The 57671-nt window shown below is 59.2% G+C and carries 55 protein-coding genes (1 of these 55 running past the window's edge); 28 read left to right on the forward strand and 27 right to left on the reverse strand.

All coding sequences use genetic code 11. The features are described 5' to 3' along the window. Nucleotides 1-196: 196 nt before the first annotated feature. From AC559A_RS00005 to glpA, 11 genes are all read right to left on the reverse strand, one after another. Nucleotides 197-1390 (reverse strand): ABC transporter ATP-binding protein, encoded by a 1194-nt coding sequence (locus AC559A_RS00005; RefSeq protein WP_498815409.1) that lies wholly within the window; start codon nt 1388-1390, stop codon nt 197-199. A 22-nt stretch (nt 1391-1412) separates the two neighbouring features. Next, on the reverse strand, nt 1413-2696 hold the full coding sequence (gene serS, locus AC559A_RS00010) for a serine--tRNA ligase (protein ID WP_498815411.1): 1284 nt from the start codon (nt 2694-2696) through the stop codon (nt 1413-1415). A gap of 107 nt (nt 2697-2803) precedes the next feature. Beyond that, nucleotides 2804-4054 (reverse strand): MFS transporter, encoded by a 1251-nt coding sequence (locus tag AC559A_RS00015; RefSeq protein WP_498815412.1) that lies wholly within the window; start codon nt 4052-4054, stop codon nt 2804-2806. Nucleotides 4055-4254: 200 nt separating this feature from the next. After that, entirely contained in the window at nt 4255-5319 is a 1065-nt protein-coding gene (fba, locus tag AC559A_RS00020; RefSeq protein WP_028572862.1) for a class II fructose-bisphosphate aldolase, read from the reverse strand. Nucleotides 5320-5658: 339 nt separating this feature from the next. Continuing rightward, nucleotides 5659-6459 (reverse strand): HAD-IIB family hydrolase, encoded by an 801-nt coding sequence (locus AC559A_RS00025; RefSeq protein ID WP_498815414.1) that lies wholly within the window; start codon nt 6457-6459, stop codon nt 5659-5661. A gap of 159 nt (nt 6460-6618) precedes the next feature. Continuing rightward, the gene (gene phnE, locus AC559A_RS00030) at nt 6619-7410 is read right to left on the reverse strand and encodes a phosphonate ABC transporter, permease protein PhnE (protein ID WP_028572864.1); all 792 of its coding nucleotides are present in this window, start codon (nt 7408-7410) and stop codon (nt 6619-6621) included. After that, nucleotides 7403-8188: a phosphonate ABC transporter, permease protein PhnE gene (gene phnE, locus AC559A_RS00035; protein ID WP_498815416.1), complete on the reverse strand. Its 786-nt coding sequence runs from the start codon at nt 8186-8188 to the stop codon at nt 7403-7405. The genes phnE (AC559A_RS00030) and phnE (AC559A_RS00035) overlap by 8 nt, the downstream gene beginning before the upstream one ends. Next, the gene (gene phnC, locus AC559A_RS00040; protein ID WP_028572866.1) at nt 8185-8979 is read right to left on the reverse strand and encodes a phosphonate ABC transporter ATP-binding protein; all 795 of its coding nucleotides are present in this window, start codon (nt 8977-8979) and stop codon (nt 8185-8187) included. Before phnC ends, phnE (AC559A_RS00035) begins: the two co-directional genes overlap by 4 nt. A 129-nt stretch (nt 8980-9108) precedes the next feature. Beyond that, nucleotides 9109-10059 carry a phosphate/phosphite/phosphonate ABC transporter substrate-binding protein gene (phnD, locus tag AC559A_RS00045; protein WP_498815417.1) on the reverse strand — a complete coding sequence of 317 codons (951 nt, stop codon included), beginning with the start codon at nt 10057-10059 and terminating at the stop codon, nt 9109-9111. A 200-nt stretch (nt 10060-10259) separates the two neighbouring features. Continuing rightward, complete coding sequence (glpB, locus tag AC559A_RS00050; protein ID WP_498815419.1) at nt 10260-11549, reverse strand: glycerol-3-phosphate dehydrogenase subunit GlpB; 1290 nt, start codon at nt 11547-11549, stop codon at nt 10260-10262. Next, nucleotides 11542-13152: an anaerobic glycerol-3-phosphate dehydrogenase subunit A gene (gene glpA, locus AC559A_RS00055; protein ID WP_498815421.1), complete on the reverse strand. Its 1611-nt coding sequence runs from the start codon at nt 13150-13152 to the stop codon at nt 11542-11544. Before glpA ends, glpB begins: the two co-directional genes overlap by 8 nt. A 185-nt stretch (nt 13153-13337) precedes the next feature. On the opposite strand from glpA, the gene AC559A_RS00060 reads away from it, so the two are divergent. Next, nucleotides 13338-14639 carry a (Fe-S)-binding protein gene (locus tag AC559A_RS00060; RefSeq protein WP_498815423.1) on the forward strand — a complete coding sequence of 434 codons (1302 nt, stop codon included), beginning with the start codon at nt 13338-13340 and terminating at the stop codon, nt 14637-14639. 132 nt (nt 14640-14771) lie between these two features. Here the strand turns inward: AC559A_RS00060 and AC559A_RS00065 are convergent, their stop codons facing one another. From AC559A_RS00065 to AC559A_RS00075, 3 genes are all read right to left on the reverse strand, one after another. After that, nucleotides 14772-15635, reverse strand: coding sequence for a hypothetical protein (locus AC559A_RS00065; protein WP_498815425.1), 864 nt, complete (start codon nt 15633-15635; stop codon nt 14772-14774). A 170-nt stretch (nt 15636-15805) separates the two neighbouring features. After that, the gene (locus AC559A_RS00070) at nt 15806-16516 is read right to left on the reverse strand and encodes a VRR-NUC domain-containing protein (protein ID WP_498815427.1); all 711 of its coding nucleotides are present in this window, start codon (nt 16514-16516) and stop codon (nt 15806-15808) included. A gap of 686 nt (nt 16517-17202) precedes the next feature. Beyond that, complete coding sequence (locus AC559A_RS00075) at nt 17203-17490, reverse strand: hypothetical protein (RefSeq protein WP_498815429.1); 288 nt, start codon at nt 17488-17490, stop codon at nt 17203-17205. Between the two features lie 204 nt (nt 17491-17694). Between AC559A_RS00075 and AC559A_RS00080 the strand changes: the two genes are divergently transcribed. Both AC559A_RS00080 and AC559A_RS00085 read left to right on the forward strand, forming a co-directional pair. Beyond that, nucleotides 17695-17976, forward strand: coding sequence for a BrnT family toxin (locus AC559A_RS00080; protein WP_498815430.1), 282 nt, complete (start codon nt 17695-17697; stop codon nt 17974-17976). 13 nt (nt 17977-17989) lie between these two features. Beyond that, on the forward strand, nt 17990-18262 hold the full coding sequence (locus AC559A_RS00085) for a BrnA antitoxin family protein (RefSeq protein ID WP_498815432.1): 273 nt from the start codon (nt 17990-17992) through the stop codon (nt 18260-18262). Between the two features lie 77 nt (nt 18263-18339). Here AC559A_RS00085 and AC559A_RS00090 read toward each other — a convergent pair whose 3' ends face one another. The 8 genes from AC559A_RS00090 to bamJ all read right to left on the reverse strand — a co-directional run bounded on the left by AC559A_RS00090 (nt 18340) and on the right by bamJ (nt 24729). Further along, nucleotides 18340-18624, reverse strand: coding sequence for a virulence RhuM family protein (locus AC559A_RS00090; protein WP_498815434.1), 285 nt, complete (start codon nt 18622-18624; stop codon nt 18340-18342). A 28-nt stretch (nt 18625-18652) separates the two neighbouring features. Further along, the gene (locus AC559A_RS00095; protein WP_498815435.1) at nt 18653-19438 is read right to left on the reverse strand and encodes a hypothetical protein; all 786 of its coding nucleotides are present in this window, start codon (nt 19436-19438) and stop codon (nt 18653-18655) included. Between the two features lie 14 nt (nt 19439-19452). After that, entirely contained in the window at nt 19453-19779 is a 327-nt protein-coding gene (locus tag AC559A_RS00100) for an ATP-binding protein (RefSeq protein ID WP_498815437.1), read from the reverse strand. Then, nucleotides 19694-21019, reverse strand: a complete 1326-nt coding sequence (locus tag AC559A_RS00105; RefSeq protein WP_498815439.1) for a type II toxin-antitoxin system HipA family toxin — start codon at nt 21017-21019, stop codon at nt 19694-19696. The genes AC559A_RS00100 and AC559A_RS00105 overlap by 86 nt, the downstream gene beginning before the upstream one ends. Next, nucleotides 21006-21356, reverse strand: a complete 351-nt coding sequence (locus AC559A_RS00110; RefSeq protein ID WP_498815441.1) for a helix-turn-helix transcriptional regulator — start codon at nt 21354-21356, stop codon at nt 21006-21008. Before AC559A_RS00110 ends, AC559A_RS00105 begins: the two co-directional genes overlap by 14 nt. A gap of 100 nt (nt 21357-21456) precedes the next feature. Beyond that, on the reverse strand, nt 21457-22968 hold the full coding sequence (gene glpK / locus AC559A_RS00115; RefSeq protein ID WP_498815443.1) for a glycerol kinase GlpK: 1512 nt from the start codon (nt 22966-22968) through the stop codon (nt 21457-21459). Nucleotides 22969-23253: 285 nt separating this feature from the next. Next, nucleotides 23254-23700 (reverse strand): hypothetical protein, encoded by a 447-nt coding sequence (locus AC559A_RS00120; protein WP_498815445.1) that lies wholly within the window; start codon nt 23698-23700, stop codon nt 23254-23256. Between the two features lie 249 nt (nt 23701-23949). Beyond that, nucleotides 23950-24729, reverse strand: coding sequence for a BamJ family beta-barrel-assembly machinery protein (gene bamJ / locus AC559A_RS00125; protein ID WP_498815447.1), 780 nt, complete (start codon nt 24727-24729; stop codon nt 23950-23952). Nucleotides 24730-25193: 464 nt separating this feature from the next. On the opposite strand from bamJ, the gene AC559A_RS00130 reads away from it, so the two are divergent. From AC559A_RS00130 to AC559A_RS00220, 19 genes are all read left to right on the forward strand, one after another. Continuing rightward, a complete protein-coding gene (locus AC559A_RS00130; protein WP_028572880.1) occupies nt 25194-26348 on the forward strand; it encodes an ABC transporter substrate-binding protein in 1155 nt (384 codons plus the stop codon). 95 nt (nt 26349-26443) lie between these two features. Then, nucleotides 26444-27331 carry a branched-chain amino acid ABC transporter permease gene (locus AC559A_RS00135; protein WP_498815448.1) on the forward strand — a complete coding sequence of 296 codons (888 nt, stop codon included), beginning with the start codon at nt 26444-26446 and terminating at the stop codon, nt 27329-27331. 216 nt (nt 27332-27547) lie between these two features. Further along, nucleotides 27548-28600 carry a branched-chain amino acid ABC transporter permease gene (locus AC559A_RS00140; protein WP_498815450.1) on the forward strand — a complete coding sequence of 351 codons (1053 nt, stop codon included), beginning with the start codon at nt 27548-27550 and terminating at the stop codon, nt 28598-28600. Further along, nucleotides 28584-29369: an ABC transporter ATP-binding protein gene (locus AC559A_RS00145; RefSeq protein WP_028572882.1), complete on the forward strand. Its 786-nt coding sequence runs from the start codon at nt 28584-28586 to the stop codon at nt 29367-29369. Before AC559A_RS00140 ends, AC559A_RS00145 begins: the two co-directional genes overlap by 17 nt. Further along, entirely contained in the window at nt 29362-30069 is a 708-nt protein-coding gene (locus AC559A_RS00150; protein WP_028572883.1) for an ABC transporter ATP-binding protein, read from the forward strand. Before AC559A_RS00145 ends, AC559A_RS00150 begins: the two co-directional genes overlap by 8 nt. A gap of 34 nt (nt 30070-30103) precedes the next feature. Next, nucleotides 30104-30307, forward strand: a complete 204-nt coding sequence (locus tag AC559A_RS00155) for a hypothetical protein (protein WP_035261844.1) — start codon at nt 30104-30106, stop codon at nt 30305-30307. Beyond that, nucleotides 30301-30630, forward strand: a complete 330-nt coding sequence (locus AC559A_RS00160; protein WP_084032076.1) for a type II toxin-antitoxin system RelE/ParE family toxin — start codon at nt 30301-30303, stop codon at nt 30628-30630. The genes AC559A_RS00155 and AC559A_RS00160 overlap by 7 nt, the downstream gene beginning before the upstream one ends. A gap of 26 nt (nt 30631-30656) precedes the next feature. Beyond that, nucleotides 30657-32123, forward strand: coding sequence for an IMP dehydrogenase (gene guaB / locus AC559A_RS00165; protein WP_028572885.1), 1467 nt, complete (start codon nt 30657-30659; stop codon nt 32121-32123). Then, a complete protein-coding gene (guaA, locus tag AC559A_RS00170; protein ID WP_028572886.1) occupies nt 32120-33670 on the forward strand; it encodes a glutamine-hydrolyzing GMP synthase in 1551 nt (516 codons plus the stop codon). The genes guaB and guaA overlap by 4 nt, the downstream gene beginning before the upstream one ends. A 4-nt stretch (nt 33671-33674) precedes the next feature. Continuing rightward, entirely contained in the window at nt 33675-34238 is a 564-nt protein-coding gene (gene tatB / locus AC559A_RS00175) for a Sec-independent protein translocase protein TatB (protein ID WP_498815452.1), read from the forward strand. 56 nt (nt 34239-34294) lie between these two features. Beyond that, complete coding sequence (tatC, locus tag AC559A_RS00180) at nt 34295-35041, forward strand: twin-arginine translocase subunit TatC (protein ID WP_028572887.1); 747 nt, start codon at nt 34295-34297, stop codon at nt 35039-35041. Continuing rightward, nucleotides 35038-35955 (forward strand): YicC/YloC family endoribonuclease, encoded by a 918-nt coding sequence (locus AC559A_RS00185; RefSeq protein ID WP_498815454.1) that lies wholly within the window; start codon nt 35038-35040, stop codon nt 35953-35955. Before tatC ends, AC559A_RS00185 begins: the two co-directional genes overlap by 4 nt. A gap of 37 nt (nt 35956-35992) precedes the next feature. After that, complete coding sequence (locus AC559A_RS00190; protein WP_028572889.1) at nt 35993-36262, forward strand: DUF370 domain-containing protein; 270 nt, start codon at nt 35993-35995, stop codon at nt 36260-36262. Between the two features lies 1 nt (nt 36263). Continuing rightward, complete coding sequence (gene gmk / locus AC559A_RS00195) at nt 36264-36890, forward strand: guanylate kinase (protein ID WP_028572890.1); 627 nt, start codon at nt 36264-36266, stop codon at nt 36888-36890. Between the two features lie 15 nt (nt 36891-36905). Then, nucleotides 36906-37673, forward strand: coding sequence for an orotidine-5'-phosphate decarboxylase (gene pyrF / locus AC559A_RS00200; protein ID WP_498815457.1), 768 nt, complete (start codon nt 36906-36908; stop codon nt 37671-37673). Beyond that, entirely contained in the window at nt 37655-38437 is a 783-nt protein-coding gene (locus tag AC559A_RS00205) for a tetratricopeptide repeat protein (RefSeq protein WP_051434689.1), read from the forward strand. Before pyrF ends, AC559A_RS00205 begins: the two co-directional genes overlap by 19 nt. A 76-nt stretch (nt 38438-38513) precedes the next feature. Beyond that, nucleotides 38514-39392, forward strand: a complete 879-nt coding sequence (locus AC559A_RS00210; RefSeq protein WP_498815459.1) for an HDOD domain-containing protein — start codon at nt 38514-38516, stop codon at nt 39390-39392. 95 nt (nt 39393-39487) lie between these two features. Continuing rightward, nucleotides 39488-41158, forward strand: coding sequence for a single-stranded-DNA-specific exonuclease RecJ (gene recJ / locus AC559A_RS00215; protein ID WP_498815460.1), 1671 nt, complete (start codon nt 39488-39490; stop codon nt 41156-41158). 4 nt (nt 41159-41162) lie between these two features. After that, nucleotides 41163-42293, forward strand: a complete 1131-nt coding sequence (locus AC559A_RS00220; RefSeq protein ID WP_498815462.1) for a glycosyltransferase — start codon at nt 41163-41165, stop codon at nt 42291-42293. Here the strand turns inward: AC559A_RS00220 and AC559A_RS00225 are convergent. The 4 genes from AC559A_RS00225 to AC559A_RS00240 are packed head-to-tail and all read right to left on the reverse strand — an operon-like array spanning nt 42269 to nt 48570. Beyond that, on the reverse strand, nt 42269-43537 hold the full coding sequence (locus AC559A_RS00225) for a M48 family metallopeptidase (protein WP_498815463.1): 1269 nt from the start codon (nt 43535-43537) through the stop codon (nt 42269-42271). The genes AC559A_RS00220 and AC559A_RS00225 overlap by 25 nt on opposite strands. 36 nt (nt 43538-43573) lie before the next feature. Then, nucleotides 43574-45475: a GTPase domain-containing protein gene (locus AC559A_RS00230; protein ID WP_498815464.1), complete on the reverse strand. Its 1902-nt coding sequence runs from the start codon at nt 45473-45475 to the stop codon at nt 43574-43576. Further along, on the reverse strand, nt 45472-47352 hold the full coding sequence (locus AC559A_RS00235; protein WP_498815466.1) for a hypothetical protein: 1881 nt from the start codon (nt 47350-47352) through the stop codon (nt 45472-45474). Before AC559A_RS00235 ends, AC559A_RS00230 begins: the two co-directional genes overlap by 4 nt. Before the next feature lie 54 nt (nt 47353-47406). Then, a complete protein-coding gene (locus AC559A_RS00240) occupies nt 47407-48570 on the reverse strand; it encodes a pyridoxal phosphate-dependent aminotransferase (RefSeq protein ID WP_498815467.1) in 1164 nt (387 codons plus the stop codon). Between the two features lie 99 nt (nt 48571-48669). Between AC559A_RS00240 and AC559A_RS00245 the strand changes: the two genes are divergently transcribed. The 4 genes from AC559A_RS00245 (at nt 48670) to gyrA (ending at nt 55525) form a co-directional block, all read left to right on the forward strand. Beyond that, complete coding sequence (locus AC559A_RS00245; RefSeq protein ID WP_028572899.1) at nt 48670-49146, forward strand: hypothetical protein; 477 nt, start codon at nt 48670-48672, stop codon at nt 49144-49146. Between the two features lie 254 nt (nt 49147-49400). Beyond that, a complete protein-coding gene (gene dnaN / locus AC559A_RS00250; protein ID WP_498815468.1) occupies nt 49401-50564 on the forward strand; it encodes a DNA polymerase III subunit beta in 1164 nt (387 codons plus the stop codon). 61 nt (nt 50565-50625) lie between these two features. Beyond that, nucleotides 50626-53004: a DNA topoisomerase (ATP-hydrolyzing) subunit B gene (gene gyrB, locus AC559A_RS00255; protein WP_498815469.1), complete on the forward strand. Its 2379-nt coding sequence runs from the start codon at nt 50626-50628 to the stop codon at nt 53002-53004. A gap of 76 nt (nt 53005-53080) precedes the next feature. Next, nucleotides 53081-55525 carry a DNA gyrase subunit A gene (gene gyrA / locus AC559A_RS00260; RefSeq protein WP_035263228.1) on the forward strand — a complete coding sequence of 815 codons (2445 nt, stop codon included), beginning with the start codon at nt 53081-53083 and terminating at the stop codon, nt 55523-55525. 11 nt (nt 55526-55536) lie between these two features. On the opposite strand, the gene AC559A_RS00265 is transcribed toward gyrA, so the two are convergent. Next, complete coding sequence (locus tag AC559A_RS00265; RefSeq protein WP_498815471.1) at nt 55537-57138, reverse strand: sigma 54-interacting transcriptional regulator; 1602 nt, start codon at nt 57136-57138, stop codon at nt 55537-55539. A 209-nt stretch (nt 57139-57347) separates the two neighbouring features. Here AC559A_RS00265 and AC559A_RS00270 point away from each other — a divergent pair, with 209 nt between their 5' ends. Further along, on the forward strand, nt 57348-57635 hold the full coding sequence (locus tag AC559A_RS00270; protein WP_498815473.1) for a hypothetical protein: 288 nt from the start codon (nt 57348-57350) through the stop codon (nt 57633-57635). 23 nt (nt 57636-57658) lie between these two features. Beyond that, nucleotides 57659-57671: the start of a hypothetical protein gene (locus AC559A_RS00275; RefSeq protein WP_028572905.1), read on the forward strand. It continues 260 nt past the right edge of the window; 13 of the gene's 273 nt are visible here — the first part of the coding sequence; its start codon is at nt 57659-57661; the stop codon falls past the right edge of the window.

Here is a 57671-nt window from a genome sequence, read left to right on the forward strand (position 1 = left end):
TGGGCAGTTCTGCAACTGTTCGAGCCATCTTCGCACCTCCTTTGGTTGAGATGGCTCACCTGTACACTACAATTAATTCAAAGTGAACAGTATTGGGTCTAACTGAACTAAGTTACGGATTCAGGTTTTTCAGATTGAAATTCGCCTTTACGGCATCCCACTCGAATTTGATCATCTGCTACATGAGGTTCAAAGTTTACCCGTCCGTGAATTCCGGTTCCAGCCGCCACTCCGTGTTCAAATGCACCAAACCCGGCGATTCGCTGGCGTCCCGGATGACGAAGGGATACCAGTCCTCCCGGCGATGGAACTGGGTGGCGTGGTCCCAGGAGTGGATGGAGAGGGAGAGAAAAAAGTTGCCTCTTTTCAGGGTCAACGGCGCGATACGCAGACGCATCGTTCCGCGGCCGTCGATAAAATCGATGGACGTCTTGGAAATCTGGGTGTTGGAGCCGAAGACGTAGATTCCGTTGCCGGTCTTGATGTTGAAGCCGAAGACCGGCTTGTCGATCCGCTTTTTGGCCTTGTAGTGCATTTCAATGACCATCTCCCTGCCGGCCTCGAAGATATTCGTCTCCGTGCCGGTATCGTCCAGGAGCAGGGTTTCCTCGATCTCCACGTCCCTGGTGCCGTGCTCCTCCACGTTGAGCATCCCGATGCGCACCATGTAGGATTTCAGGTAGCTGAGGATCACGGTGGATGGGTCGCCCTGGTCCAATAGTTGACCCTCGTGGATCAGCATCACATCGTCGCAGAACTCGCCCACGGTTTCCAGGGCGTGGGAGACCAGAAACAGGGTCTTGCCCTTTTTCTGAAACTGCCGGACCCGGTCCAGGCACTTCATCTGAAAGGCCGCGTCCCCCACGGCCAGGACCTCGTCGATGAGCAGGATGTCCGGGTCCATTTCCACGGCCACGGCAAAGCCCAGGCGCACGTACATGCCGCTGGAGTAGTGCTTCACCGGGGTGTCGATGAAATCCCGCAACCCGGCGAAATCCACGATGTGGTCGAAGCGCTTCTGGATATAGTCCCGGGGGATGCCCAGGATCGAGGCATTGAGATAGACGTTTTCCCGGCCCGAAAGGTCGGGGTGAAACCCGGCGCCCAGTTCCAGAAGCGAAGAAATCCGGCCATGAGTGCGAAGTATGCCCTCGGTGGGGGTGATGGTTCCGGCTACAAGGCCCAGAAGGGTGCTCTTGCCCGAGCCGTTGGGGCCGACCACACCCACGGTCTTGCCCTTGGGGATCTTGAAGTTCAGGTTACGCAGAGCCCAGAACTCCTGCTTGGCCCCCCCGCTGAACACCCCGGACAGGGTGCTGAACAGGGTCTGCTGGCCCACGCCCTGGACATAATAGCGCTTGCCCACATTTTCAGCTTCAATGGCGTACATGTCTACCTTTCATGTCCTCTGTTCACGATGTCCTCGGCTCCACGATTTCCAGCCCACCCATATAGGGCCGGAGCGCGGACGGAATGACCAGGCTGCCGTCTTGTTGCTGGCAGTTCTCCAGAATGGCCACCAGGGTCCGGCCCACGGCCAGGCCCGAGCCGTTGAGGGTGTGCACGAACCGGGGCTTGCCGCCGGTGGTCGGCTTGAAGCGGATGTCCGCCCGTCGGGCCTGGAAATCCTCGAAATTGGAGCAGGAGGAGATTTCCCGGTAGGTGTTCTGGCCCGGCAGCCAGACTTCGATGTCGTAGGTCTTGGCCGCGGAAAAGCCCATATCTCCGGTGCAGAGGGTGATCACCCGGTAGGGCAGTTCCAGTAGCTGCAAAATCCGTTCGGCATGGCCCAGAAGCAGCTCCAGCTCCTCGTAGGAGGCGTCCGGGTGGACGAAGCGGACGAGTTCCACCTTGTTGAACTGGTGCTGGCGGATCAGGCCCCTGGTGTCCCTGCCGTGGGAACCGGCCTCGGAACGGAAGCAGGGCGTGTAGGCGGCATAAGCCAGGGGCAGGGCGTCCTCAGTGAGGATTTCGTCGCGGTGGATGTTGGTCACCGGCACTTCGGCCGTGGGGATCAGAAAAAAGTCCGTCCCTTCGAGCTTAAACAGATCATCGGCGAATTTCGGCAAATTGCCGGTGCCGGTCAAGCTGTCCCGGTTGACGATGAACGGCGGCAGGCATTCCAGGTAGCCGTGCTGCCCGGTGTGCTGATCCAGCATGAAGTTGATCAGGGCCCGTTCCAGTCTGGCGGCCCAGCCGGTGAGCAGGGCGAACCGGGCTCCGGTGATCTTGGCGGCGCGTTCAAAGTCCAGACCGCCCAAACGCAGTCCCAGATCCCAGTGCTCCAGGGGCGGGAAGTCCGGACGCGCGGGCTCCCCCCAGGTGCGCAACACAGGGTTGTCCGCCTCGGATCGGCCAAAGGGGACGGAATCGTGGGGCACGTTGGGCACGCCCAGCAGCCAGTCCTGGACGCGCTGATCCAATTCCTTGAGTTCAGCGTCCAAAGACTTGACCCGGTCGGACAGGACGGACAGCTCATTGATCAGGCCCGAGGCGTCCTCCTTGGCCCGCTTGAGCCTGGCCACCTCGCCCGAAGCCTGGTTGCGTCGGGCCTTGAGCGCTTCCACTTCCTGCAAGAGCTTGCGACGTTGCTCTTCCAGGGCCAGAAAGGTCTCCAGATCAACCCCGGCCCCCCGGTCCTCCAGGGCCTTGCGCACTCGCTCCGGAGTTTGACGGATCATTTTTACATCAAGCATGGACTATCCTCATAACGGTCTTGTGATCACGGGAAAGACCCAGCATCTACCACCCCGGGCCCCGTGCCGCAACCGCGCCGCCCCTCATGTTCGCGGCTTCAACGCGGTCACGCTTCCCCCGTTTTTCGCCCTTCCAACCAGGCCCCCATTCTGGCCAGCAACGCGGCAAGCACTGCGCATCCGGCCAGCCACAGCGCCAGAGTCGCGATCCCAACATGCTTATCCAAAAAGAATCCCAGCAAAATCGGGGATACCGCCGTGGACACGACCATGACCGCCTGGTTCATGGAGCGGATCGCGCCCAGATGGAGAATGCCGTAGCGCTCCGCCCAGATCGCGCCGGAAGCCGTGGCGCTCAGCCCCTGGGTGGCCCCGACCATTCCCAGATAGGCATAAACGATCAAGGGGGAGGGAACCGAGGCCAGCAGCACCAGGCCGGTGACGATCGGGGCCAGGGCCAAGGGCAGGGCTCGGGCCGCGCCCAGGCGGTCCACCAACGGCCCGGCGATGAACAACGCACCGAGGTGGCAGGCCGCGTAGACGGAAAACCCGGCGGCCAGCAGTTCCAGGGACCAGCCGAGTTCCTCGGCAAAGGCCATCTGGTGAAAAAACAGGGCCGTGACCGTGAACGGGGTCAGCAGCGTAGCGGGCAGGATCAGGTAGTAGCCAGGGTCGCCAAGCACGTCCCGGCGGCTGAACCGGCTGCGATCCGTACCGGGGTTAGCCCCCGAGTGGGTCTTGGACGCGATTTCATGGGGCGGCGGCGCTCCTCGGGATAAAAGGATCAGCACCGGCAGAATCAGCAGACACAGCAGCCCCGCGCCCACGACCCAGGGCACCCGCCAGCCGACCCAGAGCAGAAGCAGCGCGGCTCCGGCCGGCAACAACGCTTCAGCCAAGGGAAAACCCATGGCGGCCAAGGCCACGGCCCGGCCTCGATGGGCCGTAAAGTACCGGGCCGCCGTGGTCATCCCGATATGCGAAATCATGCCTTGCCCGCCGAAGCGAATGCAAACGAACCCCGCGGCCAGCACCAGGGCTCCCGGAGCAAATCCGACCAGCAGACACCCTCCGGCCAAAACCCCGATGGCCAAGGCCGTCACCCTGGGCAAAGTCCATGTGTCCACCAGACCGCCGAACCGAAACAGCAACAGCGCACTGCACAGCGTGGCCCCGCTGTACAGGCTGCCGTAGGCCGTATGGGTCAGGTCAAAGGCCTGTCGGATTTCAGCGCCAAAAAGCGAGACGAAAAACGTCTGGCCGAACCCGGAAGCCGCCATGGCCCCCAGAGCGAACAGGGCCAGCCGAGGATTGACTCGCAAGACGGCTGGAAGGTGGCGGGAGAGAAACTGGAACATGCTGAAAACCTGTATGCTTGGCCGGACAAAGCGATTTCTCAAAAACGACAAACGCCGCGCAAACCTTCGTTTGCGCGGCGTTGAAGACTACTCGGATGGAACGTGAAGGTCTATCCGCGACGGGAGGTCTGCATCCGGCAGACCTCGTCCCATTCCGGGCAGTCGGTGCGAACCGTGTATGTGCTCATACACATGTCTCCTTACCGAACCAGCGCGGCCAACTCACCCTTGAGATAGCGCTCTTCCATGACTTCCATGGACATCGGCTTGATCTTGGAGGCGTAGCCTTCGGTGCCGAAAGCCCGGAGGCGGTCCAGACAAATCTGTTTCATGGCCTCCCTGGCCACGCCGAGGTACTTGCGCGGGTCGAAATCCTTGGGCTTCTGGGCCATGTGCCGCCGGATCGCCCCGGTGGAGGCCAGGCGCAGGTCCGTGTCGATATTCACCTTGCGGACCCCGAACTTGATACCCTGCTGGATCTCCTCCACCGGCACGCCGTAGGTCTGGCCCAGATCGCCGCCGTATTCATTGACGATGGCCAGCCAGTCCTGGGGCACGGAGGAAGAGCCGTGCATGACCAAGTGGGTGTTCGGAATCCGCTCGTGGATTTCCTTGATCCGGCTGATGGCCAGAACTTCTCCGCTGGGCGGGCGAGTAAACTTGTAGGCTCCATGGCTGGTGCCGATGGCAATGGCCAGGGCGTCCACCCCGGTCTTCTTCACGAAGTCCGCGGCCTGCTCCGGATCCGTGAGCATCTGCTCCCGGGACAGCTTGCCTTCCGCGCCCACGCCATCTTCTTTGCCCGCGATTCCGGTCTCCAGGGACCCCAAAACGCCCAGCTCGCCTTCCACGGACACGCCGCAGGCATGGGCCATCTCCACAACACGGGCCGTGACCTGAACGTTGTACTCGTAGGTGGAGGGCGTCTTGCCGTCGTCCATCAGTGAGCCGTCCATCATCACCGAGGAAAAACCGGACTGGATGGACCGGGCGCACACCGCCGGAGAAGCGCCGTGGTCCTGGTGCAGACACAGCGGAATATGCGGCCACTCTTCAAGGGCCGCCTGGATCAGGTGGCGGATGAACACGGACCCGGCGTATTTCCTCGCCCCGGCGGAGCTTTGCAGGATCACCGGGCTGTTGGTCTCGTTGGCCGCGTACATGATGGCCTGGACCTGCTCCAGATTGTTCACGTTGAAGGCAGGAACGCCGTAGCCGTGCTCCGCCGCGTGGTCCAACAACTGCCGTAATGTGATCAATGCCATGAGATACCTCCAAAAGGAAAAAAGTTCGGATCAAACCGCCGTGCCGGATTCCGAGCCGATGATGTTTGGTTACGGACCTTGTCGATCCTACGTCGGTGGGCGGTTAAAGTAAATGCGGGCTGATATTTTCTATCAGGACGGATATGCTCCCGCAGCATATCTGATCTCCAAATCGAAATCGTGATCGAAATCGAAATCGATCTTGAACAAGCCTGCCCCAAGGCATAGTCAAACAGCATTTTTTCGATTTCGATTTCGATTGCGATTGCGATTGCGATTCGGTTGAAGCTGGCCGGTCTTGGGCAAAGGCGGGGATACGACTCAGAGCTACGGAGGGGGTCAATCGAGACGGGCCTGAAGCAGAACCTCGGTCAATTCGACGAATCCCGCGCCGCCCCGGGACGGCGTGACCCAGGCCGGTTCGGCTTCCAGTTCTCCGGCGAAATCCAGAACATTGGCCACGCCCACGGCATGGGGGAAATAGGCGAACATCGGAGCGTCGTTGGGCGAGTCCCCGGAAAAGACGATCCGGGAAGCCATGGCGTCCAGGTCCATGCCGAAGACTTCGGCCAGAAGCCGTCGGGTCATGGTCAACTTGTCCCAATCCCCGAACCAGCCGTTGACGTGGATGGAGCTGACCTTGGCCCGGGCCCCGGCCTGTTCGAACAGGGCCTTGATCCGGCGCACATCTTCCGGCGGCAAGGGAGGAACGTCCTCGCAAAAATCAATGGCCAGGTCCGCTTCCCGGTAGACCTGGTCCGCGGACAGCCCGGCCCCGGGGACCTGGGCCAGGATCACGTCCCGCAGTTCGGCCAGACGCTTCCGATCCACGGCCCGCTCCGGCTCGCTCTTGAAAAACCGTCGGATCATGGTTCGTTTTTCCCGGTCATACCGAAAATAAAAGGCCCCGTTTTCCCCCACCACCGCGTCCACGGGCCACATCCTGGCGATCTGATCGCACCAACCCGCGGGACGCCCCGTGATGGGCACGACGATCAGTCCGGCGGCCTGGAGCCGCTCAAGGGCAGCATAAGCGGCAGCGCCCAGACGTCCATCGTCGGTCAGGGTATCGTCGATGTCCGTAAGCACGACCTGGACGGCCCGGGCCGCGTCGCGAGGCATTTGGTTCAGGGGGCGCATAGCTGAGCTAATTTTTGAAAAAGTCCATATTCGGCAGTCCGTTCAAAAACCCCAAGTGCAAGGAGCAAAAAAAGTTCAAGGTCGAAGCGTATTGATTGATACGTGAGAGTTTGAACTTTTTGAAGCAACGCCGCAATTGGGAGTTTTTCAACGGGCTGCCTAGATGATCCGCTGACGAATCTTTGTGACCACGATTTCCGCGACGATCACGATGGCGAAGATGCACAAGAGGATCAAGGCCACCTGGTTCCAGCGGAACAGGTTGATGGCCGTGTCCAGGGCCATGCCGATGCCGCCCGCGCCCACCAGGCCGATGACCGCGGATTCGCGGACGTTGATGTCCCAGCGAAACAGGCTGATGCCCCAAAAGGCCGGGGCCACCTGGGGCCAGTAGCCCTTGAGAATGATGCTCGTCCAGGGCGCGCCCGCGGCCTTGAGCGCCTCGATGGGGCCGGGGTTGCACTCTTCCAGGGCCTCGCCCAAAAGCTTCCCGCAAAAGCCGATGGACCGGAAACCAATGGCGATGGTTCCGGCCAGGGCCCCGGGACCGAAGACCGCCACGAACAAAATGGCCCAGACCAGGGTGTTCACCGAACGGGAGGAGACCAGGATCAGCTTGGCCAGCCAGTTCAGGGCCGGGACAGGCGTGATGTTCCTGGCCGCCATCAGCGCCACGGGCAGGGCCAGGATCAGGGCCAGAATGGTACCCATCCCGGCGATGTGCATGGTCTCCACCAGGGAGCTGTGCACGCCGGTCCAGTAATACCCCGTATCCGGCGGCCACATCCGGGAGAACATGTCCGCCATCTGCGTCGGGGCGTCGTACAGAAACTCCGGCACGACGTGCACCGTGCGCAGGGACACGGCCAGGGCGATCCCAGCCGCCAAAAAGACGCTGAACCGGGCCAGACGCTGCAAGGGGGTGAAGCGCTCCCATTTGCGGCTAGTCATTGAACACCGCCTTGACAATGGAGGCCAGATACTCGCCGAGCATGACCAGGGCGATGATGGAAAGCAGAATGGCCGCCAGGAAATCGTAGTCAAAGCGCTGGAACGCCGCGAACAGGGTTCCGCCGATGCCGCCCGCGCCCACGATCCCGACCATGGTCGAATTGCGCAGGTTCGCGTCGAACTGGTAGGTGGCAAACCCGATGAACCGGTTCAGGACCTGGGGCAGAACGGCCATGAAGATCACGCTCATGAAGGGCGCTCCCGCGGCCCGGCAGGCTTCCACGGGCTTCAGGGAGATCTCCTCAATGGCCTCGGCGAACAGCTTGCCGATGAAGCCGATGGAAGCGAAGACCAGGGTGATGATGCCCGCCAAGGGCCCGAATCCCACGGCCTTGACGAAAAGGATGGCGAAAATCACCGGATGGAAGGAGCGGCAGATGGCGATCAACGTGCGCGCCGGCCAGGTGGCCCAGGTCGGCATCAGGTTCCGGGCCGCGACCAGGCCGATGGGCAGGGAAAAGGCCACGCCGAAGGCCGAGGCGATCACGGCGATTTCCACGGTCTCGATCAGGTTGTCCACCAGCATTCGCCACCGTGAAAATTCCGGCGGAAACATGGCCCCCAGAAATCGTGCCCCGTTGTCCAACCCGGACACGAAGCGAGCCCAACTGAAGTCCAGGGACCACGTGGCGTAAACGCAGTACAGGGCCAGCAGGACCCAGCCGATGCGCGCGCCCCAGTTGGCCTTGAAGGGTCTTCGGACCGCGGCCGCGCTCATGTCAGCCAGCCCTCGCCGCCGTAAATTTGTTGCAGATGGGTGTCGCTCAGTTCCTTGGGCGGCCCGTCGAAAATGATCGCCCCCTGGGACATGCCGATGACCCGGTCCGCGAAGCGTTTGGCCAGGTTCACGTCATGGATGTTGATCAGCACCGGGATGCCCTGGGAACTGGAAAAGTCGTTGAGCAGTTCCATGATTTCCACGGAGGTCTTCGGGTCCAGGGACGACGTGGGTTCGTCGGCCATGAGCAGGGCCGGGTTCTGCATCACGGCCCGGGCAATGCCCACCCGTTGGCGCTGGCCTCCGGAGAGGGCGTCGGCCCGGGTGGTGGCGAAGTCCGTCAGCCCGACCTTGTCGATCAGCTCAAAGGCCCGGTCGATGTCGGCCTGCTCGAACTTGCGCAAAAAGGCCCTCCAGACCGGCACGAAGCCCAACCGGCCGCACAGCACGTTTTCAATCACCGTCAGTCGTTCAACCAGATTGAATTCCTGAAAAACCATCCCGATATGGCGGCGCGCCTCGCGCAGGGCCCTGCCGGACAGCCTGGACAGCTCGAGGCCGGCCACGCTGATGGTCCCTCCGGTGGGATCGATCAGGCGGTTGATGCACCGCAACAACGTGGACTTCCCGGTGCCGGACGGCCCGATGATGGCCACCGTGGTTTGCCCGCCGACCGAGAACGAAACGTCGTTCAGGACCGGCTTGCCCGGAACGTATGCCTTGACCAGGTTGGAAACAATCAAGGAAGCTGGGGCCTTGCCCCCGCTTCCTTTCGTGGGTTGCTCCGTCACATTGTCCCCTGCGCGAATTTGCGCCGGGAGGCGTTGGCGGGCATTCCGCCAACGCCTCCCGGCGGCAAGAGTTGATGGGCTTGAGTAGGGGCGGTTCGCGAACCGCCCCTGCAATTTCGAGAACCGTCCCTACTTCAGCTCCTCGCCCAGAGCCTCGTTGATCGTGCGAATGATGCCCCAGTCCACCTTGTAGGTCACGGGATAGAACCGGTCCGCGCCGTCAAAGGCTTCCTTCATCTTGTCGGTATAGCGGTACGTGTGAAAGGCGCCGACGATCTTCTGAACCAGTTCCGGACAGAGTTCGCTGGAATAGCCGAAGGAGGAGGTGGGGAAGCGCTCGCTGGTGTAGATGGCCCGCAGTTCGCCTTCCTGCACCCGACCGGCGCGGAGCATCCGTTCGTAGACGTCGGAAGCCACCGGAGCGGCCTCATAGTCGCCATGGGCCACGCCAAGCACGGACTGGTCGTGCTTGCCGGAGTAGACGACCTTATAGTCTTCTTCCGGGGTGAGGCCCAATTCCGGGAACAGCACCCGGGGCGCCAGGTTGCCGGAGTTGGAGGAGGCCGAAGTGTGCGCCACGGTCTTGCCTTTCAGGTCTTCCATGGTCTGGATGGGGCTGTCCTTTTTGACCAGCATGACCAGATTGTAGCCCTGAAATCCCTCGGGGCCGCCCTTGACCGCGATGGGCACGTAGCCGGCCAGATTCACGGCAAAGACGGTCGGGCCGGTGGAGAAACCGGCCACGTGCAGCCGGCCGGAACGCATGGCTTCCACCTGGGCCGCGTTGGAATGCACGGTATAGTAAATGACCTTCTTGCCGGTGGCCTTCTCCAGGTAGCTCATGAAGTCGGCGAACACGTCCTGGTACACCGCGGGATCTTCCACCGGGGTGTAGGTGAAGACCAGGGTGGAGGGGTCCTTGCACTGCCCGGCGGGCAACAAATCAGCGACCAGGTCCTTGTCGTTGTCGCAGAACCGTTCGTCCAGATTGCCGCGGTGCTCGCAGACCTGGGCAAAACCGGGCTGGGCCAGGGCCAGAATCAGGACCATCGCCAAAAAGCCGAACAACTTCTTCATCATCGTCGTCACTCCTTGCTGTGGGGTTGTCGTCAACTACATCGTGAACATCATGTCCAAACCAAAAGGGTAAAACCGTTCGACGCGGACAACGCAAAGCCCGGCGCAAAAGCAATGCCGCGTTTCCGCGAGTTTTGTTCGCGCCGACCTCGTTGATGACCGTCCCCCTCTAACCGGAATTCAGGCTCAGGTCATCATTTTTTTCACCGGCTCCGCCGCAGGGCTTCCACGGCCTTGTAGGCCGTGGCAATGGCCACGCCGGCGCCGCACTTCATCCGAATCCAGTCCTGGTTCGCCAGGATCGACCCAGCCGCGTGCAAACCTGGGTGGACCGGACGCCCGTTCTCGGCCAGAGGACGAAACAACTGGTCAACGACCAGGCCCGTCCTGTGCACCGGGTGGCCGCGTGGATCAAAATAATCCGGATGGTGCCATCCGGAACGGCTCTCCGGCTGCCGGACCGCGAGGTCGAAGACGGTTTCCACGATGCCGCGGTCCCGGCGGGCCGCAAGCCCGCCTCCCAGAAACCGGCCCGAGCAGAGCAACACCTTGGCGGCGCGTACCTGGCGCTCCACGGGATGCCCGGTGATCCGCAGGACAAACGGGTCGTCCGGTCCCGGCACGATGCCGGACATTTTTTGCTGGCAAAACAGGGCCACCCCGCGCTCCGGCAAGGCGCTCTCAAAGGCTTCCTTCAGCCGGATTCCGGGCACTCCCGGGGGCATGGTCGGGATTTCGAACACCGGAACGGCCAACCGTTCGGCCAGGTCACGGGTCACATCTCCGGGTCGGTGCATGCCCAGTACTGCCGGAAACCCGACGGCTTCCACGCCGTGGACGTGCGGCGCCACCACTTCGGCCAGGGCTTTGCGTGCCGAAGCCGTCTCCAGCATCCGGGCCGCCTGCTCCGGATACAGCTCGCCCCCCGTGTGGCCGGGCATGAAGACGGACACGGCCTGAAGCCCCGGCCAGACTTCGGCGAGGTTCGCGGCGATCTGCCTGGACGAAAAGCCCTTCAAGCCATGCAGGGCGACGATCAAGGCAGGCTGCTTGCTCTCCAGGGCCAGACAGCCGGCCAGGGCTGTTTCCGGAACGCACCAGGAGTGCTTGATCGTGCCGGCGGGGGTCGCTAGGCGAAAGTTATTCTCTCCACCCGTTTGATACGGCAAACCGATGTCCGCGAGAAATGCCAGCGTTTCCGCAAAGGCGGCCCGAATCTCCTCGGGATGCAGCCCCGCATAGGGATGGCCGGGCTCGATCCGCAAGAGATCGTTCAGCGCGGCAAAGGGCCGACGGACCACAGTGGGTCGTCCGTCCGCCGTCTCCGAGGGCAAGGCTCCGAGGACGTCGAAGACGCCGCTGGTATAGGCAACAGCTCCGGTGCTTCCGGCCTGGACCACGGACAGTCCCCGGTTGGCGGCGAAAAGAGCGGCGGCCATCCCCCCGATGCCCGTTCCAATAATGGCAAGATCGCAGTGCATCATGTCATTCATGTGACAATTCAGCCTCCGGGTCCTCCAGGGCCTCTGGCGCTGGAAATTCCAGGCCCAGCAAACCGCAATGCAGGGCTTCGGCCAATTCCGACTGCACCAGCTGCGCCCCCCAGAGAATCGGACGTTGCCCTTTGAAGCGCTCCTGAAAAAAATCGCGCACGGTTCCAAGCCCGCGCCGTGAGGACAGTGCTCCGGTGTCGTACAAATGCGAGGCCACGCGCAAACCGCAAAACGCACCCTGACAGGCTCCCTTGCCCACCCGGCTGCGCTTGCCCAGGGGCTGGAGTTCAGGGTCGGGAAAGTTGCCCCGGCAATCGTCCAAAAGGTCGTCCACCGCGCTGGCCGAAACCATTTCGCACTCGCAAAGGATCTCGTCGTCCGAAGTATGCCCCATGACCCAGACCTTGGCCGAGCGCCCCGGTTCGGTCCAAGAGCAGACGTCCATGGTCGGCAGGGGGTCTTCCCTGGTCCGGCAAGGGGCGCTGTTGCCCAGGCGGCGACAGACCAGATCGACGGTCTGCTCGGCCATCAGTCGAAAGGTGGTCAGCTTGCCGCCAACCACGGAGCAAAAATTGGTCAGTCCGTCACGTTCATGGTCAAAGAGCAGGAAACCCCGGCTCACGGCTCGCCCATCCTGGCCCGAATCCGAAGAACCCGCGGCAAGAAGAGGGCGCACACCGCAATAGGCCCGGATATACCTGACACCGGCCAAAGCCGGGACCATTTCCGCGCCGTGGACCACGTTGACGTCCGCCTCCCGGACCGTGGGCCTGGCCAGGTCGGGGTCGGCGATGGTCACGCTGGTGGTGCCCAGGATGGAAACCGTGCCTCCGGGAACGAGAATGTCGCCGTCTCCGGGAGGCCTGAGGCGATGCACGACCCGTTCGGCCAGGCGGTCATGGGTCACCAGCAGGGTCCCCTGGGAGCAAAGCAGGGGGATCACTGCTCCCGCGAGACCGGCCACGCGCCCGGCCCAGGCCCCGGCGGCGTTGATCACCTGGGAGACGACGACGGTCCGGGTTTCTCCTTGGGTCATATCCTTCAAGCGCACCCGGACAATCCGGCCGCGATCCAGTTCAAAGCCGTGAACCGCGGTCCGGGTCAGCAGGGTGCTCCCGGCCAGGGCCTTGGCATGGGCCAGGTTTTCCAGGGAAAGGCGGAACGGGTCCAGAGAGGCGTCGGGCAGGGTGTAGGCGGCGATGAGGTTTTCGCTCAGAGCGGGCTCCATGCTCCGGGCATCGGCCAAAGCGACGCTTTGCGCCTGAATCCCCGCGGCCTGGCACCATCCCGGAAAATCCGCGATGTATTGCTCGTCGTCCCCGGCCACGGCCACGTAAAGTCCTCCACATTCCTCAATGCACTGCGGGGCCAGGCGCTTAAACAACTCGTTCTCTTCCCGACACTCCCGAGCGGAATGAACGTCCCCGGCCACGTACCGCCCCCCGCTGTGCAGCAACCCGTGATTGCCCCCGGAGGCCCCGGAATTGATATCCCCGCGTTCGACGACCACGGAAGAAACTCCCCGCAAGGCCAGATCCCGGGCAATCCCCGTGCCCACGGCGCCCGCGCCGATGATCAGTACATCCGTTTGCATCTGTTGCATGGCTCTGATTATCGTGATGTTGAGGTGTTGGTGTTGAAATGAGCCGTGTGTATCCGAGCCGGGGAATATGCACAACCATTGCTTCAGGAAAAGGCCTGGGCTAAACTTGCGGGCTGGAGACGCCCGGCGGAATGACGTTCTTCCGTCGAGATACAACGCAATTCTTCAACCGTGAACGGTGAACCATGAATCCGGACCCCTCGCCCGAGATCACCTCCTCCGTCTTTCGACGCCGGGCCCACGACCTCCTTCCCCGGGACGCCAACTACACCATGTGCCTGAGCTGCGGCCTGTGCTCCTCCGGATGTCCGGCATCCGGCCTGGCGGATATGGATCCCCGCAAATTCGTCCGCATGGCCGCCCTGGGTCTGGGCGAGGAACTGCTCAAGACTCCCTGGGTCTGGATGTGCACCATGTGCAAACGCTGCCAGCACGTCTGCCCAATGAACATCGACATCCCCAGCCTGATCTACCACGCCCGGACCTGCTGGCCCCGGGAGCAACGGCCCAAAGGCGTGGTCGCCTCCTGCGACCAGTCCCTGCGCACGAAAACCGGCTCAGCCATGGGAGCCAGCCCCGAAGATTTCGAGTTCGTCGTCGATGATGTCCTGGAAGAGGTCCATGCGGTTCAAAAAGGCTTTGAACTGTTGCGGGCCCCCATGAACAAGCCGGATTCCTTTTTCTTCCTGAATCAGAATTCCCGGGAACCCATGACCGAGCCGGATGAAATGGTCCCGCTCTGGAAAATCCTGGACCATGTCGGCGCGGACTGGACGTACGGTTCTTTGGGCTGGGCCGCGGAAAACTACTGCATGTTCGCGGCGGACGAAGCGGCCTGGGAGCGGATTGTCCGGGAGAAGGTCAAGGCCGTGGAGGATCTGGGAGCCAAGGTCTGGCTGAACACGGAGTGAGGCCACGAATTCTACGCGGTCCGGGTCGGGCTGCAAAAATTCGGCATCACCCCGAACTTTCGCCTGGAAAGCATCATCACCTGGTACGCTCGCTGGATCCGGGAGGGCAAGCTGCCCGTGACCAGCGACTGGAACCGCGACCTGGGGATCAAGTTCACCGTGCAGGACCCGTGTCAATTGGTCCGCAAATCCCTGGGCGACGACATCGCCAACGATCTGCGCTTCGTGGTCAAAAGCGTGGTCGGCCCCGAAAACTTCGTGGAAATGTATCCCTGCAAGTCCAACAATTATTGCTGCGGAGGCGGAGGCGGCGCGCTCCAGGCAGGCTTTCCCGAAGCCCGCAGGGCCTACGGACTCCGCAAGCGGGATCAGATCCTGGCCACCGGAGCCACCTACTGCATCGCCCCCTGCCACAACTGCCACTCCCAAATCCACGACCTGGCCGATCACTTCGGCCACAACTGGCACACCGTCCACCTCTGGACCCTGATCTGCCTCTCCCTGGGCATGCTCGGCGAAAACGAGCGGACGTATCTTGGGGGGGATTTGAAGGAGCTGGGGCTCTTTTCCAAATAGCTTTCTGCAATCCCGAAGGCATGAAGATGGAACAAGCTGCCGACTCTGTCCGACCTCGGAATTCATCTGAATGCACCCCACAAACTTCCGGGTCCCCACGGCGATGCTGTTGATCAAAGAAATGCGAGCCAATCACTTTCCGGCAAGGCAATCCTGAATCTGCAAAGCCACATGCCGACCTTGCTCATCCTCGCGCAGAGCCATCAAGAACAGGGCTTGGCCGTTGCTGCTGGCGGACCAGAGTTCACCAATACTTTGCTTTTCCCGAGCATTGTCCGCAGTGGCCAGATGTTCTCCTTTGTACTCCAGGACCAAGGTTCTTCCGTCCTTGAGCCGGGCCACGAAGTCCGGAAAAAAACGACCATGGGTCAGGGGCAGCCAGAAGGAGCCGGGTTGCCGGTCCACGTTGCGGACCCACCACTGTACGTCCGGATGGGCATCCAGGGTGACGGCGCAGTCGTATTCCTCCCCGCTGGGCTTCAAGTCCGGGATGTGCAGATAGAAATGCTTTTTAAAGCGATAGGTGCCCCGGTAGGCTGGAATGGATTCGGCATAACCGGACGCCGGGTAGGTGTGGGCAAAGGTAAAGCTGGTCTCTGTCCGGGCTTCGGGAGCAAACAGCAGACGCTGGTAGCCTTCGGCCAGGGCCCGCGCGCGGAGTCTTTCCAGCTTGGCCTTCAAGGCCGCCGCCAAGGAGAATTTGGCCCGCTGAAGCAAAACCAGCGTCATCTCGGGACGATCGAGAAGCGAGGTCACGCAACGTCGGCAAAACTCCAGCATGTCCACTTGGCGCACGTCGTCGCGCCGACATTTCCCGTCCAGCCAACGCACCAGGGCCAGTTCCTGAGAGCGTCCGGCGGCAACAGCGTTCGAGGCGAACAGTGATAGCTGGACCTGGGCCTCGGCCAGCTCGTAGCGCATCTTTTCTCCTTCCAGGTCGAAGATGAACGTCCGGGCCGTCTCGTCGTAGTCGAACTCTCCGGGTTCCATGCGCACCGGGTTTATCTTGTCCCTCTTTGCTCTTCTGTTTAACTCGCGCATTCAAGCTTCTTCTGAGTTTCCCGACGTCATAAGGCCGACAGCCCCCAGTTTTTCCGTGCGGGCTGGTCGAGCCGCAAGTTAGACATTCAGTTTTAGCTGTTGGTTTACCTGTTTCTGCCAATTGATCATTCATGACTTTTCTTGATTAATTGTGTAACGGAAACGGATATCCCAAGTGGTAGCAGTAGATCAGAAATAGTTACCTTCTGGCTCGAATGAAGTTTATCTGTGGTCTTGATTTCAATGAGCTTAATGCCGTACCCATCAGAAATAGCAAGGTCAGGCCAGCCGGCACGAAAGGTATAGGGGTCCCTTAGAAAAAATTCGGCAACCTTTGCCCAGCCACTACTCCCGAGCGAATTCCATATAGAAAGCAATCCATCACTGGACATTTCAGGATATAGAGTCGAATAAAGCTGTTGGCTCTGGATTTCTGCAAAGTGTCTGCGGATCACGTCAGTTGTTGCGCTTCGGATGGCTTCAATTATCTGTTTTGATTTGGATTGGAGTATAGCGCATTGTGCCTCAAAGTATCGAAGGCAGGCGTCAGTCCGATCATTAAAAGTATTCACGTTGGCGAGAAAATTTAGACTTGCACATTTCATCAGCATTAATGGTGCCGCGCCTTCGCAAAAGGTGCCTGAGAAGCCAAGACTTTCAAAATGGGCATAGGCTGCTGGTTCTGGCTTTAAAAAAGTTTTCTCTCCGAAAAGCCAAGTATCATGCGAACGCTGCATAGGTAGTTTAACAAATGGTATTCCAAGCGAATCGCATTGTTCTTGCAATGAAATAGTCAAGAATGGATCGCGATTATTCTTACCCTTGGTTGTAGGCACTTGTCACCTACCTATTAGGCGGAGGGGTTGTGCTCCACTACTACTCATCCCTGAAGACGCAATATTTCTGTAGTCAAGCACAATTAAATTGCGCTGTATTTTACCCATAAGTACTGTTGTTTCTATTATTTCTATCGATTCTGGCAACAAGCATATCTTTTCCTGGTGATTATCTGTCTGATTATCAGTCATTTTTTTAAGAACTCCATTTTTGATTAAGCTCTTGGTCGCATGATAAACTTCATGTCTTAAAAAAGGATGCAAATCAGACTGTTATTATGGCTTAAAATCCCAATTTCATTCACAAAATGGGCATTGTAAGTGTCTGGTTCCTCACGAAACGCCGACTCAACGTTGGTGCTTTTCTCAATTTTTTTTTTTTCAAACTGCCTTGAATTCCAGCTCCGTCTGAATGCTTTCCGCATATTCCTGATTCCCACGGCGATGCTGTCTGTCCAGTCCGGCTCCCGCCTTTCGACGCAGCCAAGTGCAATATCGACTCAAGATGCATAATCACGGGGCATAGTGGCTTCGTCCGTGCCCTCCAAGAGTTCGTGCAGATTTTCGCGGTTGATGAGTCGGCACTTCACAGGTTGACCCCAATACAGAGGTCTTCGGCAATGGCCCAGAGGGTCTTGCCCAGTTGGTTGAGTTGGTTTTGGTCACGACTTGCTCAATCTTCTCTATTAGTTTGAAGCGGCAGGGCTTTCGCGCTGGCCACCCTTGCCGTGGGTGATCAATTTCGTGACGCCGTGAAAATGATCCGAAGTCGCGTGGCCACTGGTCTCACAGAATTCCATGGCGCGCTGAATAGCCGTCTGGAACTTCTCCCAGCGGGCATAGCCTAGCAGAGCTTGTAGATCGCGAGCAAACCAGAATTCAATGCCCTCGGCATCAGCACGCTGTACAGCGGCTTCCAGATTATGTTGCAGGGGTTGCAGGTGGTTATCCATGATCAGGCCCTTTTGTTGCATCTATGATTTTGGTCCCAAAAAAGGCATCCTAAGGCAATTATTAGGCCTTGCAGAGACTATTTACTCAAACATTTCAGCATGATAGCCAGGTTCGACCCATAAGCGAAGCACAATCGTGCCTACCTGAAAGAAAATTAACATACAAGACCTGCCCCCTTTTCTTTTCCTTGACGTGACAGCTGTCAATGTATAGACATTATGTCCATGCGCATTGAGTGGGACGAGCAAAAACGAGAGGTTAACCGTGATAAGCACGGCCTGGATTTTGAAGACGCCCGGCATGTTTTGTCTCAGCCAATGCTTATCGTGGAAGATGACCGCAAGGATTACGGTGAGCAAAGGTTTCGCGGAATCGGGCCAATGAAGGATATTGTCGTTCTCATCGCCTTTACCGTCAGATCCGACGCCTTGCGCATCATCTCCATGCGACCGGCAAACAAAAAGGAGAAGATTGCCTATGCCTGCGCCCTTGAAGAGCGACCTTGAGCGGATCAGGAAAATGACAGACGCAGACATCGAGCTGGCCGCCCGGAATGACCAGGATGCGCCGCCCATGTCTGAGCAGGAATTGGCCAGAGCCAGGTTGATGAGTTTGGAAGATTTCCTGCCCAGCAGGAAGGAAAAAGTTTGCTTGCGGCTGGACCGGGATGTACTGGATTGGTTTCGCATGAATGGAGGCGGTTACCAGACCAAGATCAATGCCGCCCTGCGCGCCTATATCGCAGCCCATGAGAGCCATTCTCGGTTTGGGAACACCCCGTATGGAAAATGACGGCCAGTATATCTCTCTTTTCCATGACACATATGGAGTTTCGGCAGCATCGTGAAGCGAGTTGGGGTCGGACCGAGTCAATATACTGAATTTTCTGAAGTTACTTTCCAAAACAGACTGTTATTGTGGCTTAAAACCCCAATTTCATCCACAAAATGGGCATTGTAAGTGTCTGGTTCCTCACGAAACGCCGACTCAACGTTGGTGCTTTCGAGTTCGCGGCGAACATCCTGATTACCCTCACAGCGAACTGTCAAATATTTTTTGACAGTTGCCCTTGGCTCAAGTTCAGCTTCGTCGTATATAGTCTGGATATGGTGGCTGATGTTTTGTTTGCTGCTCTGAAACAGTTCGGCCCTCATCTGCTGCTGGGACTACCGACATCCTCCGTCACCTGATTGTCCGGCTTCCTTCTTCTGAATTTGTCAGCCGGACAAATTCAACACTTTTCCCCATGCGCCGATACGGCTCCAGATCCGTAAGCTCGTAATCATCCGGAGCCAGCACATCCCGCACGCCGAACTTTGCCATGTCTTCAACGGAAAGCAGAAAAAAACTCCTGACACCGTACTCCTCGTTCCCCACTCGGCAGATGTACTCGTCGACGCCGATTTTTTCAAAAAACCGAGCTTGATTGGCCTTGCTGTTCTCCATGTATTCGCGCGTCTGTTGGATGGCTTGCGCGAGCAGAGCTTCCAGGTCGAGTTTGCTTTTCGCCTGTTCATCAAGTTGATCGTAGGCTTGGATTATCTCTGCCCGCACATCCGCTTCGGACATTCCTTCCTTCTGCAACGCATTGCCATGCCACCCCACAATGGCGTTCGCGCGGATGATTTTGCGCCGCCCTGCCGTGAAGACGTAATTGGCGCAGGACGACATACACATCTTCTCGACCACGACATCCGCCTGATTGTCGAAGACCCATTCTCCCAGCCGCATGCCCGCATTGATTTCGCCGCCCCCGGAAGCGATGACCAGCGTCTCCACCACGCGCCCTTCAACCGAATCTAAAAATTTGGCCACATTCAGGTCGGTAATACTGCCGGCAAAGGTCGCTGTCGTCCCTTCCAAGCTGATAGAGGCTTCTTCCGCGGAAGGATCGTAAACCAATCCCCCGAAAACCTGGGTCTGACTGAGCGCGAATAAAATCAAGCTCATCGTCAAAATTCTTCTCATGGTTCACATTTCCTTCATGGGTTCAGTTCTTCTGCTTGGCTGCGCCGACTGGAAGATGACTGGTGCCGTGGCTTGCCCGCTGACTTGGGTCTCGACTTCCCTGACTCAGACTTTTTCCGCCGAATCGTCAACACGAAAAAACCACCGTCAATTCTGATTTCAGGTTCCGGAAGCCCGGCCTTCCTGCATCGCCGGATCATGTCGCGGATACCGGTTCCCATGCGTTCAACCCAAGTTGGCTGGGGCAGGTTTGCGTCAGCCCTGCCCGTGTGGAGTGTTGCGGATGTCTTCGGCAAGCTCGCGAATCCACGAGCGCGATCCGCGCAGGTCTTCGAAGGCAAAAGGGTTCAGGAACTGGCGGCCCCACATCATTTTTTCATCCATCACGCCGCAGCCCGCCTCGTCGCACACAGTCCGCCAATGGCTGCCGATGGCTTTGATCTGCCCTCCGATCAGATTACAGGCACTGGCCTCGGACAGCAGAAAAAGGTGCGCGGCATCCAGACAGAGGGAGAGCTTGCTCAGCCGTTGGTTGCCCTGAATGAGCATGGCTTGGGAAGCTTCCTGGCCCGTCCGGCCTTGAGGACAGATGTCGTAGGCCGGGGTGAGGGTAAGCATCCGGCCATCCCAGAAGGCTGAATGGTTGCGGGCGTGGTCGTCGGTATTGCCGACCAGGATGTTGAAGGTCAGTCGGCCGAAGAGTTCGCGCAAGGTTGTCGAGGCGTTCGTAAAACGGTGTCGGATCAGTTCGGCGAATTGCTCATAGGAGGCATACCGGGCCATCATCTCATCCAGTCCGAGCATGGTCAGGGCCGTGACCATGGCTTTGCGCCGCCAACCGTCGGGGCCAAATTCCCGGTCAAAGCGGTCAATGAGCAGGACGTCCTTGTTCGCGGCCCGGGTCATGCGCACCGCCGCGACGTCCAATCCGCAACAACGGGCCAGGCGCATGGCGATGAACTCGGCCTTGAGCATGGCGTATAGGTCCGTGGAAGAGGCGAACTTGGCGATGCGTTTTGCGTCCGCATCTTCCACCAGGGCCTTGGGACGCGCTCCGCCGATGGACGTGCCGTGGTGCAGGGCCTGGTCAAGGTCCGGGGTGAGGGCGAGGCCTTTTTCCACGCGTTCGGCAGCTTCCAGGAGTTCCTCCAGGGAAACCGCTCCGGAGGATCGAGGTTCAAACAACGTGGCCGAATGTTGAAAATCCAGCGCACCGATTCGGTCGGAGCCGGAGTGCAGCAGATAGGTCAGTTCATCCGCCTGTCCGGTATCCGTGGTCGTGCCGGACATCCCGAACAATCGCCCGAGAATGACCTTTCGCCCCCAGGCGTCCGGTGAGGCGTCACGGATGCAGCCGGGCATGCGCATGCCCGGACGCGGCGACAAGCGACCGGATTGCAGGGGCAGTTCCGGGGCGTAGAGAGAGATGGCATTTTCGCGAGCCAAGTAGCTCCGTCCGTAATTGAAGACCAGGGTTTCGCCCTGGACGCCGAGCCGTCCGGCGACCACGGGTTCCGTCTCGTCTGGAAGCCAGGTCCAGACAAAAGCTTCCGTGAACGTGCCGCGCCTAGAAATCGTCATGGACGTCACCTGACCCCAGGCGCACGGATTGCGGCAAGAGCGCGATCTTGGCCTCGATGTGCTCCCGCAGGTCATGCGGCGATTGGGACGTGTTCGCGAACAGAGAGACGCCGACCAAAGCCGCGACCTCGAACACGAGACCAATTTCACACTTCATGTCCCCGGATTCGATCTTGCGCAGCGTGGTCCGGGAAATCCCGGCCCGGTCCGCCAAATCCTTGGTCGGCATCCTGCGTTCAATCCGGTGCAGGCGGATCAGCCGTCCCAGGAGGCTCGCGGCTTCCTTACTATACAGCGAATAGGCCCTTGGAATCCGTCGCGTGCCTTGCGTGATCACTATACTGTCCCCAAAGCTTCTTTAAGAGCATTTTAATGCTCACTACCTGGGGCACTGCGTCCTGTCAAACCACGGCGCAATGGGGCGTGGCCTGCCGGGCTCACTCCACCCAATTATACGTCCGTTCCACGGCTTTCAACCAGCCTTTATACCCGGCCTCGCGGTCCGTCGCCGACATCCCGGGCTCCCAGACCTTGTCCACGGACCAGTTCCGGCACAGCTCCTCCTTGCTCTGCCAGTAGCCCACGGCCAGTCCGGCGGCGTAGGCCGCGCCCAGGCAGGTGGTTTCCGTGACCATGGGCCTGATCACCGGGACGTCCAGCACGTCGGCCTGGAACTGCATGAGCTGCTCGTTGGCGACCATGCCGCCGTCCACCTTGAGCTTTTTCAGGTCCACCCCGGAATCCTTGTTCATGGCCTGGACGATGTCCTTGGTCTGGTAGGCGCAGGCTTCGAGCACGGCCCGGGCCAGGTGATACTTGTTCACGTAGCGGGTCAGGCCGACGATCGCACCCCGGGCGTCGGGCCGCCAATAGGGCGCGAACAGGCCGGAAAAGGCCGGGACGATGTACACCCCGCCGTTGTCCACGGCGTGCTTGGCCAGGCGTTCGATATCCCGGGCCTGCTCGATCAACCCCAGATTGTCCCGGAACCACTGGACCAGCGACCCGGCCACGGCAATGGACCCTTCCAGGCAGTACACCGGCTTCTCCGCGCCGATCTGGTAGGCCAGGGTCGTCACCAGGCCATGCTGGGAGGGCACGGGGGTCTGCCCGGTGTTCAGCAGCAGGAAGCACCCCGTGCCGTAGGTGTTCTTGGCCTCGCCCACTTCAAAGCAGGCCTGCCCCACCAGGGCGGCCTGCTGATCCCCCAGGGCCCCGCAGACCGGCACCCTGTTCCCCAGCGGCCCGTCTTCCATGGTCGGCCCCCAGGATTCGGCCGCGCTGCTGGGCACGATCCGGGGCAGGCCCCGGCGGGGAATGCCCAGGACGGACAGGATTTCGTCGTCCCATTCCAGGGTGGCCAGGTCCATGAGCATGGTCCGGGAGGCATTGGTCACGTCGGTGACGTGCGCCCCTCCCATGGGCCCCCCGGTCAGCCACCAGATGATCCAGGTCTCCATGGTTCCGAACATGATCCGATCCCGATCCGCCGCCTCGCGGGCCTCGGGAACGTTGTCCAGGATCCACTTGATCTTCGGGCCGCTGAAATACGTGGCCACGGGCAAACCGGTCCTGCTCCGAAACCGGTCCACGCCGCCGTCCGCGGAGAGTTCCTTGCAGATCTCGTGCGACCTGGTGCACTGCCAGACAATGGCGTTGTAAAAGGGCTCGCCGGTTCGTCGGTCCCAGGCCACCACGGTTTCGCGTTGATTGGTGATGCCCAGGCCGGCCAGGTCCCTGCCCCGGATTCCGGCCTTGCGCAGCGCCCCGGCGATCACTTCCTGGGTGTTGGTCCAGATCTCCAGGGGATCATGCTCCACCCATCCCGGCTTGGGGAAGATCTGGGCGTGCTCCTTCTGATCCATGGCCACGATTTCCCCATTCCTGTTGAAAATGATGAACCTGGATGACGTGGTCCCCTGGTCCACGGCGCCGATGTACTTGCTCATTGCGGACTCCTCTTGCCGATGGCGGTGTTTGCTGTCACTGGTTGCCATTCGGAACTCATTTCTGGCGCGAAGGCCGCGTGCGCCAGACGCACCGACAACCAGGCAGTAACAATAAAGGGGCCGGGAGGATTCTCCCGGCCCCTTTATTTTACTCTCAAAATTCGGGCTATGCAGACCGGCTGGTTCGACGACTCAGACGCTCCGCAAGGTGGAGTTGGGTTCGATCACCGACCCGGCCTGTTGCGGGCCATAGGCCGAAACAACGGAGACGACCATCTCGCTTTCTTACGCAGCCCGTTGGTATTCGTACTTATTCATGCGCATTTCCAGGGTTTGCACCTGCTGCCGCAACACCGCATGCTCCGTTCTGCCGACGATGACTTGTTGCAAACCGTCGATCCGCTTGTTGGTTTCGTCCATGCGCAGCGTCAGATCGGTGCGGACCTGGTCGATACGTTCGGTCAATTCGGTGCGAACCATGTCTATACGTTCGGTCAGATCGGTGCGAACCATGTCGATACGCCCGGTCAATTCGGTGCGAACCTGGTCGATGCGTTTGTTGGTGTCATCAATACGCCGGCTCTGGTCGACCAAGACCTGGAACAGGTCGTCCAGGCGTTTATTGGTCATATCCATTTTTGATCGGAGTTCGGCGTTTTCCAGATGAATTTTTTCCAGTTCCGGAACGATCCATTCCTTGATCAATGAACGGAGGGCTTCTTTGACTTCCATGGCTGACCTCGCTTGAAGAGCTTGGTGAGGGAAAGAGTCACGATCGCCGACGAATGGCCTGGGCAAACGGCGGGGTGGCGCTTCCCCTCAGGACGGCTCCAGGGAAAATGCTCGATAATCACACAGCACGAACTGTTGAGAATTCCCCGCGCCATGTCAAGGGTCTTCTTTCCAAGGCCCCGTGCTCCAGAAACAAAGCCCCCGCCATGCATGGCGGGGGCTTTGTCGTTTTCAGCACGAGGAGAGCGTCTACTCCGCGCCCTGCTCCTGTTCGGAAGCTTCGGCCCGGATGACGTCCAGCAATTCGATCTCAAAGACCAGGGTGGAGTTGGGCTCGATCACCGGTCCGGCTTGTTGCGGGCCATAGGCCAGATCAGCGGGGATGACCACTTCCCATTTCGCGCCCTGGGGCATGAGCTGCAGGATTTCGGTCCAGCCGGGAATCACGCCCTGCAAGGGGAAGGTGGCCGGTTCGCCGCGGTCCACGGAACTGTCGAACACCGTTCCGTCCACCAGAGTACCGGTATAGTGCACCGTGACGATGTCCTCGGCCAGCGGGGTTTCTCCTTCGCCGTCCGCGATTACCCGGTACAGGATTCCGCTGTCCGTGGCCTGGACCCCGTCCCGCTCCCGGAACTCGGCCATGAAAGCCTCGCCCTTGGCGATGTTTTCCTCGGATTGCTTTTGAACCATCTCCATCTGCTTTTGCATCAGTTCCTGCTGCAAGGTCATCAGCACCTGCTGCTGCTCTTCCTGGGTCATCAGCGGTTCCCCGCCCAAACCCAATCCGTCGCGCAGTCCCTGGGCCAGCGCGTCCACGTCCACCTCAAGCTCGCCCATGGCGATATTGGTCCCGATATCCAGACCAATGGCGTAGCTGGTCTTTTGGACCTGTGTATCCAGGCTCCGCACCGCGGTGGGTTCGGAAGCGGTCTGGGGCGCAGAAGCCTGTTGCTGGCCGCAGCCCAGGATGACCAGAGTCAAACCAACACCAAGACAAGACGCGATTGTCGTTTTTCGGAAGCTCATGCAATCTCCTTGAATCAAAAGAAAGTTTAATGTTAAAATGCCAGTATAGGATAGCCGTTCCTGCTTGTCCATGAGACATCCATGAACTGAAGCGGGAAGCCGGCGGGGTTCCTTGGTGGCGCAACCATCGCCGACACCCTTCAAAATACGGCAATTATTGCAATAAACTAAGGCTTTCCTTGCAAATTCCATTGACAGCGCTGTTTTGTTCATGGCATTGGCTTCTTTGTTCCATTCAAGGATTCGATCTCTGGTCGAGGCGATTCCTTATCGGGAGCCGCTTTTACCGAAACGTCATTTCAGGGTCCATGGTCAACCTAAACGAGGCTTGATTTGGTCATGCCCCTCGACGTTCGCCCGACGTTCGCCCATGTCCGGAAGGTCCTCGGGAACTGTTTTTTTGCTGTATTATTCGACTCTGTTCGGTTCAAAACCCCCAATCAACATCAACGTGGAGGAATGCAATGCGTGCAAAAAATTGGACCAAGGCCGTCCTGGCCGCCTGTCTGCTGGTTCTCGTCTGTTCCCCGGCCTGGGCGCAGAAGATCAAGATCGCCGTGGCCGCTCCCCTGACCGGCCCCGCCGCGTCCTACGGCGAAAACATCAAGTCCGGCGTGGAGACCAAGGTTGAGGAAATCAACGCCGCCGGCGGCATCAACGGCGTGATGGTCGAAGTCGCCTATTTCGACGAACTGTGCGAACCCCGCGAAGCCGCGGTCGTTGCTCCGCGGATCGTCGGCGACAAGGACATCGTCGGCGTGGTCGGCCACGTCTGCTCCTCGGCCCACCTGGCCGCCCTGCCCACCTACGTGCGCATGGGCATGCCGGTGATTTCCCCCACGGCCACCAACGTGACCATCAGCCAGCAGAACAAGGACAACCAGGGCCGGGTCTGGTCCTTCCGCAACGTGTATCTGGACGACTACCAGGGCTACTTCCTGGCCCATTACGTCAAGGAGATCCTCGGCCTGGAGCGCATCGCCGTGTTCTATGAAAACAACGACTACGGCATCGGCCTGAAGAACGCCTTCGTGGCCGAAGCCAAGAACGTCGGCCTGGCCATCGTCGGCGAGGAAGGCTACGTCAAGGGCGCCACGGACTTCGCCCCGCAATTGACCCGCCTGCGCGGCGGCAATCCGGACGGCCTGTTCATCTCCGGCTATTACAATGAAGGCGCGCTCATCGCGGCCCAGGCCGAGAACCTGGGCATGAACGTGGCCAAGTTCGGCGCGGACGGTCTGGACAACGTGGATTACATCAATCTGGGAGGCGCGGCCGCCAACAACACCTACATGACCGTACCCTTCCTGGCCGAGGCCGCCCCGGAGCAGGCCCAGGACTTCATCAAGAAGTTCGAGGAAAAGTATCAGCGCGACCTGGACTGGATGAGCGCCAATGCCTATGACGCCGCCGGCAAGTTCGCCGCCGCCGTGGCCGCCGTGGGCACGGACCGGACCGCGATCCGCGACTACCTGGCCGGTATCAATTCCATGGAAAACGCCTACATCGGCATCACCGGAGCTACCTATTTCAGCGAAATCGGTGATCCGGAAAAGAGCGCCTTCGTGAAGATGGTCAAGGACGGCGCCTTCACCGCCGCCCCCAAGCAGATGCAATAAAGATCAAAATAACAACGAAACGGAAACAGGCCGGGCGCTCCCGGCCTGTTTCCGTTTCATCCAGCCCTTCCCCACCTCGCCGGCAGGAGTCCCACTTGCTTGAACAACAACTGATCAACGGTTTGACACTGGGCCTGATTTATGCCCTGATCGCCGTAGGCTACACCATGGTCTACGGAGTGATTCAGCTCATCAATTTCGCCCACGGTGAAATCTACATGCTCGGGGCCTTTTTCTGCGTGACCTTCATTACCGCGGCGGGCCTGCCTTTTTACGCGGCCATTCTGATGGCCATTGTCTGCTGCATGCTTTGCGGCATCCTGCTGGACATCATCGCCTACCGCCCCTTGCGCAAAGCCCCGCGCCTGGCCGCGCTGATCACGGCCATCGGAATGTCCATCTTTCTCCAAAATGTGGCCCTGATCATCTGGGGCAGCCGTTCCCGGCCCTTTCCGCAGTCGGCCCTGCCGCCCTTTTTCCGGGAAAAGGCCCTGGTCATGGGCGACGTCAGCCTGACCTGGCTGCAACTGTTCATCTTCGCCGTGGCCATCATCATGATGATCGGTCTGTATTTGACCATCAACAAGACCCGGATCGGCACGGCCATGCGCGCCCTGGCCCAGAACAAGACCGCCGCGTCCCTGATGGGCATCAACGTCAACTACGTCATCTCCTTCACCTTTGCCCTGGGTTCGGCCATGGGAGCGGTGGCCGGGATTCTCGTCTCGGTCTACTACAACACCCTGTACCCGACCATGGGCTACACCGCCGGGGTCAAGGCCTTTGCCGCGGCCGTGCTCGGCGGCATCGGCTCGGTTCCAGGGGCCATGGTCGGCGGGGTGGTCCTGGGCGTGGCCGAGGCCTTGGGCGCGGGTTACGTCTCGTCTCTGTACCGTGATGGAGTGGCCTACGCGGTGATGATCGCCGTGATCATCTTCCGGCCTTCGGGCATTTTGGGACGATCCGTGGTGGACAAGGCGTAACGTTGAAAAACTCCCAATTGCTGCGTCGCTGCAAAGAGTTCAAACGCTCACGTATCAGTAAATACGCTTCGACCTTTCACTTTGCTTGCTCCTTGCACTTGTGGTTTTTGGACGAACTGTCGACTTTAGGACTTTCAACACTCAGGTAATCCTTATCAAGATGCTTCTCGTCGTCAACAACGCACCTCATATACAGCTAATATTTCGGGGAATTTCGTGAATATCGGAAAATCACTCACCCTTCTGATCGTCGCCGCGGCGCTGACCTATCCTCTGGTGCCGCAATCCAGCGACTACATCATCCACGTGATGACCCTGGCCATGGTGTACATGATCCTGGCCATGGGTCTGAACATCGTGCCCGGATTCTGCGGCCTGCTGGACCTGGGCTACGTCGGCTTTTACGGCATCGGGGCCTATACCGCCGGCCTGCTGACCATTCACTACGACATGTCCTTCTGGGTGATCGTGCCCTTGGCCGCCCTGAACGGAGCCTTGTGGGGCGCGTTGCTCGGCGCGCCGACCCTGCGTCTGACCGGGGACTACTTCGCCATCGTCACCTTCGGATTTTCCGAACTGGTGGTGCTCTTTCTGACCAATGAAATCTGGCTGACCCGCGGCCCCCTGGGGCTGCCCGGCATCCAGCCCATCACCGTGAACCTGACCTGGCTCAACGAGACCTGGTATTTTCAGTTCTACGACAAGACCCCCAACTTCTACGTCGTGGCCCTGTTGGTGGGTCTGGTCTTCTTCATCATGCGCCGAATGGAGGACTCCCGCCTGGGCCGGGCCTGGTACGCCATCCGGGAAGACCCCCTGGCCGCGGCCAGTTGCGGAGTGAACATCCTCAATTACAAAGTCATCGCCTTTGCCATTTCCGCGGCCATCGGCGCGGTGGGCGGCTGTTTCTACGCCCGTTGGTCCATGTTTCTCTCCCCGGACATGTTCAAATTCTGGGAATCCTTTCTGGTCCTGTGCATGGTCGTGTTGGGCGGCTTGGGCAACATCAAGGGCGCGCTGATCGGCGCGGTGATCCTGGTCTGCCTGGGCGAGGTGCTCCGGGAAGTACTCACTTCCTTCGGCCTGCCCCCGGAGACCCGGTTCATGGCCTACGGCTTGATCATGGTCCTGATCATGCGCTTCAAGCCGGCCGGCTTTTTTCCGGCCATCGCCTCCAGCGGCCGATCAAACCCACTGCTGCTCGACCTGCAAAAGCGCTTGACCGCCCGAAACGCTCCCAAGGAAGAACCCCGTGACGCCGCTGCTTGAAATCGACGGAATCAGCAAACGTTTCGGCGGGCTTCTGGCCCTGACCGACGTCTCGTTCAACGTGATCGAAGGTGAGATCCTCGGCCTGATCGGTCCCAACGGGGCCGGAAAGACGACCATGTTCAACTGCATCGCCGGAGTGTACAAGCCCACGTCCGGCAATCTGGTCTTCACCCGGGACGGAAAATCCCTGCGCACCAACGGCCGCAAGCCTGAAAAGATGACGGAGTTGGGCATTGCCCGCACCTTCCAGAACATCCGTCTGTTCAGCGCCCTGACCGTCCTGGACAACGTGCGCATCGCCCGCCACTGCCGGACCACGTCCAACTTTTTTCGCTCCGTATTGCGCACGAAATTTCAACGGGCCGAAGAGAAGGACATCGTCGACGCATCCATGCGCTGGCTGGATTTCGTCGGCTTGGGCCATCAAGCCCTGGCCGACGCCAGCAGCTTGTCCTACGGGGATCAGCGCCGCCTGGAGATCGCTCGGGCCTTGGCCACGGAGCCGAAGCTGCTCCTGCTGGATGAACCGGCCGCGGGCATGAACCCCAGGGAAACCCGGATGCTCGTGGATCTGATCCACGCCATTCTGGACGCCGGGGTCTCCGTGATGCTCATTGAGCACGACATGAAACTGGTGATGAGCATCTGCAAACGACTGGTGGTCCTGGATCACGGCACACTGATCGCCGAGGGCGGCCCCAAGGAAGTCCGGGAAAATCCCCAGGTCATCGAGGCGTATCTGGGAAGGGGGGCGGCCCATGCTTGAGTTGCGGGACGTACAGGCCTACTATGGCAACATCCAGGCCTTGAAGGGCATCAGCCTGAATGTCCGGGCCGGCGAGATCGTCACCCTGGTCGGGTCCAACGGCGCGGGAAAGTCCACCACCCTGATGACCATCTCCTCGGTGGTGCCCGTGCGCTCCGGAAGCATCACCTTCCTGGGCAAGGACATCACCAAGACGGCCACGGACAAAGTCGTGGCCATGGGCATCACCCAGGTTCCGGAAGGCAGAATGATCTTTCCGGCTTTGACGGTGCTGGAAAATCTGCGGATGGGCGGTTATCTGCGCAAGGACAAGGCCGGATTGAAAGAGGACGAGGAGCGGGCTTTCGAAATGTTTCCGATCCTCAAGGAACGTCGCAAGCAATATGGAGGCACGCTTTCCGGAGGCGAGCAGCAGATGCTGGCCATCGGCCGTGCCTTGATGGCCCGGCCCAAGCTGCTCCTGCTGGACGAACCATCCCTGGGACTGGCGCCCATCGTGGTGGAAAACATCTTCGAGGTCATTGTCCAGATCAACAAGGAAGGCACCACGGTCCTCCTGGTGGAACAAAACGCCCAAATGGCCCTCCAGATCGCCCACCGCGGCTACGTCCTGGAAACCGGCCTGGTCACCATGTCCGGAAAAGCCTCGGATCTGTTGGAAGATCCCAAGGTTCAGGCCGCTTATCTTGGTATGGATTGAGAACTTATTATATGCAACAACTAGGTTGGCAATCATGGAAGACACGATCCTGGATGTGAAAGAAGCGTTGCACATCATTGCGGAACAACTTCCAGATGATGCGTCCTGGAATGACGCTCTAGACCGCATTCGTTTTCGCATGGCGATCGCAGAAGGGAAAAGAGCTGCAATTTCTGGAGAATTTGCTACAGATGAGGAAGTCCGTAGAGTTTTTGCAAAATATGGGGTTGAATGTTGATCCTTCGATGGACACTGATAGCTCTAGCAGATTTTGAGCATGCACACGACTATGTAGCGCAAGACAACTCTGAATCCGCGAGACGCATTGCGCAACGCATAATGGATGCGACAAAAAAAATATTACGTTTTCCACGAATAGGTCGAGTTGGCGAAGACGAAGAAACACGTGAATATCTGGTTCCCAAAACACCCTATATGCTCATTTATTCTATCAATGGCGACACTATAGAGCTTCTTCGGGTTTGGCATATGTCACAAAAATCAAAGGACTTCCAGCATCCGCCGCTTGACTCAAAAAGAACGAATCCTCCAAAATCATGACTCAATAACTCAAGGAAATCTCTTCCATGCATCATGAATCAGAAATCCCTTTCGGACTGACCTTTGACGACGTTTTGCTTGTCCCGAGCTATTCGGAAATTTTACCGGACAAGGCGGATGTGCGGACCCGGATCACGCCGGAGATCGAGTTGAATATTCCGTTGGTCAGCGCGGCCATGGACACGGTCACGGACGCGCGGATGGCCATTTCCATGGCCCGGGCCGGAGGCATGGGGATCATTCACAAGAACATGCCCATCGAGCGTCAAAAGATCGAGGTGGAAAAGGTCAAGAAGTCCGAGAGCGGGATGATCATCGACCCGGTGACCATCCATCCGGACGACAGCGTGGCCAAGGTCCTGGAAATGATGGCCGACTACCGGATCTCCGGCCTGCCCGTGGTGGAAAACGACCACCTGGTGGGCATCGTCACCAACCGGGACGTGCGCTTTGTCACGGACATGGAGATCAAGGCGCGGGAGATCATGACCAGCGAGAATCTGGTCACCGTGCCCGTGGGCACGACCCTGGACCAAGCCAAGAACCTGTTGCACGAAAATCGGATCGAAAAACTGCTGGTGGTGGACCACAATCAGAAACTGCGCGGTCTGATCACCATCAAGGACATCGAAAAAGTCAAGAAGTATCCCAACTCCTGCAAGGATTCCGTGGGGCGGCTGCGTGTTGGCTGCGCCGTGGGCGTGGGCGCGGACGGCGAGGCCCGGGTGGCTGCCCTGCTGCAATCCGGGGCTGACTTGTTCGTCGTGGACTCGGCCCATGGGCATACGAAGAACATCCTGGAAGCCGTCCGGAGGATCAAGGGCAGCTTTCCCCATTGCCAGCTGGTTGCCGGAAACGTAGCCACCTACGAGGGCGCCCGGGACCTGATCCGGGCCGGCGCGGACGCGGTCAAAGTGGGCATCGGCCCGGGCTCCATCTGCACCACCCGGATCGTGGCCGGGGTGGGCGTGCCTCAGGTTACGGCGATCATGGAAGCGGTCCGGGCCTGCCGCGAGGCGGACAAATGTCTGGTCGCGGACGGCGGGATCAAATTTTCCGGCGACGTGGTCAAGGCCATCGCCGCGGGCGGGGACTGCGTGATGATCGGTAGCCTGTTCGCCGGAACCGAGGAAAGCCCCGGAGAAACCATTCTGTACCAGGGCCGTTCCTATAAAATCTACCGGGGCATGGGTTCCATCGACGCCATGCGGGACGGCAGTTGCGACCGCTATTTCCAAGAAAAATCCTCCAAACTGGTTCCCGAGGGAATTGTCGGCCGGGTGCCCTTCAAGGGGCCGGTCACGGAAAGTATCTACCAACTCGTGGGCGGCCTGCGCTCCGGCATGGGCTACCTGGGCAGCCCGGACCTGAAGGCCCTCCAAACCCAAGCCAAGTTCATGCGCATTTCCCCGGCCGGGCTGCGGGAAAGCCATGTCCACGACGTCATCATCACCAAGGAAGCCCCCAACTACCGCGTGGAGAATTTTTCATGATCGATACCGACAAGGTCGTCATCCTGGACTATGGTTCCCAGTACACCCAGTTGATCGCCCGCCGGGTGCGCGAGGCCGGAGTCTATTCCGAGATCCACCCCTGCACCATCACCACCGAAGAACTGCGCGCCCTGAACCCCAAGGCGCTGATTCTCTCCGGCGGCCCGGCCAGCGTGATCAACAACGAAGCCCCATCCCTGGACCCGTCAATCCTGAACTGGGGGCTGCCCATTCTCGGGATCTGCTACGGCATGCAGCTTCTGGCGCACATCGGCGGCGGCAAGGTTGTGCCGTCCCAAGACAGGGAATACGGCCGAGCCGAGTTGTTTCTCACCGCGGACTGTCCGCTTTGGGACGGACTGACGATCACGGAAGGCCTCAAGGTCTGGATGTCCCACGGAGACAAGGTCCTGACCCCGCCGCCGGGATTCACCCCCCTGGCCCGGACCAGTCGGGTGGACGTGGCGGCCATGGCCGACGTTTCCCGCAAGATCTACGCCCTGCAGTTCCATCCGGAAGTCGTTCACACCGAGGACGGCGACACGATCCTGCGCAATTTCCTGTTCCGGGTGGCCGGCCTGAACCCGACCTGGAACATGGCCTCCTTTCTGGAAGAAAACCTGGCCCGACTGCGCGATCAAATCGGTGACCAGGAACAGGTAATTTGCGCGCTGAGCGGCGGCGTGGATTCAACCGTGGTGGCCGTGATGCTGCACAAGGCCATCGGACGCCGACTGCACTGCGTCCTGGTGGACAACGGCCTGCTGCGCCAGGGCGAGGGCGAGGAAATCGTGGCGTATCTGCGCCAACATTTCGATCTGAACCTGCACTACGCCCAGTCCCAGGATATGTTCCTTTCCCGGCTCAAGGACGTGGAAGACCCGGAGCAGAAACGCAAGATCATCGGCCACACCTTCATCGAAGTTTTTGAACAGGAAGCCAAATCCCTCACCGGCATCAAGTACCTGGCCCAAGGTACCCTGTACCCGGACGTCATTGAAAGCATCTCCTTCAAGGGGCCTTCCGCGGTGATCAAAAGTCACCACAATGTCGGTGGGCTGCCGGAGATAATGAACCTGTCCCTGATCGAACCTTTGCGGGAGTTGTTCAAGGACGAGGTGCGCAAGGTTGCCGTGGAACTCGGCCTGCCGGATTTTATTGTTTGGCGGCACCCGTTCCCGGGCCCGGGGCTGGCCATCCGCATCCTGGGAGAAGTCACCCCGGAACGGCTGCACATCCTGCGGCAGGCCGACAAAATCGTGCACACGGAACTCATGGCCGCGGGTTGGTACTACAAGGTCTGGCAAGGCTTCGCCGTGCTTCTGCCCCTGAAGACCGTCGGCGTGATGGGTGACGAGCGGACCTACGAGCACGTCATCGCCCTGCGCATCGTGGACAGCATCGACGCCATGACCGCGGACTGGTCCCGAGTGCCCTCGGAAATCCTGGGCCAGATATCCAACCGGATCATCAATGAAGTCAAAGGAGTGAACAGGGTTGTCCTGGACATCTCCTCCAAACCGCCCAGCACGATTGAGTGGGAGTAGGCACATGTTCGGCATCGGCACAACGGAATTGCTCATTATCATGCTCGTGGCCCTGATCGTCCTGGGTCCGAAGCAGCTTCCCGGCATTGCCCGTTCCCTGGGCAAGGCCCTGGGAGAATTTCGGCGCGTGACCACGGATGTTCAGCGGACCTTGAATCTGGAAGCGGCGAAGATCGAAGAGGACGAACGGGAACAGAAGAAGGTCGCGACGGCCGTCAAAAAGGCCGAGGAACCTCAGGCGAAATCAGAGCCATTTTCAACGCCTCCTTCGGCTGCCGGCGAGGAGAGTATCCCGCCTTCGAAACACGCGGATTCAAATCCCTATGTCGACGCGCGGGGCGAAACTTCACCAGAAAAAACTTCACCGGACGAAACTTCACCGGACAAAACACCAGCGGACGAACGTCAACCCCAACCAATGACTTCCCACGCTTCGTCCCAGGAATCGACTGCCTCGACGCAAACTCCCTCTGCTTCCTCCGTGGCGAGGGAGACCTCCCCGGCCGGAGAATCTGAAAAAGAGACATCTGATTCGTCCAAGTCATCACATTCCAAGGCCCAGGCATGAACGCGACGACCCAGAATACGGAGCAGCAAAAGGACGCCGCCGGGGAACTGAAGGAAATGACCCTCATGGACCATCTGGGGGAGTTGCGGTCCCGCCTGACCCGATCCGCGGTGGCCGCTGTCCTGGGCTTTCTGATCTGCTACGCCTTTTCCAAACAGCTCTTCGGGATCATGATGCTGCCGCTGATGGAGGTCATGCCGCCGGAGAGCACCCTGATCTTCACCGGCCTACCCGAAGCCTTCTTCACCTACGTCAAAACGGCCTTTGTGGCCGGTTTGTTTCTGGTCAGTCCGTATATCTTCTACCAGATATGGCAATTCATCGCCCCGGGACTGTACGAGCACGAACGCAAGTACATGATCCCCATCGCCGCGATTTCCGCCTTGTTTTTCATCAGCGGCGCGTTGTTCGGCTACTACATCGTCTTTCCCTTTGGCTTCGAATTCTTCATGGGCTATGCGGACGAAATGATCCGGCCCATGCCCAGCCTCAGGGAGTATTTCAGCTTTTCACTGAAACTGCTCCTGGCCTTTGGGGTGATTTTCGAACTGCCTCTGTTCATCTTCTTTCTGGCCCGGCTGGGCCTGGTCACTCCCGCTTCGCTGCGCAAAAAACGCAAGTACGCCATTCTGCTCTCTTTCGTGGTCGCGGCCATCCTCACTCCGCCGGACGGGATCACTCAGATTCTGATGTCCGGTCCCTTGATCATTCTCTACGAAATCAGCATCTACGTGGCCCACTTCTTCGGCAAGAAAAAGAAGCCCAAGCCCACGGACGACGAAGAAGAGGACGCGAAACAATGATCACTCCAGGACAGGCCCGAAGCATGACCGGCTTTGGAACGTGCCAAGTCCAAGACGACCATGGACGGCAAAGCTGGGAGATTCGCACGGTCAATTCCCGGTATCTGGAAGTGAAATGGCGGATTCCCGGATACTGTCGCCGTCTGGAAAGCGCTTGGGAGAAAATCGTCCGCGACCACCTGGCCAGGGGCCGGGTGGAGATCAGCCTGGACCTTCGGCTCAGCCGTCCGGACGCCGTTTGCCCTACCCTGGACACGGCCCAGGCCAGGGGCATGGTGGACCAGATGCGCGCCCTGGCGGAACAGACCGATATTCCCTTTCACCCTGACCTGAATCAACTGTTTCATCACAGCGGCTTGTGGCGGGACCCTTCCGGAGATCTGCCCGAGTCATTGGTCGATTCCCTGGTCGCCGGTCTGCGGACCGCGCTGAGGGATGTCCAGGAAACCCGCTCCAGGGAAGGGCGAGCCCTCAGCGTGGATATCCTTGAACGGTTGGAGCACTTGTCGCGGATCTCGACCACTATCCGCGACCAGGTTTCCCAACTCGCCCCAAAACGCATGGAAGTGTTGCGCGAACGGGTCGATGCGTTGCTCCAAGGGTGCAATCAGCACCGGGAGTCGGCACCGCTGGTGTTGGACGAACCCAGGCTGCTGCAGGAATTCGCCCTGCTCGCGGATCGGCTGGACGTCAGCGAGGAACTCACTCGCTTGTCCGCGCATCTGAACGAAGCGGTCAGAATTCTGACCAAGCTCCCTGATCCCGGACGACGCCTGGATTTTCTGTTTCAGGAATGTCTGCGGGAGATCTCCACCTGCGGCAACAAGACCCAGGACGCGGACATCAGCCGCGACGTCGTGGCGTTCAAGGCGGAACTGGAAAAGTGTCGGGAACAGGTCCAAAACCTGGAATAACCGCTCCATCAACTTTCAGCCGAGGAGGAAGAGGTCCATGTCCAAAACAAGCCTGCTGAACATCGGGTACGGCAATTTCGTCGTCAGTTCCAGAATCATCACCATCGTCAACCCGACATCCTCTCCCATGCGCCGACTGCGCGAAGAGGCCAAGGCGGACAAACGACTGATCGACGCCACACAGGGCCGAAAGACGCGCTCCATCGTCATTACGGATTCCAATCACGTCATTCTCTCCGCCATTCAGGCCGAAACCATCGGACAGCGTTACACGGTCCGCGACGACGGCCCGGACGAAGACAAGTAGCATGGCCGGAGAACCAGGACGGTCCCGTCAGGGCATCCTTATGGTGATCAGCGCCCCCTCGGGTACGGGCAAAAGCACGCTGATCAACCGGTTACGCGCCGAATTCCCCCGCCTGGCCTTTTCGGTGTCCTACACGACCCGAGCTCCCAGAGCCGGTGAACAAAACGGACGGGAGTATCATTTCGTCGACATGGAGACGTTTATCCGCCTCCGCGATGCGGACGAACTGGCCGAATGGGCGGAAGTCCACGGCAATTTCTACGGAACCTCCAGACCGGCGGTCCAGGCGATGCTGGAACAGGGTCTGGACGTACTGTTCGACATCGACGTCCAGGGATCCCGGCAACTGCGCCAAGCCTTTGCCCAGGGCGCGTTCATTTTTCTCTTTCCTCCCTCAATGCGGGTTTTGGAACAACGACTGCGCGGCAGAGGCACCGAAACCGAGGAATCCCTGGCCAAACGCCTGGCCAACGCCCGCCGGGAACTGGAACAGGCGGATTTTTTCGATTACTGGATCGTGAACAACGACCTGGAGTCGGCCTATCGGGATCTACGCAGCGTGTACCAGGCCGAAGGCCTGCGCAAGTCGTGCAACGCCGGACTCGTGGAGCAGGTCCTGGCCAACTGATCTCCCGAGGAGCCCATGCCTGAACTGATCGTCGCCCTGGATACGCCGGATCTGAATTCAGCTCTGCATCTCGTCGACCGGCTGCGGCGGCACACGCGCTGGTTCAAGGTCGGTCTGGAACTGTTCTCCGCGGTCGGCCCTCGGGTTGTGGAGACCCTGCGTTCCAGGGACTGCGATGTTTTTCTGGACCTGAAATATCTGGACATCCCGAATACGGTCCAGGCCGCCGCCCGGGTCGCGGCAGGCCTGGGCGTGAACATGCTCACCATCCATTTGTCCGGCGGGCAACGGATGGTTCAGGCCGCCCTGGAGGGCGTCCGCCGAGGAACTCCCTCTTCCGCGTCTGTTCCCTTGGTGGTTGGGGTGACGATGCTCACCAGCCTGAATCAGGAAGATCTTTCCTGGATGGCGAAACCCGGTGACAAAGCCGCTCCCGATCCGGGCGGCCTGGCTCTTGTCTTGGCCGAGCACGCCCGCCGATGGGGCGTGGACGGCGTGGTCTGTTCCGCCCAGGAAGCGGCCGGGATCAAATCCATCACCGACGCGGCCTGTATCTGCGTCACACCGGGAATCCGCATGCCGTCCGACCAACAAACCAAAATCGCGCAGGACGATCAATCCCGGACCCTCACTCCGGCCGAAGCCGTAGCCGCCGGCAGCGACTATCTGGTGGTGGGCCGCCCCATCACCAGAGCGGACGACCCGGCCCGAGCCGCGGAATCCATTATGCAATCCATGGCAGCGACGATTGAAAGGAGGCATCCATGGCCGAACCTTCCGTGAAAACTCCGTCCAATGAACACAGCCGACAAACCAAGGAGCGAATCAAAGGCGTTTTTTCTTCCCAGGTGCTGACCAAGATCGGTACCGGCACGACGATGCGCAAGAGCATCCAGAAAAGTTATTTTTTCGTCCAGGAACTGGACGACGGGACCATTGAAGTCCAGCCGCTGAACGTAAACTACGTGCCTTCCGGCCCGAAACAGATTTTGTCCAAGGATGAATTTCTGGAAAAATTTTCACCGGAGCCGGAATTCTACACCATTACGGTCATGCCCAAAATGCGGGAGTTGGAGAAGACCATCGCCCGGGGCGACCGGCACCGCAAGCGCGGCGAGACGTTCAGCGCGGAAATGGAATACGGCAGTGCCGTCAGGGTCGACGAAGAGAACGTTCGCGCCAACTTTGGATTGGGATTGACCTATCTGGAGCGTGGGGCCACGGACAAGGCCCAGGATATTTTCGAACGTCTGGTCAAACTGGAAGCGGCGTATGAGTCGGAGCACAAACATCTGTTCAATGAATTCGGCATCAACCTGCGCAAAAACAAGATGATCGACCAAGCCCTGGATTACTATGCCCGAGCCCTGGAGCTTTCGAAGAACGACGAGAACCTTTACTACAATATCGCCCGGGTCTGCCTCGAAAAGAAAGACATCCCAAAAACCGTCGAAATGCTGACCAAAGCCCTGGAGATCAACCCGGAAATGCCGGAAGCCCATAAATTTATGGACTTCCTTAAAAGCAAAGGCTTGGCCAAGACGTAATCCAACGAAACGCAATCTCACGATTCGCTCCGTCGGTCACGTCATGCTTCGAGACCTAACCTCAAAGGGAGTTTCGGTGGCCTTTCACACCAGAGGGCAGGATTTTTTAAACCAAATACCAGAAATCCAACAGGATCTTCCGGTTTCCCCGCAACTGTTCCAGACGCTGTTTTTGCTGACCAGCGAGCAATCCAGTTCGTCGCTGGTGGACATCGCCAAGGTCGTCGAGAAAGATCAGGGACTGACCGTTCGCATTCTGACCATGGCCAATTCGGCCTATTACGGATTGCAGTCCCAAGTCGGCTCCGTGCATCGGGCCGTGATGATCCTGGGACTCCAGGAAGTCCGTAAACTGGTTCTGCTTTTGAACATCCGCTCCCTGGAACAACGCTTGGATGCTACCCTGTTCGACGTTTCGACCCATTGGCGACACCAAGTGGACGTGGCCCATGCCGCCAAAATCATGGCCGGCCACGCTCCGGGCGCCGATCCTGAGGAACTGTTCACCATCGGCCTGCTCCATGACCTGGGCAAGATGATCACCGCCCTGTACCGCCCCAACGACTGGAAAGCCATCCTTGAGCTTCGTTCGACGAAAAATGTTCCGCTGTTCATGGCCGAAGACGCCTATTGGGGGCTGGACCACTCCCTGATCGGCGCGATGACCCTGAAATCCTGGTTTTTGCCCGCTTCCCTGACCGAACCCATCAACTGGCATCATGCCCCTGAGCTGGCCAAGGATTTCGGGATGCAAGCCAGGATGATCCGGCTGGCGGACGTTCTGGTGCTTCATCAGCTTGATCATCATGGACGCGACTGGCCCGAAACAAATCTTCCCGCCAAGGACATTCGCGACCTCCAGCTTCCTGAAGACCTCGAACACAATTTAATTCCCGAAATGCGGGCCTCGGGCCGGACCGATATGTTCCTGCGGGGCCTGGGAATTGCCGCATAAAGCCCCAAAAATCCTTCTGATCAGCACCGTCCCTTGTCATCATCATGCACACACTCCCCACCTTCCCCGACAAAACGTGGAGGTTTCGCTCCGCTTTGCCCGAACGACGTCACGTCAGGAACCTGGCCGCCGACCTGGATATTTCCCCGCTTCTGGTCAATCTGCTCTGGAGCCGCGGAGTACGCACGACCGAGGAAATGGATTTGTTCCTGTCTCCCGGACTGCGACATCTGGCCCAACCGGAGCAATGGTGCGGCCTGACCGCTGCCGGAGAAACCCTTGCCAAAGCCATCGCCCAAGGCAGGAAACCGGCCATTTGGGGCGACTACGACGTGGACGGGATTACCAGCACCGCGCTCCTGCTGCTTTTTTTCCAGGCCAGAGGCGTCGAGGCGGACCACCATATTCCCCATCGCCAGACCGAGGGCTACGGACTGAACATTACCGGTATTGAGGACCTGGCCCGGCGCGGGATCGGCTTGTTGATCACCGTGGACTGCGGCATCAGCCATCTCCGGGAAGTGGCCCGGGCCAAGGAATTGGGCATGACCGTGGTGGTTTCCGACCACCATCTGCCCGGCCCCGACCTTCCGGCCGCGGACGCGATCATGAACCCCAAGATCGGCGACTGCCCGTGCCCCAATCTGGCCGGGGTGGGCGTGGCCTTTCTTCTGGCCGCGGTGCTCAACCGGATGCTTCCCGGCGAACCTCTGGACATGCGTCAATTTCTGGATCTGGTAGCCTTGGGCACTGTGGCGGACATCGTGGAACTGACCGGACAAAACCGGATTCTGGCCAAGAACGGTCTGACCATGCTCAAGGAGGGGAAACGTCCGGGCATCGTGGCCCTGAAGGAAGTCTGCGGATACAAACCAGGCGCGGTGCTGGACGAGGACCGGGTGGGATTTGGTCTGGCCCCCCGGATCAATGCCGCCGGCCGGCTGGGTCATGCCGAAACCGCCCTGCGCCTGCTGCTGGCCCGGGACATGACCGAGGCCCGTGAACTGGCCAAGGAATTGGACGGCTACAACACCCACCGCCGGGAGATCGGCAAGGAAATCCAGGAGGAAGCCCTGCGCTTGGCCCTGGAACAGAAAGGCCGCTTCGGACTGGTACTGCACGCTCCGCACTGGCACGAAGGCGTCATCGGGATTATCGCCTCCAAGGTCGCGGAAACCCATTACCGTCCGGCCATCATCCTCACGGACCACGAATCCGGCCACCTCAAGGGGTCCGGGCGGAGCATCCCGGAGTTTTCGCTCTACGAGGGGCTCGTGGCCTGCCAACACCTGCTGGACGGTTTCGGCGGTCACAGCCAGGCTGCCGGGCTGCGGCTGCGCCGGGACAACCTCGCGGCCTTTCAGGAAGCCTTCAATGCCGCGGCGGCCCGGGCCCTGGACAATACCCCGCCCAAGCCCACCCTGATCCTGGACGCGCCGTTGAACTTCGGGGAAATCGACTACGATCTGCTCAAGGAGCTGGAGCTCCTGGCCCCTTACGGAGCGGACAACCCCAAGCCGCTGTTTCTCTCCCCTTCGGTGACCGTGCGCAACCGTAAACCAGTGGGCGCGGACCATGTATTCCTGGATCTGCGCGACGACGAGGCCGGGGTGACCATGCGGGCCAAGGCCTGGAACCAGGCCGAAAACCTGCCCCGAAGCGTTGCCGGGAAGTCCATGTTCCTGGCCTACACTCCGAAATTCAACGAATTCAACGGCGTGACCAGCATCGAACTTGCCTTGCGGGATTGGGCGCTCCAGGGATGACGCCGTGCATGTTCATCACCATACGACCTTGCAATCCCAAGGCGGCACGGCCCGTGTCGCCCTCAACCTCATGGACTGGCTTTCCAGGCAAGAAGTCACCAGCTCTCATTCCTTCGAGATCCAGGACGGCGCCGATTCCGGACAGCGTCTTCAACCATCCGCGGTTGCCGGGCATGTCCGGCATTCAAGCAACCTTCCAAGCAGCCAAATCGTCGTCCACCTTCACGGCTCAGCCGATTGGCCCACGTGCCTGGAAGGATTCGCCGCCAATCCTCACGGACTGGTGATCACCCTCCACGACTGTCGCCTGCTCACCGGAGGCTGCGCCTATCCGCTGGAGTGCGGGTTTTGGAAAACCGGTTGCCGGGAGGCCTGCCCCCAAAACCTGCCCGCTCCGGCCCACCACCATCAGGCCGTGCTCCGACTGCTGGAAGTGCTCCACCCGCTCCTGATCGTTCCCTCGGCCTGGTTGGGCCGCATGGTCCGGGAAAGCCATCCCCAGGCCCGAATCCAAACCATCCCCAACGCCGTCCCGGAAAGGCCCGGCCCATTGGCAATCAAATCAGCCGCCGTCAGAACGGCCATGAAGCGGGAACTGGGCATCGACGTCGCGGGGAAAGTCGTCCTCTTCGTGGCCCATGGCGGCAAACAGGCCAGGTACAAAGGTGGACACCTGTGGGACCGGATATGGAAACACATCAAAAAGGGCGAGCCCCGGGCCGTGGCTCTGGCCGTGGGCGGAGACGCACTGCGCCGTTCAGGGGACTTTCTCGAGCTGCCCTATCTGGACCAGGAACACCTCTCCCGCTGCATGGGCGCGGCGGACGTGCTGGTCTATCCCAGCCTGGCGGACAACCACCCCCTGATCATTCTCGAAGCCATGTCCCGCGGCCTGCCCTGCGCGGCCTTTGCCAGCGGCGGCATTCCCGAGCAGATCATCCATGAGCACAGCGGATTGCTGACGCCTCCGGGCGACGTGAACCGCCTGGCCGCCTCGGCCCTGGACATTCTCAGAAATCCACGCCTCGGCAACCAGCTTGCCAAAACCGCCCAGGACCGCTTTATCCGACTGTTCCAAATGGAACACATGGGCCATCGTCACCTTCGACTCTACGCCGACCTGCCGCGATCCTGACCGGACAGGGCCGCCTCGCGTTCCAGCAGCGTGGGGTGGGAATAGTGGAATGCGCTGTACAGGGGGTGGGGGGTCAGGTTGGAGAGGTTCTTCTCACTGAGCTTGCGCAGGGCCCCGATCATCGGGTTGGCGCCTGATCCTTTTTCCCGGGCAAAACGATCCGCCTGATATTCATGGTTGCGGGAAAGCCGGTTCATCAGCGGAGAAAGCCAAAACGTGAACAACCCGGCCAGCAGGCCGAAGAGCAGAAAGGCCGGACCCGCGCCGCTTTGCGCGTGATTAAACCCGAACGCTTCGATGAACGCCGGGCTTTGCAGCAGCCAGGCCAACAGCGCGAAGGAGACCAGCCCGAATCCGGCGGACAGGGCCAGCATTTTCGGCATATGGCCAAGTTTGTAGTGGCCGATTTCATGGGCCAGCACGGCTTCCAACTCTTCCTCCGACAACTGCTCGATCAGGGTGTCGAAGAGCACGATCCGCCGGAACCGCCCGAACCCGGTGAAAAAGGCGTTGGAATGGCCGGACCGCTTGCTGCCGTCCATGACCTGGATGGTCTTGGCCTTGAATCCGGTCCGGTCCGCCAGGGCCATCAGCCGCTGCCGAAGTTCACCCTCCGGGAGCGGGGTCAACGTGTTGAACCAGGGCAGGATCAGCATGGGATAGAGCACCATCATCGCCAGTTGAAAGACGAAAAAAAGCACAAAGGCCCAGATCCACCACCAAGGTCCGATCCAGTCGATCAGGAACAATATCCCGGCCAGCAGGGGCAGGGCGATGACCACGCCCAGGATCACCCCCTTGATCTTGTCCGTGATCCACAACCGCATCGTGCTGTTGTTGAATCCGAATCGCTCCTCCAGCCGAAACTGGGCATGGTGATCCAGGGGCAGGCCGGGCAGGGAGAGCAGGATCATCACGGCAACCAGATACAGCCCCTCCCGCCAGACTGAAGCCGACGACCCACCGCCGAACAGGTCGTATGCCCACGGCAACAGCCCGGAAAAAAGCACCGCCACCAGGACCGCCGCTCCATACACCTCGCCGAACAGCCCGAATCGGCTTTTGGCCAGAGTGTATTCCACGGACTTGCGATACGTCGCCTCATCCATCACCTCGCGCAAGGCCTTTGGCGGCGCATGCCTCCGACGGCGCACCTCACGCATGTTCAAAAGGATCAACCAGCCTTCCCAAATCACCTTGGCGAGCAAGGCGGCCGAAACCACGATGAGAATCAATGTTTGCATCTTTATAAAATCATATATTACAAGTTGATAAGTTTGCTAATCGTTTACCGCTTCATGAACCGCGGCTCCAAAGCGCGAGGGGTCCAATTCCTGTCGCAGCACTTCCAGGTTCACCCGCAGGGCGTCCTCCAGATCCCGGACTTGGTTCAACAGGTCTTCGATCCCTTCGCGCACCCGACGCAGCGATTCGGTTTCCGCCGGAGCGTCCAGGGCCTGGACCAGTTGTTCCGGCGGGGGGAGGTCGCCGGAGCGGCTCAGGGAGACGGAAACGAGCAGGTATCCGGGAAGCAGGCTGATCAGGAACACCGCCACGGCGGTCAGATAGAAATCAAAGGGCAGCCACTCTCCATCCAGCCAACCAAGAACCAGACGCAGGGCGGCATGGCCGAAGACCAGCACCGGCAGGAGATTGCCCGCCAGGGTGTGTGCGAGGCCCAGGCGCTGGACGGCCAGTTGGTCGGCACTGGCAAGCACGGCCTGTTCAAGGCGCTCTTGGAAAATTTCCCGGGTGCGCCGGTCCTGCTCCAAGTGTTCCGACGTCCGGGGCAACACGCCTTGGGAGCGCAGCACGTTCAGGCTTTGATGCAGCAGCCGGGCCGTCCAAAGGGCCTGCTCCGCTTCAGGCGACGAAGCCGGTGGTTCAGGAACTGATGGTTTCGCGCCGTCCAGCCGGTCCAGTCCGAGGTCCTGCAAGGTTCTGCGCGCATCCTGGACAACCTCGGTCAATCGGCGTTCCTCTTCGGCGGAAAACCCTTGCAGGATGGTCCGCATGGGTAAAATCTCCTGCCAGGCGGCCTTGGCCGCGTGCCACCCGGCCCGGAGCATCCTGGTAAGGGACGGCCCGCCCGCGGACATCCTGGCCAGGTGATAGGCCAGGCTGGAAAAGGCCAACCGCCCGCGCATCCAGACCGGCAGGGCCAGAAAGCCGCCCACGCGGCCCGGAGCAGCCCGCCAGGCCTGTTCGCGAATGATCCGACGCAGCATGTCCCGGCTTTGGGCCGTGGATACGGCACGTAAAAAAACCGTGCGCACCCGCTGGTCCAATTCCCGCTCATGGGTCAACAGGGTTTGATGCAACGTCTCCAGGTCTCCGCGCGCTGATCCGGAAAGGGCGTGCCGGATCTGGTTGAACGCGTCCTCCACGCGCAGAGCCCGGACCTGCTCCCTGGCCCGGTGGGCGAACAGGGCCGCGCGCAGCCGTTCCAGACGCTCGTTCAACCCATTTGCACCGTTTTGCGCCGCCACCGCACTGACCGCGAAAAAACCGTCCAGGTCCAGGTCAAAGCCCAGTTCCCGCACCCGGCCCAGAAAATCCGCGCACACGGCCTCCCGGTCCTGCTCCGGAATCTGGTCCAGCTTATTCAGCACGAAAAACCAGCGCTTGCGGGCCGCCCAGCGCCGGACCTCGTCCTGGACCCTGAAATTGGCCCGCTTGTCCGGGCTGCCGACGTAGACCACGATGTCCGCCCGTTCCACCAACCGACGGGTGCGCTCCAGATGCACGGACTCCGTGCTGTCCACGTCCGGAGCGTCGATAAGAACCGTTCCGGACAAGCGGTGATCAATGGTCACCACATCCGCTTCGTCCAGAAAGGTGAGATGCTGTTTGTCCGCCGGAGCCGCCGCGACATGGGCGTGAGTGGTCTTGGGGCGAATCGTGGCCGAGGTCGGGCTGAGACCGGGCTTGTCCAGCAGGGCGTTGAACAGTTCGGACTTACCCACCCCGGTCCCCCCCAGCAGCACGATGCACACCGGACGGTCCAGATATCCTTCGAAACCACCAGAACCGGCTGCTTCGCCATCCAGGACGGTCACGGCCCGCTCCAGGCGCAGGGCCATGGTCTGGGCCGCGGAAAGGCGGTCGAATGACCGGACTTCCTGGATCAGCTCCTGAATCCTGGCGACGATCCGCCGGGAAAATAATTGTGGCGCGGTCATGGATGGTCTCCTGGTTCGCCGTGTTTTGGCCAATCCGCCCGAATCGCCTCCGCGGCGGCCAGACAGGCTTCAGGATCGGCCTCATTCAGGGCGCGAATCCGCTCTTGCCAACCCTGCGCAAAAAACGGTTCCGCGAGATGCTCGCGCAGATGGGCCTCCAATTCATCCCGACGCTGGGCCCGCCATTTGGCGTCGGCCTTTTCCAAGATATCCTTGAGTTTGAGTTCCTCGAACATCTTCAACACCGTTCCCGCACCCAGACTCCCGGCCCCTGCGGCCCCGGCCACGCCGAGCTGACCCATAGCGCCAAAGACTCCCCCGGACACGGCCAGATCCAAAACCAATGCCGCGCCGCCCAGCAATACCAGCATTTCCGACAACGTTCCCACCAGGGAGCCGTACCAGGGATGCTGTCGTGACCAGTCCCGGACGTCGGCCCGGAGCGCCTCCTTCCAATCGTCGCGCACCGGGGGCGGTTCGTGTTCCTGAAACTGCCGGGCCGCTTCCCGGCAGTTCTGCGCGGAAAACAACTCCGCCTCCGTGGAAAAATCCCGTCGCCAGGCTTCCAAAAGCACGTCCACGGCTTCTTCCAAGCGCCGCTGTTCCAGTTGTCGGCGATCCCGCAACACCGCACGGCCTTCGGTCTTGCGAAACCGTGTGAACAATTTGCGTACGGAAAACAGCATGCCCGCTGCCTGGGCCATGGGAAACGTGACGATCCGCAACCAGCCGGGCCGACTTTCCTTGACCACGTCAATGATCAACTCCACCAACTCCCCGGCGGGAAACTGGGACCCGGCGATCCGCTCGCTGACCTCGACGATTCGCTGATCCGCGGTCTTCAGACGCCCGCGCAGGTCGTCCCGGATCGCCACGGCTTCCCGAGCCAGTCCCTGGGCCGCGGTCAGCCCCTGATCCACGACCTCCAGGAGATTGGACCAGTACACCCCCACGGCGTCCTGGCCCTTGATCAGGGACCAAAAATCCGGACCATCCGAATCCAACGGCCGGATACCCTCCAATTTCGGTAAAGCATCGCGCGGCGCATAATACACCGCCGCCTGTTCCAAAAACGCGCCGATCCGCCGTCCATCCCCTCGCAAATCCTGAAATTCCGGAGCCTGTCGGACATGATTCAAGACATCCTCCCAGATGTCCCGGGCTGCGTCAGCCTCGGCGGGAGCCGACAGCTTGGTGATCACGTAGACCAGATGCCCGGCCCGCCCGGCGGCGATGCGCAACTGCTCCATGACCGCGGCGTCCTTGTACGCTTCGGGATAAACCATGAAGACCACGGTCTCCGCCCGCCCGAGCATGGCCTCGGCCCGGGACCGGTTGCCCCGCTCCACGGTATTGAAATCCGGCACGTCCACCAGGATCAGCCAGGCCGATTCCGACTGGTGAACTGGTTGGCGAACCGGTTGGTGAACCGATTGATAATCCGGGTAATACTGAAAAAAAAGGTCCGTCGCCGGTCGCTTCCCGTCACGGAGCACGTCCATCTCGGTCAACGGATGCATCCGGTAGCCGGGAAAGAGTTCGTCCAGGTCCAGGTCCTCCCGCAACGGTTCCGGAACGCCCACGGTGCAGTTGAAGGTCATGGGCCGCCGCGTTTCCCCGGCAGGCACGGGAATGCCGGTCAGCAGCCGAAAAACCGTGCTTTTCCCGGCTCCGCTGGGCCCGAAAAGCACGCAGACCAGACATACCCTGCCCCCATGAACAAGAATCCGCCCCGGCCTGCCCACCAACTCGGACCACCCAGGCAGACACTTCAGATCAACATCCTCGCGGCCCATGGCCCGATGCACCCTGGGCACGCATTCCAGAAGGCGGCTGAGTTGCCGCTGAATGGATGATGAAAATTCGGTTTGCAACATGACGAATCGCTCATCAGCAATATATTAAATTAAAAAACTGCTATTATTGAAAAATTACACGCCATACTGCTCAATATACCCCTCCAGCCGACGCATGCCCTCCTCCAAATTTTCCAGGGAATTGGCGTAAGAAAAGCGCAAAAAGCCTTCGGCGTTGGCGCCGAAGTCGATGCCCGGGGCCACGCCGATCTTGGCCTTGTCCAGGATATCGAAGGCCAGCTTGAGAGAGTCCGCTCCCAGGTGCCGGGCATTGGCCAGGATATAGAAGGCGCCGGTGGGTTTCACGGCGACGCCCAGGCCCAGTTCCCGCAGTCGGCGGACCAGGAACTTGCGCCGCTGATCATAGACGGCCCGCATCCGGGCCACGTCCGGCCCGGCGGATTCCAGGGCAGCGATGCCGGCCCATTGGGCCATGGCGTTGGCGGAAATAAAGAAGTTCTGGTGCAGGATGCGCAGGGTGGGGATGAATTCCCTGGGCGCGATGACGTAGCCCAAGCGCCAGCCGGTCATGGCGTAGGCCTTGGAGAATCCGTTGAAGACGAAGGCCCGATCCGTAAACTCAAGGACGCTGCGCTCCCGGCCCTCGTAGACCAGGCCGTGATAGATCTCGTCGGAAAGAATCCAGGGATGCCCTTCCGACTCGGCGCACATTCGGGCAAGGTTTTGCATCCGTTCAGCGCAGAGCAGGGTCCCGGTGGGATTGGACGGGGAGTTGATCAGGAGACCGCGGGTTTTGGGCGTGATTCTGGATCGCACGTCCTCGGGCCGGAACTGGAACCCGTCCTCCTCCAGCGTGGGCACGCACACCGGCACGCCGCCGACAAAACGGATAAAGTTCAGATAACAGGCATAGTGGGGGTCTGAGACGATGATTTCCTCACCCATGGCCAACAAAGCGGAAAAAACCAGGAACATGGCCGGCGAAGTGCCGGCGGTGACGATGATCTGGTCCGGATGGACCTCAACGCCGTAGGTTTCCTGGTAATGGCGGCAGATGGCCTCCCGAAGCTCGATGATCCCCTGACTGTGGGTATAGTGGGTGTGGCCGTCCATCAAGGCCTTACAGGCGGCCTGCTTGATGCACTCCGGGGTGTCGAAGTCCGGCTCGCCGATCTGCATGTGGATCACATCGTGTCCCTGGCAGGCGATGCTTTGACATTTCTCAAGAACTTCCATTACATAAAACGGCTTCATGCCGGTACAGCGATGTCGACTCATGATGTACGCTCCAATGCGATTTGATCGCGGGTTTCTATCCGGGATTTTGCCCGCGACCGCAATCCCAAACTCTATGCCAGGACGAATGGAAAGAAAAGTTTGACCGACCAGTCTCCCCTCCTTTCAGAATCCGATTTTGCCAGCTATCACCATCAGCACCTGTTTCACGCCGCCGGAGAAGGATATTTCCTGACGTGGTTCGACCGGGATCTGGAACATATTCTGGACCGGGCATGGAATTCTTCGCCCAGTGCGGCATTCGCCCTTCATCAACGAATGACCCGGCGGATCATGGAAACGCTGGTCGCCCATATTCCCCAGGTTCGAGAACACGGGTGCGCTCCGCTGCCGCCCTGGACTCCGATTTTGGATCAGGCCATGGTTTTGCTTGACGTCCGATATCTTCCCGGAGGCCGGTTCAACCGCGCATACGCGGTGTTGACCTTCTGGCCGTGGCGGGCCAGGGGCGGCGGGGGGGCCAGCGGGTGTTTCGGGTGCGCCTTGCGGCAAGGCGATCCAGACACTGGTCAACGGGATTGCCAAGGACGGTTTTTCGATGTTCGCAACTCGATTTGATCATCGCGGTTCAGGCCTGATATATGAATCAAAAAATCTCATTATTTAAACATGATGACAAAGATAGGAAAACCATGGTACATATCTTCGTTTTTTACGAACAGAACATACCTCCACCCATGAACCACCCCCCCAAAGGAACATCGAAGATTCTGTTCCGCACCCTTGAAATGACATTATTTTAATAAAACAAATCAAAGAGATACGTTGAATACCAACAAAGTGACAATGCTCATAACAAGAGGAGTATTTATATGAAATTTCTTATACAGAGAGAAGAAATTCTCCCAGCCTTGCAACAGGCCGCCCAGATCACCAGCGTGAAGACCGGAGCCGTGTATCTCCGATCAACGTGGCTCAAGGTGGAAAACGACCAATTGCGGATCATGGCCACGGATTCGAACATCGAGTTTTTCGGCGTCTTCTCTCCACAAGTCAGGGAAGACGGACTGGTGGGCGTCAACGGACGCCATCTGTACGATCTGATCCGCAAACTCCATCCTGGAGAGCTGCAATTTCTGGTGGAAGAGGAAGCCAAAAACCTGGTAATCAAGCAAAACAAGCGCAAATATGTCTTGCCCATCAATGAGAACTACTGGTTTCAGCCGCTTTCCGTCTTTCCCGAGGAAAACGCCGTTTCCCTGTCCGGAGAGACCCTCTCCACGATCATCGACAAGGTTTCCTATTCCGTGAGCGACGACGACACGTTGCAGGCTTTCAACTGCATGCTTTTGAAATACGCGGCCAAGGACCAAAAAGTCGATTTTTGCGGTCTGAACGGCCATCAGCTGGCCCTGTGCAAACTGGAGCACGAAGGACTGCAAAATCTGTTGCCGGAACAAGGCATTTTGATCAGCAAAAAGTATCTCCACGAACTGAAACGCATGATTCCCTTGAAGGAAATCGAACTGAACATCCAGAACAATCGGTTTTATTGCCGTTCCGTGGATCACAAGGAGAACATCAGTCTTCCCCTCTCCTTGTATGAATATCCGGACTACAACCAGTTGCTGGCCAAACACGCCGCGCCGGATCCCAGCGGGATGGACGTGGATCGCCGGGGTTTGGTGGATGCCCTGGACCGGATTCTGATCTTCAATACGGAAAACAGCATGTGCACGTTTTTCGAGTTCAGCGAAGGCATGGTGCAGATGGATGTCCAATCCGAGGAAAAGGGTGAAGCCAAGGAATTTCTGGATGTCGTGTTTCAGGGGAATTTGAAGAAGATAGCCTTTCCAACACGGGATATGATTGAAATTCTCTCTCACTTCGAAACGGATCAAATCCATTTTCACTTCACCAGCCCGGATGGACCGTGTTTTATCGAAGACATCAATGATCCGGACTATAAAGTGCTGATTATGCCCATGCAGATATCCGAAGAAGTGGTGTACACGGATACGGACACGGAAGCGTAGCGATCAGACTCGATCATGACCTGCTCGCCAGGGAAGAAAGCAACAGAAGGATTTTTCCGCAATGGAACATGAAACAAAATATACCGCCAGCAACATAACGGTGCTGGAGGGCCTTTCCGCGGTCCGGAAACGTCCGTCCATGTATATCGGCAGCACCAGCGCCCAGGGATTGCACCATCTTGTCTATGAAGTCGTGGATAACAGCATCGACGAATCCATGGCCGGGTATTGCTCCAAAATTCAGGTCCAGCTCCATCTGGACAACAGCATCACGGTCACCGACGACGGCCGCGGCATTCCGGTGGATATCCATCCCAAGGAGAAGAAGCCGGCCGTGGAAGTGGTCATGACCGTGCTGCACGCCGGCGGGAAGTTCGACAAGGACACCTACAAGGTCTCCGGCGGCCTGCACGGCGTGGGCGTGTCCGTGGTCAACGCCTTGTCCTCGTCCCTGGAAGTTATCATCAAGCGCGACGGCAAAAAGTATTTTCAACGCTATGAACGAGGCGTCCCGGTCACGCAACTGAAGGAAATCGGCACGTCCCAGAATACGGGAACGATCATCCGCTTTCATCCGGATGAGGATATTTTTGAAACCGTGGAATTCAATCCGAACACGCTTAAAAAGCGGTTCGATGAACTGGCCTACCTGAACAGCAAGATCGAAATCGAATTCATCGACGATTTGAACAACGAGGTCCACACCTTCAAGCACGAAGGGGGCATCGTCTCCTTTGTCGCGGACCTCAACGCCAGTGAGCAGACCATTGGTCAGATCATTTCCGGAACCAGCGAATCCGGCGGTGTGATCACGGAATTCGCCTTGCAGTACAATACCAATTACAAGGAAAACGTTCACACCTTCGTGAACAACATCTGCACCCATGAAGGCGGATCGCACCTGGCGGGCTTCAAGTCCGCCCTGACCAGGGCCATCAACAATTACGCAACGAACTCGGACGCGGCCAAAAAAAGCAAGGTCAAGATATCCGGAGACGACGTGCGCGAGGGGTTGACCGTGGTGATCAGCCTGAAGCACCCCGATCCCCAGTTCGAGGGCCAGACCAAGACCAAGCTGGGCAACAGCGAAGTCGCCGGAATCGTCTCTTCCTCGGTCTACGAGACGTTGAATCGCTATCTGGAGGAGAACCCCAAGGACGCCAAGGCGATCATCGAGAAGATCGTGGACACGGCCCGGGCCCGGGAGGCTGCGCGCAAGGCCAAGGAACTGGTTCGCAAGGGGCCCCTGGCCGGTTTTTCCCTGCCTGGAAAATTGGCTGACTGCCAGACCAAGAACCCCGAGGAGAGCGAACTGTTCATCGTCGAGGGCGACAGCGCCGGCGGTTCGGCCAAGCAGGGCCGTAATCCAAAGTTTCAGGCTATCCTGCCCCTGCGCGGCAAGATTTTGAACGTGGAAAAGACGCGGATGGACAAGATTTTGTCCAACAAGGAAATCCAGGCCCTGATCACGGCCATGGGCGTGGGCACCGGAGAGGACGACGTGGATTTGAGCCGCTTGCGTTACCACAAGGTGATTATCATGACCGACGCGGACGTGGACGGCTCGCACATCCGCACCCTGCTGCTGACCTTCTTTTTCCGCAAGTTCCGCTCCCTGATCGACCAGGGGCATGTTTATATCGGGCAGCCTCCGTTGTTTCGCATCCACAAGGCCAGTTTCGAGAAATATATCCATGACGCTGATGAAATGGACACTTTTCTTCTGGAAAAGACCGCCCACCAATTCGTCCTGCATGGTGAGGAGGATCTGCGCATTGAAAACAGCAAGCTGCTGTCCCTGCTCAAGGCCGTGAAACGCATCCGTGCCTTTGCCTCGGACGCGCGCAATTTGGGTCTGACTCCGGAGCTTTTTTTCCGTCTGGTGTCCTACCGGTTGCGTTTGGATGAGGACCTGCGGGACATCAATCTGCCGGCTTTTCAGGAGTACATGAAGCTGCACGGCTATTTCACGGACGTGATCCACGAAACGTCGGAGATTGAAACCATCGCTTTCATGCGCTTCACCCATGAAAACGGCTATTACGTCAAGCTCAAGGGCGAGTTCTTCAAGTCCAAGGGGTACATGAAATCCTTTGACCAGATCAGTAAAATCGTGGAAGAACACGGGACGCTGTTTTTCAAGGTGTTCAGGGGCGAGGACAAGGTCGCGGAGATGGACCTGTTCGACTTGTATGCTTTTCTGCTGGCCGAGACCCAAAAAATGTACAATATTCAGCGGTACAAAGGTCTGGGGGAAATGAATCCCGAGCAGCTCTGGTCCACGACCATGAACCCCGAGGCTCGAATCCTGCTCCAGGTCAAGGTGGAGGACGCCGTCGAGGCGGACCAGATTTTCTCCCGGCTGATGGGCGACAACGTGGAACAGCGACGGATTTTCATCGAAAAGAACGCCTTGTTCGTGGATCAGCTGGATATTTAATTTATATACGGCCCTTTTCGGGCCTTTCGTTCAGAACGGCTGACGCATGACCAGCCGACCATTTTTCGGAGCCATCGTGAAGAACAACATATTTATTGAAGAGGAAATGCAGCGCTCCTATCTGGAGTACTCCCTGAGCGTGATCATCGGCCGGGCCATCCCCGATGTCCGGGACGGGCTCAAGCCGGTGCACCGGCGAATTCTGTTCGCCATGCATGACCTGGGGAACACTTACAACCGGGCGTACAAGAAATCGGCCCGTATCGTCGGCGACGTGATCGGTAAGTATCACCCCCACGGCGACAGCGCGGTGTACGACGCCATGGTCCGCATGGCCCAGGATTTTTCCATGCGCGAACCCCTGGTGGACGGGCAGGGCAACTTCGGGTCCCTGGACGGAGACGCTCCGGCGGCCATGCGGTACACCGAAGTGCGCATGTCCAGGCTGACGTCGGAGTTTTTGCAGGACATCGACAAGGAAACCGTTCCCTTCCGGCCCAACTACGACAACACCTTGCAGGAGCCGGAAATTCTGCCCACCAAGGTACCCAACCTGCTGCTCAACGGTTCGTCCGGGATCGCGGTGGGCATGGCCACGAACATCCCTCCGCACAATCTCGGCGAGCTGATCGACGGCCTGCTGCTGTTGTTGAGCAAGCCTGAAGCCGAGTTGGCGGACCTGCTGGAATATATCAAGGGTCCGGATTTTCCCACAGCCGGGTTCATCTACGGTCGGCACGGGATCATTGACGCTTACAAGACCGGCAAAGGCTCCATCAAGGTCCGGGGCAAGGTGGATATTGAGGAGCGCTCCAAACAGGCCGAGTCCATCGTGATCACCGAGATTCCGTATGCCTTGAACAAGGCCAATCTCGTGGAAAAGATCGCTCAGATCGTCCATGAAAAAAAGGTGGAGGGGATCAGCGACCTGCGGGACGAATCCGACCGCAATGGGATTCGAATCGTCATGGATCTGAAGAAAAACGCCATCCCGGAAGTGGTGATCAATTCCCTGTACAAATTTACGCCTCTGGAATCCTGGTATCACATCAACACCCTGGCGGTGGTCCACAACCGGCCCCAACTTCTGAAGTTAAAAGACGTTTTGGAGCTGTTCATCGAACACCGCAAGGAAGTGGTCCTGAACCGGACCCGGTATGATTTGAACAAGGCCGAACAGCGGGCGCACATTTTGGAAGGGCTGAAGATCGCCCTGGAAAACATCGACGAGGTCATCGAACTGATAAAGTCCTCCAAGACGCCCGCGGAAGCCAAGCAGAACTTAATAGCCCGTTTCGCCTTCACGGACCTCCAAAGCCAGGCCATCCTGGACATGCGCTTACAGCGCCTGACCAACCTGGAACGGGACAAACTCTTGGCCGAATACCAGGAACTGATCAAGCGAATCGAATATCTGAAGAGCATCCTGCAAAACGTGGAGGTTTTGATCCAGGTCATCCGTGAAGAGTTGGTGGAGATCAAGAAACAATACGCTACCCCGCGACGATCCGTGATCGTGGAGGAAGACGCCGGCAGCATCAATATGGAAGATTTGGTGGGCGACACGGAAGTGGTGGTCACCCTGTCCCAGCGCGGCTACATCAAGCGCACGCCCATGGACATCTATCAGCAGCAGAAGCGCGGGGGCCGCGGCATCTACGGCGCTTCCACGGTTTCCGAGGACATCATCGCCCAGATGTTCACCACCACGAATCACAATTTCATCCTGCTGTTCACCAACAAGGGCCGGATGTATCAGATCAAGGCCTATAACATTCCCGAAGGTTCGCGCACGGCCCGGGGCATTCACGCCTCCAACCTGCTGCCCCTGGACAAGGACGAGTTCATCGCCACGGCCATGACCATCAAGGATTTCGCCACCGACAAGGATTTTCTGTTCGCCACCAAAAGGGGCGTGGTGAAGCGCTCCCAGGCTCAGTTGTACGTGAACTGCCGGCAAAGCGGCCTGAAGGCGGTCAATCTCCATCCGGAAGACGAACTGATTACCGTGCGGGAGATTTCCTCCTCTGCCGAGGTGGTCCTGATCAGTAAACACGGCAAGTCCATTCGGTTTTCCTGTTCGGATATCCGCTCCACCGGTCGAGCTACGGCCGGGGTCAAGGGTATGGACCTGAACCACGACGATCAGGTGGTGTCCTGCGTGGTCACGGACGACGACCAGCGCCATGAAGTGCTGACCGTTTCGGCCAACGGTTACGGAAAGCGAACTCTGCTGGAGAACTATCGCAGCCAGTCCCGGGGCGGGAAAGGTGTGATCAACATGCGCGTGACGCCCAAGACCGGCAACGTGGTCGGCTCGGTCCTGGTTCAATCGGAGGACGACCTGTTGATCCTGACCAGCGCCGGAAAGATCATTCGGATGAACGTGGCCGGAATCAGTCGCGTGGGCCGCGACGCCCAGGGCGTGATGCTGGTGCGCATGGACCCGGACACCATGGTGGTCGGCTTCGACAGCATTGACGTTGACGAAAAGGAATTGTTGGATAACGGCGAGGAATAGGGGGTTGAAATTTACGTCCGCCCCCGGCCTCGGGGCGCGGTGATCCCCAGCTTGCGCATTTTGCCCCGCAGGGTGCTGGGGTTCAGGTCCAGCAATTCGGCGGCCCCGCCGGGGCCGATGACCTTGCCGCCCGTGCGTTCCAGGGCCGCGCGGATCAGCCTGGTCACGGCATGGTCAAAGGGGAGCACGTCCTCTTCCGTCGTGGAAGGCTGTTTGCCCTCCGGGGCCGGTCCGCCGGGATGCATCTCCACGCTCAGGACGTCGGAGGCGGGCGAGGCTGCCTGATTCTGACTTTGGACCTGACCCTGGTTCTGACCCTGGCTCTGGCTTTGGATCAGGGAGCGCTCCACCAGGTTCTGCAGCTCCCGCACGTTGCCGGGCCAGGAGTGCTGCTTGAGCAGGTCCAGGACCCCCGGGGCCGGGCGGACCTTACGAGTGATCTTCATCTCCCGGGACTTTTTGGTCAGCAGATGATCCAGCAGGGCGGGAATGTCCTGCGGGCGGTGCCGCAGGGGTGGGATCATGATCGGGAAGACGTTCAGCCGGAACCAGAGGTCCTCGCGAAACGTCCCATCCCGGACCATCTGCTCCAGATTGCGGTGCGTGGCGCTGATGACCCGGACGTCCACCGGGATGGTCCGCGTACCGCCGACCCGTTCGATTTCCTTCTGCTGCAAGACCCGGAGGAGCTTGACCTGAGCGCCAGGAGTCAGCTCGCCGATCTCATCCAAAAAAATCGTGCCTCCGTGGGCGCGCTCAAACCGGCCCCGCTTCTGGGCGATGGCGCCGGTGAACGCCCCTTTTTCATGCCCGAACAGCTCGCTGTCCAGCAGGCTTTCGGGCAACCCCCCGCAATTGACCTTCACAAAGGGCCCGCCCCGCCGAGGAGAAGCCCGGTGCAGGGCGTTGGCCAGGAGTTCCTTGCCCGTGCCGGTTTCTCCAAGAAGCAGGACCGGGCTTTCCAAGGGGGCGACCTGCCGGACCAACAGCATTACCTCTCGGAGTCCCAGATCCGCGCCGATGATCGTATCGCTGGAGGTAATGCCGCGCAGCTCGTTGAACAGATATTGGTTGTCGTCCTCAAGCATTTCCTTGAGCCGGACCACTTCCTGATATTGCAAAGCGTTGGCCAGGGCTACGGCAAAGGGTTCGTTGAGGGTGTTCATTAATCGGGCGTGCCGCTCCGTATAGCGGCCGCGGCCCTCGGCCCCCAAGAGGAGCATCCCGATGCGCTTGTTTTCGAGGTCCAGGTCGGTGCGCAGCAACGAAGTATTATCCGGCCAGGTCATCTTCAGGATGGGTAAAACAGCCGGCTCCGCGTCCTTCCAGTCGTTGATAATGTTGAACGTGGGCGCGGATCGCCACTGTTGGCGCACATAGGCCAGGGAAACGTCCGGCACGGTCAGGGACTCCGGCGACTTGGGCCAATGGTCGGGAAAAATGCGGACGATGGTCCGCCCGATGTTCAGATCCGGATCAAACAAGCCGATAAACAGCCCATCCGCCGGAACAAACTCCCGAATGAACTCCAGGGTCCGCTCCATGGCCCGCCGCAGATTCAGACTGCTGCAAATCCGCAGCGTCGCTTCCCGAAAAAAAATGTTGTCGTCCATCTTGAGTCAATCTTGGTGTGTCATATTTAACGGGTTGTGCTGTAAAGTCATATTTGACGGGCAGTATTTAGTCAAATATGACTTTTAAATAATGACCATCATCGCAACATATTAAATTAAAAGTTTTTTATACTTGGCACGACAAATGAAAAGTACTCCTGTCCGTCAAAACCGACACTGCTTCGAACATATTGCCCGGAGGCGTGGAAATGCAGGAGTTCAGGGTCAAAAGGACCGGCAGGGACGATCTGGTCTTTCAGGGCGAGGTTATTTTCGCCGTCAGGCTGGAAAAGGTCAAATTCGTTCTCTATCTGACGCGGGAAAGGACGTACGTCTTGTCCCGCGAGTACTACTTTCTCAATCTGCGATATCTCAAAATGGCTCATTGTTTCGATACGTTGAAGGAATTGAACGCCTTCGCGACGTCGGAAAAGGACATGGATGCGGTGCGATTCATCATCAAAAACGACGTTTCGTTTTCCCGGGCAATAAGCTGACCGGCCCCCGCCGAGGCGATACCATGCAAAGAATGG

This window comes from Desulfonatronum zhilinae, from assembly GCF_900182865.1.
GTDB lineage: Bacteria > Desulfobacterota > Desulfovibrionia > Desulfovibrionales > Desulfonatronaceae > Desulfonatronum > Desulfonatronum lacustre.

Bases quoted from the DNA above. Each gene is read 5' to 3' on its own strand.
- AC559A_RS00265 (WP_498815471.1), bottom strand. From the start codon at position 57,138: ATGGACGACAACATTTTTTTTCGGGAAGCGACGCTGCGGATTTGCAGC.
- AC559A_RS00095 (WP_498815435.1), bottom strand. From the start codon at position 19,438: ATGAGAAGAATTTTGACGATGAGCTTGATTTTATTCGCGCTCAGTCAG.
- tatB (WP_498815452.1), top strand. From the start codon at position 33,675: ATGTTCGGCATCGGCACAACGGAATTGCTCATTATCATGCTCGTGGCC.
- AC559A_RS00240 (WP_498815467.1), bottom strand. From the start codon at position 48,570: ATGAGTCGACATCGCTGTACCGGCATGAAGCCGTTTTATGTAATGGAA.
- AC559A_RS00105 (WP_498815439.1), bottom strand. From the start codon at position 21,019: ATGACGATTTCTAGGCGCGGCACGTTCACGGAAGCTTTTGTCTGGACC.
- AC559A_RS00185 (WP_498815454.1), top strand. From the start codon at position 35,038: ATGATCACTCCAGGACAGGCCCGAAGCATGACCGGCTTTGGAACGTGC.
- serS (WP_498815411.1), bottom strand. From the start codon at position 2,696: ATGCTTGATGTAAAAATGATCCGTCAAACTCCGGAGCGAGTGCGCAAG.
- phnE (WP_498815416.1), bottom strand. From the start codon at position 8,188: ATGAGCGCGGCCGCGGTCCGAAGACCCTTCAAGGCCAACTGGGGCGCG.
- gyrB (WP_498815469.1), top strand. From the start codon at position 50,626: ATGGAACATGAAACAAAATATACCGCCAGCAACATAACGGTGCTGGAG.
- gmk (WP_028572890.1), top strand. From the start codon at position 36,264: ATGGCCGGAGAACCAGGACGGTCCCGTCAGGGCATCCTTATGGTGATC.
- AC559A_RS00120 (WP_498815445.1), bottom strand. From the start codon at position 23,700: ATGGAAGTCAAAGAAGCCCTCCGTTCATTGATCAAGGAATGGATCGTT.
- guaA (WP_028572886.1), top strand. From the start codon at position 32,120: ATGATCGATACCGACAAGGTCGTCATCCTGGACTATGGTTCCCAGTAC.
- AC559A_RS00150 (WP_028572883.1), top strand. From the start codon at position 29,362: ATGCTTGAGTTGCGGGACGTACAGGCCTACTATGGCAACATCCAGGCC.
- phnE (WP_028572864.1), bottom strand. From the start codon at position 7,410: ATGACTAGCCGCAAATGGGAGCGCTTCACCCCCTTGCAGCGTCTGGCC.
- AC559A_RS00085 (WP_498815432.1), top strand. From the start codon at position 17,990: ATGACAGACGCAGACATCGAGCTGGCCGCCCGGAATGACCAGGATGCG.
- glpA (WP_498815421.1), bottom strand. From the start codon at position 13,152: ATGCAACAGATGCAAACGGATGTACTGATCATCGGCGCGGGCGCCGTG.
- AC559A_RS00270 (WP_498815473.1), top strand. From the start codon at position 57,348: ATGCAGGAGTTCAGGGTCAAAAGGACCGGCAGGGACGATCTGGTCTTT.
- guaB (WP_028572885.1), top strand. From the start codon at position 30,657: ATGCATCATGAATCAGAAATCCCTTTCGGACTGACCTTTGACGACGTT.
- AC559A_RS00230 (WP_498815464.1), bottom strand. From the start codon at position 45,475: ATGACCGCGCCACAATTATTTTCCCGGCGGATCGTCGCCAGGATTCAG.
- AC559A_RS00155 (WP_035261844.1), top strand. From the start codon at position 30,104: ATGGAAGACACGATCCTGGATGTGAAAGAAGCGTTGCACATCATTGCG.
- glpB (WP_498815419.1), bottom strand. From the start codon at position 11,549: ATGAATGACATGATGCACTGCGATCTTGCCATTATTGGAACGGGCATC.
- bamJ (WP_498815447.1), bottom strand. From the start codon at position 24,729: ATGAGCTTCCGAAAAACGACAATCGCGTCTTGTCTTGGTGTTGGTTTG.
- tatC (WP_028572887.1), top strand. From the start codon at position 34,295: ATGACCCTCATGGACCATCTGGGGGAGTTGCGGTCCCGCCTGACCCGA.
- AC559A_RS00160 (WP_084032076.1), top strand. From the start codon at position 30,301: ATGTTGATCCTTCGATGGACACTGATAGCTCTAGCAGATTTTGAGCAT.
- fba (WP_028572862.1), bottom strand. From the start codon at position 5,319: ATGGCATTGATCACATTACGGCAGTTGTTGGACCACGCGGCGGAGCAC.
- AC559A_RS00235 (WP_498815466.1), bottom strand. From the start codon at position 47,352: ATGTTGCAAACCGAATTTTCATCATCCATTCAGCGGCAACTCAGCCGC.
- AC559A_RS00090 (WP_498815434.1), bottom strand. From the start codon at position 18,624: ATGAGGGCCGAACTGTTTCAGAGCAGCAAACAAAACATCAGCCACCAT.
- AC559A_RS00225 (WP_498815463.1), bottom strand. From the start codon at position 43,537: ATGCAAACATTGATTCTCATCGTGGTTTCGGCCGCCTTGCTCGCCAAG.
- AC559A_RS00005 (WP_498815409.1), bottom strand. From the start codon at position 1,390: ATGTACGCCATTGAAGCTGAAAATGTGGGCAAGCGCTATTATGTCCAG.
- AC559A_RS00025 (WP_498815414.1), bottom strand. From the start codon at position 6,459: ATGCGCCCCCTGAACCAAATGCCTCGCGACGCGGCCCGGGCCGTCCAG.
- phnD (WP_498815417.1), bottom strand. From the start codon at position 10,059: ATGATGAAGAAGTTGTTCGGCTTTTTGGCGATGGTCCTGATTCTGGCC.
- AC559A_RS00075 (WP_498815429.1), bottom strand. From the start codon at position 17,490: ATGCAACAAAAGGGCCTGATCATGGATAACCACCTGCAACCCCTGCAA.
- AC559A_RS00190 (WP_028572889.1), top strand. From the start codon at position 35,993: ATGTCCAAAACAAGCCTGCTGAACATCGGGTACGGCAATTTCGTCGTC.
- AC559A_RS00205 (WP_051434689.1), top strand. From the start codon at position 37,655: ATGGCCGAACCTTCCGTGAAAACTCCGTCCAATGAACACAGCCGACAA.
- glpK (WP_498815443.1), bottom strand. From the start codon at position 22,968: ATGAGCAAGTACATCGGCGCCGTGGACCAGGGGACCACGTCATCCAGG.
- AC559A_RS00130 (WP_028572880.1), top strand. From the start codon at position 25,194: ATGCGTGCAAAAAATTGGACCAAGGCCGTCCTGGCCGCCTGTCTGCTG.
- AC559A_RS00015 (WP_498815412.1), bottom strand. From the start codon at position 4,054: ATGTTCCAGTTTCTCTCCCGCCACCTTCCAGCCGTCTTGCGAGTCAAT.
- dnaN (WP_498815468.1), top strand. From the start codon at position 49,401: ATGAAATTTCTTATACAGAGAGAAGAAATTCTCCCAGCCTTGCAACAG.
- AC559A_RS00080 (WP_498815430.1), top strand. From the start codon at position 17,695: ATGCGCATTGAGTGGGACGAGCAAAAACGAGAGGTTAACCGTGATAAG.
- pyrF (WP_498815457.1), top strand. From the start codon at position 36,906: ATGCCTGAACTGATCGTCGCCCTGGATACGCCGGATCTGAATTCAGCT.